This window comes from Segatella copri, assembly GCF_026015625.1.
GTDB classification, from domain to species: Bacteria; Bacteroidota; Bacteroidia; order Bacteroidales; family Bacteroidaceae; genus Prevotella; species Prevotella copri_H.
Genome location: NZ_JAPDVG010000001.1, coordinates 2,842,501 through 2,900,171, shown reverse-complemented (window position 1 = coordinate 2,900,171; position 57,671 = coordinate 2,842,501). Strand labels below are relative to the sequence as shown.

The window sequence follows — 57,671 nt, the reverse complement described above, 5'->3', positions numbered from 1 at the left end:
GATTCCTTTCGAGGTTAATGCCCTCTCTGCTCACCGCACTCCAGATGCAGTAGAGTCATTCGCCAAGGGAGCCAAGGAGCGTGGCGTGAAGGTTATCATCGCTGCTGCCGGTATGGCTGCCGCCCTTCCTGGTGTTATCGCAGCATCTACTCCTCTGCCAGTAATCGGCGTGCCTATCAAGGGTATGCTCGATGGTCTTGATGCCATGCTCAGCATCATCCAGATGCCTCCTGGCATTCCTGTAGCTACTGTTGGTGTGAATGCGGCTCAGAACGCTGCCATCCTCGCTGCTGAAATGATTGCCCTTGCCGACGAGGAAGTGGCTCAGAAGGTAGAGGCTTGGAAGGCGGGTCTCGGTGCCAAGATCGAGAAGGCCAACAAGGACCTGGCTGAGGTGAAATACGACTTCAAGTGTAATTAATCTAATATGTGATATGCCCCATTCTTTTGGGGCATATCTTATCTTATATATTATGGTAGATTTATTCAATTATACCCGCCGTGCCTCTTCTGTGGCACATATCGGAGCCATCGACCTGGGTGGCGATAATCCTATCCGCATCCAGTCGATGACCACCACCAACACCAATGATACCGAGGCTTGCGTTCAACAAGCTGAGGAAATCATCAAGGCTGGTGGCGAGCTGGTGCGCTTCACCACTCAGGGTTCCCGCGAGGCAGAGAACATGAAAAACATCAATGCCGGCATCCGTGCCGACGGCTATCAGACTCCGCTCGTAGCCGATGTTCATTTCAATCCTAACGTTGCCGACGTGGCTGCTCTCTATTGTGAGAAAGTGCGCGTCAATCCTGGCAACTACGTGGATCCTGCCCGCAAGTTCATCAAGCAGGAATATACCGACGAGGAGTATGCCCACGAACTTCGGAAGATTGAGGATCGCTTCGTACCTTTCCTCAACATCTGCAAGGAGAACCATACTGCCATCCGCATCGGTGTGAACCACGGTTCACTCTCCGACCGCATCCGTAATCGCTACGGCGATACCCCTGAGGGCATCGTAGAGAGCTGTCTCGAGTTCCTGCGCATCTGCAAGAAGGAGAATTTCCACGATGTGGTTATCAGCATCAAGTCATCCAATACCGTTGTGATGGTTCGCTCCATGCGCCTCCTGGTTGAAGAAATGGAGAAGGAAGGCATGAACTACCCACTCCACCTCGGCGTAACCGAAGCCGGCGAAGGCGAAGATGGCAGAATCAAGAGTGCCGTAGGTATCGGTGCCCTCCTGGCTGATGGCATTGGCGATACCGTTCGTGTAAGCCTGAGCGAGGAACCGGCTGCAGAGATTCCTGTGGCACGCCATCTGGTAGATTACATCGGCAAGAAGAAGGGGCATCTGATGATTCCTGCCACAGCTTGTCCTTCATTCGACTGGCTGCGCCCTACCCGCCGCGAAACCGTGGCTGTAGTCAATATCGGCGGCAGCAACGTTCCGGTGGTTATCAGCAACCGAATCAACGGCGAGAGCACCGCTTGTGAGAACAAGGATGCTACTCCAGACTATATCTACATCGGCGGCAAGATGCCTAAGCAGTTTGTGGCTGGCCAGAGCTACATCGTAGATTACAACGTTTACGAGACGCTGAACAGCAAGCCAGAGACGACTGGTGCCAAACTCTACCCTATCTTCCCTGCCATGGCAATGCCGCTCATCGCCAGCATCAAGGCAGACGTCAAGTTCCTCACCCTGCAGTTTGGAACTCCTGCCGAGGAATATATCGCCTGTCTGAAGGCTCATCCTGAGGTGGTGGTTATCTGCGTAAGCAATCATCAGAACCGTCTGGGCGACCAGCGTGCATTGGTTCACGAGATGATGAATGCCGGCTTGAAGAACCCTGTGGTTTTTGCCGAGATGTACCAGCACGGCAAGGAGGAGAAGAGCGACTTCCAGCTGGAGGCTGCTGCTGATATGGGAGCCTTGATGATTGATGGTCTGACCGATGGTATCTGGCTGATGAACAATGGAGACATCCCTGCCCAGACAATAGATGAAACCGCTTTCGGTATTCTCCAGGCAGCCCGTCTGCGCACCAGCAAGACCGAGTATATCAGTTGTCCGGGATGCGGCAGAACCCTCTACGATCTTCGTGAAACCATCGCCAAGATCAAGGAGGCAACCAAGCATCTCAAGGGTCTGAAGATAGGTATCATGGGCTGTATCGTGAATGGTCCAGGCGAAATGGCGGATGCCGATTACGGCTACGTAGGTGCCGGTCCTAACCGAGTAAGCCTCTACCGCAAGCAGGTTTGCGTAGAAAAGAATATTCCGCAGGAGGTGGCAGTAGAGCATCTGCTCGCCCTCATCGACTCGGACAAGCAATAATTATTTAGGCACGGATTACACAGATTACACGACTCTTTATTGGAGATTATGATATGGTTTATTAGCAGTTGCGCCATAAATCCGTGTAATCCGCGTAATCCGTGCCTAATTTATACCCGCTCCTAATCACTCCCCGTTCCTAATCCATAGTGCCTTCAAAAGTTCAGAAATGAATGTTATCTTTAAGTTAATCTCCACCTCTTTATATGGCTCTTTCACAAAAAAAATGTATCTTTGCAACTGTAATCATCAAAAACTGAAAAGATTATGGCAAATACTAAACTGCTCCTGGTAGAGGATGATGAAAACCTCGCCTATATGGAGAAAAGTTGCTTCGAAGATATCATAGGAGGATATGAGGTGAAAACCGCCGTAAACGGCAAGGAAGGACTGAAGGTGTGGCAAGACTTTCAGCCCGATGTTATCGTATCTGATATCGACATGCACATCATGGACGGAATAGAAATGGTGAAGAAAATACGCGAGGTTGACGGAAAAACCATAATTCTGTTTACCACCGGACTCACCTCGCCGAAAGACCTGAAGGCAGGTTATGCCGCCGGGGCCAACAACTATGTGAAGAAGCCGTTTATTCCGGAAGAGCTTGATGCTCATATACATAGCCTGCTCCAACTGAAAGCCGGAGCCCGCAGCGAAAACGCCAGCAACCAGATAAAACTGGGTAAATACATTCTAGATGCCGACCATGCTACTCTGAAAGATACGCAGGATGGTAAACAGAAAATGCTCACCGCACGAGAGGCAAAGATTCTGGAACTGCTGGCAGTAAACAAAAACGAGGTGGTGCGCCGCGAAGCCGTATTGAACCGGTTCTGGGGCGTGGAAGACAAAGACTATTTTGCTTCCAGAAGTTTGGATGTATTCATCAAGAAAATCCGCACAGCGCTGGAAGACGAACCGGGCGTAGAACTGAAAACCATCAGAGGTGTGGGATTCAAACTCATCGCAGAATAGACATCCCCCACCCCCTCATAACATCATACGAGAATCAAATTAGAATAAAGAAAAAAGACAGAAAAGACATCATTATGCTGAAAGCGATATTATACTACATACTGTTTCTGGCAGAATATCTCATCACCATCTTCCTGGGAGGATTCCTGGTGGGACTCTACATGGCAATGAACATGGATTCGGGCTCCCACAGCCAGCAGATAGAAGCTCTGAAGGAATCCGTCTATCCGTTTATAATAGTCATCGGATTTCTGGGCATACTCATCGTATGGTTCACCTTCGGACATTACAAATTCTCCAGGTTCTCGCTTGGAAAGGTGATTCCTGCAGCCAAATGGAAGGCGATGACCATTTGCACCATGCCGATTCTAGGCTTCACCATGGTCTTCTATTCCATCATGAATCTCTTCCATCTCGACTTCCTTCCCAAGCAGATGATGGATATTAGCTATCTCGGCTTCCTGCCTTTTAATATCAACGGATCGTTTATATCTGCCTACATATTCTTCGGCGCCATTCAGGAGGAACTGATCCGCTGCGGCAAGAAGAGTTGGGTGCAGCTGCTCACGCTCTCGATCATGATGCTGCCAGCCAGCATGATGTCGGTAACACCCAGTGGTGATATCAATGTAGATCTGACCGTGCTCGGTTTTATCACCCTCTGCTATTGCAGCTGGATATACGGCAAGACACGCAGCACCATCATTCTCTTCGTGCTTTATTTCGTATCCAATCTGGTTCCCTTCCATTTTGAATCGAAAGTGCTCGGCATATTGCTCCTGATAGCCGGTACGGCATTAACCATAGGCGGATTCGCTGCCCTGAGCAGGAAACTGCCTGAAATGCTTGTGAAAGATGAAAACGAATAGAACCAAAATACTCAGCACCACGGCGCTGATAGCCGTGCTCTGCATGCAGCTGTTCTGGATGTGGAACTCCTTCGAGATGACCGTTCACCAGATGGGGTTTGAAACACCCTGGAACCTGGCACCGGATGTCAGGGCACAGGCCCTGCTCGCAGCCTTTTACGAAAGCAAGTTCACCGTTCTCACCTCTCTCCTCACCACGGTGGTCATCATCCTGAGCCTTATCGACCAAATCAACTATATTGATGAGCAAGAAAGGGTTCGCCTGCTGCGCGAGGATTTCTCCTATGCAATGGTTCACGACATGAAGTCGCCGCTCACCTCCATCATCATGGGAACCAAATATCTGCACAGCGGCGTACTGGAGAAGAAGCCGGAAATAAAGGAGAAATATTTCTGTATCGTAGAAGACGAGGCACAGCATCTGCTGGCTCTCATCAACCGCCTACTTACCATCTCAAAACTGGAACATGGTAAACGGAGTATCCAGAAGGCTGAAATAGATCTGGAGGCGATGATAGAGGATGTGGTGGATAAATACAAGGCGAAATCGGCGAAACCGATTCAAATCACCACCCTATTCGGAGCCACTTCGGCACTGGCAGATGAAGAATATCTGAAGGAGGCTATCAGCAATATAGTAGATAACGCCACCAAATACTCGAAGGAAGAAATCAACATTCAGATTTCCACCTCCGAGAATGACAGAAATGTATATATCAAGATATACGATGAGGGTATCGGCATAGCCAAAAGTGAGTTGAAAACCATCTTCAACCGCTTTGAGCGTGCTGCTGAGCACGAAAGAGACGCCCGGAAGACCCGTGGCGGCTTCGGTATCGGCCTGAACTACGTGCTGCAGGTAATCAATGCCCATGGCGGCAAAGTAAGCGTAAAGAGCGAAAAAGGCAAATGGTCGGAGTTCACCATATCGCTGCCGAAATAATCAGCTTGCACAGCCATATTAATAACAAAGCTCCCGATGCATCATGCACCGAGAGCTTTGTTTTATCTTATTTCACGATTGAAGAAACCGGATTTCTCACACCCTTCATTCCTACGAGGAATGCCTTGGCAGCACCAAACTTGAGGAACATATCCAAACGGATAGGAATATGATTCTCATCATCGGTTACATAGAAATCTACGATTCTCTTATACTTGCGATTCTCATACTCCATATAGGCAAGGCGCAGGCAACGGTACTTCACACCATTATCTGCCTTGATGGTAACCTTACCATCAAACTTTATCTGAGCTGGAGTGCGGTTCTTTCCATCAGCAATAGGGAATTTTACGGTATAACCCTTCTTCCAGTTGGCAGGATCGAAACTGCGGGCACGCAGGAAGATGTTCATCATGTCAAAAACACAATCATCGTAGGTGGCATTCTTCCATACATGCTTACCATCATGCTGCTGACGGTGCTGTTTGAGATGACACCTACCGCCAGAATAGCTGTAGAATACCTCATCTACCGTATAGCGCTTGCCCTCGTGAGCTCCCTTACGGAAATACATAGGCGCCATATCGGTGCCGCTGTAGCAGAGCAGAGTGTCGCGAAGCACAAAGATATCATCTACACGCTTATTGCCTCTTGTAACAAGAGAACCGCGATAAGCAGGCTTACCATGACGGGTGGTTTGGACGATAGACATACTGGCATTACCAGCTTTTACCCAAACAAACTTCCAATTGTAATACAGATTGTAAGTAAGGAACTCACCCGACTTGAAGGCTGTATTACGGAAGGTACACTGGGCAGACACCGTAGTGCTGACCAGAAGTAGCAATAATGCTATCCCGAATGATTTGATCGTTTTCATAACTCTTTATAATTTAGGAATGTACTCGATGCCAAGTTTCTTGGCACGTTGCGCATTCTGGTTCTTAACTTTCTTTTCTTTATCAGGCTTCTGCTTGGTAATGGCACCAGGCTTCTGACGGGAAAGTTCACGGGCCGTAGGATCCCAACTCTCAGTTAAATCCCATTTAGCCTTGCATTCTATCACGTCTGGATAGTAATACACCTCTTCTGCCTGTTCATCCTTATCATAGCAGCCTGTATCCCACTTGCCGTTGCCGTTGCGGTCTACTATCAGACGCATGTAATACTTCTCCGGCTTGAGATAATAGAATTCGGCTACACCGTTCACTGCCTTCACTTCTTTCACCACCTGATCCTGCGCATTGAGTAGCTGAACGAGGAGCGGATGATTGTCGAAATCGTGAGTTACATTAATGAGCAGCGTGCCGTAAGTATCCAGGGAATTGACCTTGAAACCCTGTTTCACAGGTTTAGATACAAGTCCGTAGATGTCCTGGAACGCGGCAGAATCAACCTCCAAACTATATTCTATGTCCGGACGCCACTCGCCTCTCAGAATATACTTGCGGTTGCCCAGCGGCTTAAACTCCATCGGCGCCCTATACCATAGCGTATCATGCTTGGCATAGAGATGAATGCCTGCCGTATCGGCCTTGGCGAGCGGCGTATTGAAGGTGAAGATAACATTCTTATCAGGATCGAGCTGAGAAGAGACACTCATCTGAACATCAAGCGGTTTTACAGCCATCACGCTATCATAAGGTTCACCCTTCTTCTTCAGTTTTTCCTGCTTTTTGGTCCATTTCTCCAGTTCCTTAGCCTGCGCCTTCATACGCTTTTCGTAAGGTTCCTTCGAAAGAATTTCGAGCGTATCAGTCTGGTTGCGGAGCACGCCCGTACTGTCTGTCATACGGTAAGTAAGCTCTATATTCAGCGTATCCTGGTTGACCAGCGCCGTATCCTTGAGCCAATAGGTAAGCGTATCGTTCTTCTCCGATTTTTCCAGAATAAAGGCATCTTTCTCATTAAAATTCAAGCCCTTGATCTGTGGCAGGATAGAATCACCATAACTGTAATAGAGCGAGAAACAGTTGGCCTTCTGACGCTCTGCCTTGAGGAAGAAGCGGTCGGAAACCAGTTCGGTAAAGGCACGGAGTACTACATTATCCGGTAGGAAATGAGTATAATTAACCTGATCTATCGACTTGATATGCAAGGAATCAATCCATGTAGTATCCTGTCGTACATCCGGCTTGCTTGACGGCACGATAATATCATGAGAAAAAGCGAGTTTTTCGCTTTTCTGGCTGAACATATAGTTGCCATCCATATCCTGCAGGGCATAGATGCGGTAAGAGCCCGGAGCCACACCTTTTATGACGAAGCGACCACGGCTGTCGGTACGGCTTACACGCAGCATAGGCTTGGTCTTGAAGGCTGAATCGGCATGATCAGCGTAAAGACCTACCAGAATACCCTTGATAGGCTCCAGATTCTCTGATTCGAGCACATATCCCGACACCTCCATCGTATCGATGACCTCTCCGGTAGAGAAACTGTAGGTATAGTTTCCCATCGGATTGCCCTCGTTATTATCGCTGATGGCATCGGAAAAGTCGATGGTATAGGTAGTATTCGGCTTAAGCGAATCTACCAGAGAAATCTGAATATGCTTGCCCGAAGCCTTGATTTCAGGCACTTCGAGCTGCGGAGGCGAAACAACCACTTTCTCGGTAGGATTATCTACCTTGATATATTCGTCGAAATAGATATTCACCTTCTTCTGCTTCACATTTACGCCCTTATCGGCTGGCGAAGCTCCAATCACCTTAGGAGGAGTTTCGTCGAACCAACCACCATCCGGCTGTCCCATCTTGGCACAGGATGCCAACATGAGGAAAGCTAAGACGTAGAAAGGCAGAAACAGTGAATTTGCCTTCAACTTGCTCTTTATGTCGTTCAATTGAATCATTCTTTATATCTTCTTAATATCGCAGCATCACTTCAACTTCAGGCGGAAGAAGCATGCAGCTTGTTTTATTTGTTCATCATGAGCATCTCATCAATGTTCTTGCGGCTGTTGCTCAAGCGTGGAATCTTATGCTGTCCACCTAACTTGCCCTTGCTCTTCAGCCATTCATTGAAGAGTCCCGGCTTGGCCTTCACTATCTCCAGATGCTGGAGGGTAACGTCGTGAAAGCGCTTGGCCTCGTAATCGCTGTTGATTTCCTGCAGCTTCTGGTCTAACAGACTGGCAAATTCACCGAGGCTGGCTGGCTCTTGAGAGAACTCTATGAGCCACTGGTGACGGCACTTGGCATTACTGTCCATATAAACCGGCGCAGCGGTATAATCAGAAACCTGAGCACCCGTCTTCTCGCAGGCATAAGCCAATCCCTTCTCGGCATTATCCATGATCAGTTCCTCGCCAAATGCATTAATAAAGTACTTGGTACGGCCGGTAATGACAAACTTATAAGGATTCTTGCTGGTAAACTGAACCGTATCGCCGATGAGATAGCGCCACAAACCACAGGAAGTGGTGATGACCATAGCGTAGTTCTTGCCTACCTCAACACCCCAGAGAGGCACAACGGTAGGATTCTCGCTGCCGAATTCGTCCATAGGGATAAACTCGTAGAATACATCATAATCTATCATAAGCGACATGGCTGGGTCTGCCGGATCATCCTGCAGTCCGAAGAATCCCTCGCTGGCATTATAAGTCTCCATATAATGCATGTTCGGCGAAGTGATGAGCTGTTCATACTGCTTGCGGTAAGGAGTAAAGGCAATACCGCCATGGAAGAATACCTCCAGATTAGGCCATACCTCTTCCAGATGCTTCTTGCCGGAAAGTTCCATGACACGCACCAGCACACTAAGCATCCAGCTAGGAACACCCGAGATATTGGTTACGTTCTTATTCATCGTTTCGCGGGCAATAAGGTCGCGTTTCACTTCGAAATCGCTCAGGAGAGCGGTTGACTTCTTAGGAACACGCACCAGATTGGCAAGCGGATTGATATTTTCGATGAGGATAGCGCTCAGGTCACCCACCAGACTATCCGACACATTATAGTTAGGCGAATGGCTTCCACCTAAGATAAGACTCTTGCCATCAAAGAGTCTGCTCTTCGGATTATTGCGCAGATAATAGGCTACAGCATCAAAGCCTCCGGCATAATGAATGCCATGCAAGCCATCATGAGAAACCGGGATAAACTTACTCTTATCGTTGGTGGTGCCAGATGACTTGGCGTACCATTTTACCAGTCCCGGCCATAGAATATCCTTTTCGCCATGACGCATACGGTCGATATCCCCCTTCAACTCCTCGTAGGTATTGACAGGAATATTCTGTGCAAATTTATCATAACTGTTGGTGGTATTTAATAAATGCTTGACACCATATTCAGTATTTTTTCCTTTATTTATAAGGTGCATAAGCACTTTATGCTGCAAATGTTCTGCATCATAGACATACTTCTCCAACTCCTTCTGCCGAGGTTTGAAGACGTTACTTACTATCGTTGTTAAACTCATATCTAGATATATATCATTTAAGTAGATGCAAAAGTAAATCAAACTTTTGATATAGAGAAAGTTTTTACTATTTTTTAATACAAAAGGGTAAGATAAAGTATACAAAAAGGAAATATACAACACAAAAGACTCCCATAAGTGGCGATATTTACCATCTTATGGGAGTCTTCTGTAAAATCGTATTTCCTATCCGGAAAGAGATACAGTTTACTCATCGTTACCGAAAGCAGCCGCTTCGGCAGCGGCAATAATCTCTTCTCTTGATAATTCCTTAGGCTGAGCCGTGATGTCGCTCAAATCGAACTCATCACTCTCCTTCTTTTCATCCTTCACCTCGACCTGCACTTCAGTTTCCTGGGCAGTTTCGGCAGATTTTTCTGTGAAAACCTCCTCTTTGAAAACATTGATGTGCTTCTCCTCTACCGGTGCGTTTTGTGCATCAGCATCCTGCGAGATGATGAAATCGTCTTTCACTTCTGTGTTAGGCACGTTTTCAACAGGTTCCTCTTCCATCTTGGTGCGGTTAGCCTTAGCTGTGAACACAGCATCAATATACTGTGGTTCTTTGCGCAGTTTTTCCAAGCTAGTCTTAGAAGCCACCTGCTGGCTTTCCTTCTTGGAATAGCCCTTTCCTACTCCACCTTCAACACCTTCGAGTACAACCTGATAGGTGAAAATCGGGCTACCATTCTTGTCTTTTTGCTGGTCTAGCATAACGAAATCCAGCTTCACGCGGTTTTTCTGGCTCCATTCGATGAGTTTGCTCTTGAAGTTAACCTCCTTATAAGCCACCTTATCGATGTTTATCATTTGTGCCAGAATACGTTTCTGCATAAAATACATGCAGGCATCGTAACCACGGTCCAGATAAATGGCACCTACCAAAGCTTCGAACGCATTTCCTCCCATATAACTGTTATGAGAAGAACTGTGGCCATTAGAAAGAATCAGCTGGTTGATGCCCATTTCCTGTGCCAGTTTATTCAGCGTATCACGCTGCACTAGCTTGCTTCGGGTATTGGTAAGGAATCCCTCACGCTTGCCAGGGAAATGCTGGTACACGATATCTCCTACTACAGCATCCAAAACCGCATCACCCAAGAACTCCAACCGCTCGTTGTTCACTGGTTTTCCCTTAGAATTGCGGTGCATGATGCTCTTGTGCAACAGCGCCATCTTGTAGTAGCTGATGTCGTGAGGATAAAAACCGAGGATTTCATATAAAGACAAATAAAGCTCTTTATCCTTGCGGAAAGAGAGCTTTATCCTATCTATAAAATTATTCAGCATACTTCTTGAATACTACACAGCAGTTGTGACCGCCGAATCCGAAAGTATTACTCAATGCAGCACGAACCTCACGCTTCTGAGCTTTGTTGAAGGTAAAGTTCAAGTTGTAATCGAGCTCTGGATCATCATCACCCTCTTCGTGGTTGATAGTAGGAGGAACGATATCGTTCTTCACACTAAGAACACAAGCCATAGCCTCTACTGCACCAGCAGCACCAAGGAGGTGACCAGTCATTGACTTGGTAGAACTGATGTTGAGCTTGTAAGCTGCATCACCGAAGACAGCCTTGATAGCCTTAGCCTCTGAGATATCACCTACGTGGGTAGATGTACCGTGAACATTGATATAGTCAATGTCCTCTGGCTTCAGATTGGCATCAGCAAGTGCACGCTCCATAACGAGCTTAGCCCCAAGACCCTCAGGATGAGATGCTGTGATGTGATAAGCATCGGCACTCTCGCCCTCACCTACCATCTCAGCATAAATCTTCGCACCACGAGCCTTAGCGTGCTCAAGTTCCTCGAGAATCAAGCAACCTGCACCCTCGCCCATGATAAATCCATCACGGCTTGCGCTGAACGGACGTGAAGCATGCTCTGGGTCATCATTACGTGTTGACAATGCATGCATAGCATTGAAACCACCTACGCCACAAGCGCAGATAGCTGCCTCTGCACCACCGCTAACGATGATGTTTGCCTTACCCAAACGAATCAGGTTGAAGGCATCAGCCAATGCATTGCTTGAAGAAGCACATGCAGATGTAGTAGTGTAGTTTGGTCCGTGGAATCCAAAGTGGATGGAAATCTGACCAGAAGCGATATCTGCAATCATCTTAGGGATGAAGAATGGGTTAAACTTAGGACCATTCTCCTCGTGAGTACCATAGTACTTCACCTCATCCTCGAAAGTCTTGATACCACCGATACCTACACCGAATACAACGCCAACGTTGTTCAAGTCTTCCTTCTCAAGATCGATATTAGCATCCTTTACACCCTGCATGGCAGCAATCATAGCCAACTGGGTATAACGGTCAAGCTTGCGAGCTTCCTTACGATCAATCCAATCATTGATGTTCAGGCCTTTAACCTCGCAAGCGAACTTGGTCTTGAAAAGGGTTGTATCGAAATGAGTAATAGGCGCAGCACCGCTCTTACCAGCAAGGAGGCTCTCCCAAGTTTCCTCAGGAGTATTACCAACTGGAGTCACAGCACCGAGACCTGTTACAACAACTCTCTTTAATTCCATTTAGTATAATTTAGCTGCTAAATTACTTAGCGTTCTCCTCAATGTAAGAGATAGCGTCACCTACAGTAGCAATCTTCTCAGCCTTATCGTCTGGGATAGAGATAGAGAACTCCTTCTCGAACTCCATGATCAACTCTACAGTATCCAAAGAATCTGCACCAAGATCATTTGTGAAGCTTGCCTCTGGCTTAACTTCAGCCTCATCAACACCGAGTTTATCAACGATAATTGCCTTTACTTTGCTTTCAATTTCTGACATAATTGTAACTTTTAAAATGTTTATAAATCAATTTCTAATTAAAAATCTGGGTGCAAAGGAACACTTTTTTTTTGAGATAAACAAATATTTTGGCGAAAAAAGTGCATTATTGTGCACAAACACCCCCTAATTGTGCATATTTTTGGCATTTTTTTCCTTTTTTGTTGGTCGTTTCAGATTATTTTGTTACTTTTGTACGGTATTAATTAAACATTTAAATCCATTATGACATTTACAGAAAAAGCCAATAAGATATTTAATCAGGCGATAGCCGATTATCATATCAAAGACAACATTGATACACCAATCAATAATCCATATCAGGAAGGTAGCATCGAGAACTGCCTTTATCTGAAGTGCTGGATTGACACTGTACAGTGGCATTTCGAGGATATTATCCGTGATCCTCAGATAGACCCGGCTGAAGCACTCGTATTGAAGCGCAGAATCGACAAGAGCAACCAGGACAGAACAGACCTCGTTGAGCAAATCGATACTTACTTCCGCGAAACATACAAAGACGTGAAGGTTCAGGATGATGCACGCATCAACACTGAGAGTCCTGCATGGGCTGTTGACCGCTTGAGTATTCTTGCCCTCAAGATTTATCACATGAAGGAGCAGGTGGAACGCCCGGAAGCTTCGGCTGAGCACAAAGCGAAATGCCAAGCCAAACTGGATGTCCTCTTGGAACAGCAGGTAGACCTTTCTACAGCTATCGACCAACTCTTGGAAGATATCGAGGCTGGACGCAAATACATGAAGGTTTACCGACAGATGAAGATGTACAACGATCCTTCAACCAATCCTGTACTCTACAAGAAATAAAAAAAACAGAATAGGAGAGCGCATATACCTTATTATATAATAAGAGGTATGGCTCTCTTTTTTCACCTTATATTATATATAGAAGAAAAAAACGATGAAAACTGAGCATATCCTGGTAATTAGATTTTCAGCCATGGGCGATGTAGCCATGACCGTACCTGTAATTCAATCTTTGGCCAAACAATACCCGAAAGTAAGAATTACTGTGCTCAGTCGTCCCTTTGCCCGTCCTTTCTTTGAAGACTTGGCTCCTAACGTTGGCTTTATGGAAGCTGATATCAAGGAGGAATACAAAGGGGTGAAAGGACTCAACGCACTCTATCGCCGATTGATAGCCAAACAGTTTACAGCAATTGCCGATTTACATAGCGTGCTGCGTTCCGATTATCTGCGTATGCGCTTCAACCTGGATAACTTCAAGGTTGCACATATTGACAAACATCGCAAGGGAAAACGCAAGCTGGTAGCTTCTAATGGTAAAAAACTTGTGCAGCAACCTACATCATTCCAAAACTATGCTGATGTTTTTGCACAACTTGGATATCCTATCCACATGGATTTCACATCTATCTATGGGGATGGAAAACAAGGAGATTTAAGTATCTTACCACAGGAGGTATTCGGAGTAGGAGAGAATGCTATCTCACTAGAAGACAAGCACATAACAGAGCCGTGGATTGGTATTGCTCCCTTCGCTGCACACGAGGGAAAAATATATCCGATACAACTGATGGAAAAAGTTATCCAGCGACTTATCCACAATCATCCACACGCTCATATCTTCCTTTTCGGTGGAGGCAAAGACGAAACACCAGTGATGAACGACTGGGCTGAGAAGTATTCACAGCTCATTAACGCTTCTTCTCATCTTAACGGATTGAAACAGGAACTCATCCTGATTAGTCATCTGCACGTTATGGTGAGCATGGATAGTGCCAATATGCACTTGGCATCGCTTGTTAACACTCCTGTAGTAAGCATCTGGGGAGCTACCCATCCATACGCAGGTTTCATGGGCTGGCATCAGGATCCTGCCAATGCCGTACAGCTTGACTTACCTTGCCGCCCTTGCAGTATCTATGGTAACAAGCCTTGCGCTAGGGGAGACTTCGCATGTATGAAGAATATCTCTCCTGAACTGGTAACAGAAAAAATTGATTCTGTTTTGAACAAAAGATAGGGAATCAGAACTTCTATATATAATAATATATCAGAAACCTATATATAAATAGGTATAGAATAGAAAGAAACAGACGGAAATCCTATAACCAAAAACTACCATATAAATAACTCAGACCAGAGAGCAGAATATCCTGATGGATTTCTGCTTTTTTTTGTTTTCCACAAAAGCGTGGATAAGTGTACGGAAAACCCCAATAATAACTTTTTAATAAGTTTGTAAATATCCACACATACCTATCTCAAACCAACGAAAAGAGGATATCCACATAGATATTATTAAGTTTTTAGAAACTTTTTCGCAGTTTTTGACCGAAAAAAGATATAAACTTATTAACTTTGCACCGAATTGGGGAAATGTTGATAAACCGGTTAATGCATTAAGAGACAAGAAAAAGATTTCAAAGACCTCTGCGGATAAACTGGAATAAGACTTGGATAACGAAATACGCAAGTTTTTATGCAGAATGTTATCCACTTATCCACGGCATATCATCATCTCTATATTCTCTTTTTAAAAATAAAAAATAAGAAATATAATATGAATGTTATGGTGAAAAAAGAATGGATTGAGAAAGGATACGTTGACGAACCCGTTGACGAAGCCTTGGACTTGAAAGCTGAAATCAGAAAGCTTTGCAAGGAGAAAGATGCTATTATCCTCGCCCACTACTATACGGTAGGTGAGATTCAGGACATCGCCGACTTTGTTGGCGACTCTCTGGCTTTGGCTCGTAAAGCTGCAGAAACCAATGCCCAGGTAATGGTTATGTGTGGCGTGCACTTCATGGCTGAGACATGCAAACTCTTGAGTCCAGACAAAACCGTGATTTGTCCTGACTTGAATGCTGGTTGCTCGCTTGCTGACAGCTGTAAGGCTGAGGATTTGAAAAAGTACAAGGAAGAGCATCCAGGATATAAGGTTGTGAGTTATGTAAACACCACGGCTGCAGTGAAGGCGCTGACAGATTGTGTAGTGACAAGCGGTAATGCTAAGAAGGTGATTGACAGTTTCCCACAGGACGAAAAAATCATCTTTGGTCCAGACTATAATCTCGGTAACTATATAAACAGCGTTACAGGCCGCAATATGTTGCTTTGGAACGGTGGTTGCCATGTACATGAGAAATTCTCTGTAGAGGCTATAGTTAAACTGAAGCAGAAGCATCCTGAGGCTGTTGTGATGGCTCACTTGGAGTGTAAGGCACCAGTACTTGCTGTAGCCGATGTAAAGGGCTCTACAGCCACCATGTTACATTATGCCCAAGAGCATCCTGAAATCAAGGAGTATATTATCGCTACAGAGGCTGGTATCCTGCATGAGCTGGAGCGTAATTGTCCTAACGTAATTTTCTATCCCGTACCTCCAGAGGTAAGTGAGGGTGGAGTAGGTTGCAGCTGCAACGAGTGTGAGTATATGAAGATGAATACGCTCAAGAAGATATACAATGCATTGAAATTTGGTTGGCCAACAGTTGAAGTGGCTCCTGAAATAGCGAAAAAAGCGGTCAAACCAATAGAAAAGATGTTGTCACTATCGTAGAATAATGTGGTGAAAATTATAAGATTGGTGGTAAAATTTGTTTTTTATGGGTGAAAAATCATATTTCACTACCATAAAATGCATAATTTACGACTTTATAGACAAAAAACGTCGTATCTTTGCATCAGTTAAAACAAACGGACGTTGTGAAACGTCATTTCATCATCTTTTACTTATACAAATAATATTAGAAAATTTAATCTAATTATAAAGATAGAGCGTTCAAGTGATTTGAATGCTCTATTTTTGTTTATATAGGATTTGCTCTTATCTCTCTGCATACTAATCCAGATAGGAGAAATCTTTATGCCTTCATTCATTTATTTCTTGATAAGAAAGAGAAGTGCAATTCGTCCTACGTATGTACCTATCATCTTTCTGAACATCATATATTTCTTGGTATATTCTTTGTTCGGAAGAGGATATAACCCATGTTTCCTTAATTTTCTGATGGCATGATTCAAGGATATCAACGAATGTTTCAAGCGGATATTGTTAACCAGATAATCCATCGAGAGCTGGGCAATACGGCGGTTGAGTGCCTGGCGCTCTGCTACAGGAACCGTATCGAGCAACTTCTGAAGATGTAGAATTACCTCCAGTTTATTGTCCATGTGGATATCTATCTTATCCTTATTTTCTAATTCACCAGGTGCGTATTTGTCCACTCTATTATAATAAGGTGAGGTCTGAGTCTTGAATATTCGTTCTGCCCGTAAGAAGAGTTGTGGTGTGAATTCCTCGTCCTCGCCGAAACTGATGTTTGGTGAGAATAACAGGCTACCCACAATGGCGCGGCGGAATATATAGGAACAGGCTGAGCCTAAAAGGGTATTGTTGTTGAGATATTCTGTGCCGCTGATTGGGGTAGGGAGTTCGTAAGATGGTTCTCCTGTATCATCCTTGCTGAAACAGAATGTAACGATATCTGGTTCGTGGAATCTCACGATGTCAAGGCAATGTTCGTAGGTTGGCTGAAGAAGATAATCATCTCCTTCTATAAACTGGATGTATTTCCCTTTGGCTAAGTACATGCCATAGTTGCGTGCCATACTGCTGCCTAAGCCGGGTATTCTTAAATAGAGCAGGTTATCCAGCAACTCTTTTATCTGGCTGGCTACCAATTCTTCGCTATCATCATCAACGAGAATTATTTCCCTCTCTTTGGCATTGAGCGAAAGCTGAAGGATACTATTGATGCATTCTACAAGATGTTCTTTCTGATGGTTGCTTGTAGTAATGATGAAACTCACCAATGGTGAAGATATCTCTGATATTAATTCTTTCTGCATAAGTTATTCTTTTTTATGACTGCAAAGATAATAAAAAGATTTAATTTACGTATTAATAGTAGTACAAAAAACATAAAAATGGAAATAGTTTGTTCTACTGATAGTAAATATATCATGCCGACCGGTATCATGTTGACCTCTTTGTTTGAGAGCAACAGAGGAGAAGTTGTCAATGTACATCTCTTGCATGATCAGGATTCTGCTGCATTATTGGATTCTATCAGAACCATAGCTGCCCGTTATCAGCAAAATATTCATTTCTATCTAATTAATGATGATATCTTCAAACATTTTCCAATTGGTCTGGATTTTCAAGTAGATCATGTAGGAACTTCGTTTGCTACTTATTATCGTTTGTATCTTACGGAAATTCTGCCTGCTGATATTGATAAGGTTATCTATCTAGATGGCGATATTCTGGTTGTGGATAAACTTGTTGAATTGTGGAATACTTCTGTTGAAAACTATGCAATTGCTGCTGTTCCAGATAGTTATAATAATAAGATAGAACACTATAATCGCTTGCGTTATCCCCAAACTTTGGGGTATTTTAATGCAGGTATGTTAGTTGTCAATCTGAAATATTGGCGTGAAAAGCAGGTGCTTCTCAAATTCTTTGATTATGTGAAATCTAATACGGAAAGGTTGAGATGTCATGATCAGGATGTACTGAACTATCTGTTTAAGAATTCTAAGTTGGTATTACCTATCAGATATAATGTACTGAATGAGTATTGGTTTGATTTGCGTTATTCTCTTATCTCCTGGGAATTTGATGAACAGATATTGGAAGCTCAGGCTCATCCGGCCATCATCCATTTTACGGGTATTCCTAAACCATGGTATAAGAACTGCCAACATCCATGGAAAAAAGAATTTGATAAGTATAAAGCGATGAGTCCTTGGCGTGATGAAAAAGAAAAGCGCTGGATGCCATTGAAGTTCTGCCTGGAGAAAATGGCCATAAAACTGGTGGTAAGCATGGGACTGCGCAAGTCTGATTATATTGTAGAAAATAGGTATATTGAATTGTCTTAAGATTTCTGATATTCAAGTATCTTATAAATAAGTATCATATAAAGTTATGAAGATTCTGTTGGTTGGTGAGTCTAGTTTGCTACATAATACTCTCAAGAAGGGATTAGTAGAACTTGGACATCAGGTAACGCTGATGTCCGACGGCAATGATTGGCACAACTCTCCTCGTGACATCGACTTGCGCCGTAATATGGAGCGTTATGGAAGATGGAGCGGGCTTATGGTATTGTGGAAAATTGTCTGCAATCTTCATAAGATATGTGGAAATGATATTGTTCAGGTACATAACTATCAATTTGTGCCTTTGATGGGATGGTGGAACATGCTGATATTCTGGTTTCTCAAGTTTACCAATAAGCGAATCATTAAAGGCTGTTTTGCCGATGACCCACATCTGTTCAGGCAACAGGCCAAGGGTATTCCAGCTTATTCTGATACTTATTGGAATGGTAAATTGCAGAATATCGAGGAGAATAAAGAGCGTATGGCTTTTCATTTCATGCCTCAGTTTGATAAGTGCTGGCATACTGTATCTTATCATTCTGATGCTTTGATAGCCTGTCTTTATGAGTATTATCTCGGCTACGATGTTCCTGATTTCCATAAGAAGCTTTACTATATTCCTCTTCCGATGATAATTCCTGCTATAGATGAAAACAGGCAGAAAGGGAATGGTGAGGTTATCAAAGTGCTTGTAGGTTTACAACCTAAGCGCGAGTATCTGAAAGGTGCTTTAAAGATAGCTCATTTTGTGGAAATTCTGGCAAAGAAAAATCCTGGTAAGATAGAACTCAAATATGTAGAAGGAGTAGACTATGATGAATATTGCCGGATGCTGGATGAAGCAGATGTTCTGGTAGATCAGTTTTACAGTTATACTCCATCCATGAATTCGTTGGCAGCCATGGCACGTGGTACTGTGGTTATCGGTGGAGGAGAGGAAGAATATTATGAGTTCATTGGTGAAACAGAATTACGCCCTATCATCAATGTGAGTCCTGAGTATTCAGAATCTCAGAATGTGGCAATCATCGAGCAGGCTTTTTTCCTTCCTGGAAATCTAACCTCTCTCTCGCACCAAAGTATCTCTTTCGTTATGAAATACCACGATTATAGGAAGGTGGCAAAAGAGTATGAACAATTATTTATTTCACTCATGTAGAAACATAAGTGTTATATAATTGTTCTATAAGTTTTACCCATTTAGGAAATATCTGTTCACGATAGTATTGTTTTCCTACTTTTATAGCATGGATTCCAAATTTTTGTCTCAGGTTTTCTGAACTTATCATTTGTATGATTGCTTCAGAAAACTTATTTTTATCCCCTTGTGGTATTAAAAAACCATTATATCCATTGGTTATAATATCTTTTGCACCATATTTAAAGTCAAATGCTACAGTTGGTATTCCGCAGGCTTGCCCTTCGATAAGAGTTATGGGTTGACCTTCATATCTTGATGGTATAACTTGAATACTATAATTAGGATAGATATCCCATATATTATCGGTTCTGCCACAAAGTATAATTTGTTCTTTTAGATTGAGAAAATTGATTTGTTGTTGTAATTGTTCATAGCAACTACCTTCTCCATAGATATGGAGTTGCCAGTTTGGATATTTTTTTGCAATTTTTTTCCAGCATTCTATAAGAACATCAAATCCTTTAGCATATTCTAGTCTACCAACAGCTATTACTCTTTTGGTGTCATAGTTTTCCACTAGTTTATGGGGTGTGTTGATAAAATTGGGTATAATACTTATTTTTTTTGTATGTTTATATTCTTTAGCGTCACCTTTAGTTAAGCAAACTACTTGATCGGCCGCTTTTTCCATAAGAAAAAATAATTTATGATAAGGAGTAAATGAACGAGCAGAATGCGACTCGTATACTTTTTTTGCTTTTGTTTTGATTAAGGGTAATAAGATAGCTCCCAAACTCATAGTATAGAATATGAGTTTAGGTTGGATACGATTGATAATAGTTTGAAATTTAAAGATAATTTTTCCTATTGTTATTATTCTAAAAAGAGTTTTTAATAGAATAGAATTATTTTTGGGAGTGAACGGAATTTCAAGAGAGATGAAATCCACGCTTTCCTCTAGATGGTAGCTTATAGGATGCTCATCATGATATATGGAAACAATAGTAACATGATGTTGAAATCTTGAGGCTAAATAATTAGCCTTTTCAGCAATAATTCGTTCTGCTCCACCTTTTATTGAAAAATCTTCTATAACATATACTATTTCCATTTTATATAATAATAATGAGATTTATTTATTCACAAAAATACGATATTTCAATTTATCTACCAAAAATACTTGTTATATTTAATAATTCTTATCATATACTCCTTGCTATTAGCAATAAAACAGGATTATTTTCGTTTAAATAGTATGATTATACAAGAGCTGTCTATACTTATTCCTGTTTATAATGATGAAGCCACTTCGCTGGTAAAATCTCTTCATAAACAAGCACAAGCTGTTTCTGGTTTGTGTTATGAAATTATTGTTTTTGATGATGGTAGTACTAACAAAAAAACTATTGAAAATAATTATTCTTTGACTCTTTTGCCAAATTGTCGTTATATATGTTCAGAACATCATGATTGTCGTGCTGCGATGCGAAATTCATTAGTTAGACAGGCAAAGTATGAGTGGCATTTAATGATAGATGCTAGGTTGATATTAGTGAATAATGATTTTTTGATACGTTATCTTAGTTGTGGTGTTCGGGTTGGAGAAGTTGCCTGTGGAGGAGTTTGTGTGGATGGTGGTTCTCTTACTGTTCAATTATATCGTGAGAATTTGCGTTTTAGATACGAAAAGCATGAAGAATCTAAACATTCATATATAGTGAGAAAGTCTGAACCTTATAAATCCTTTCGTACAACCAATTTCTTTTATCATAAGTCTGTATTGGAACAAGTTCCTTATAATGAACAGGTTAAGGGTTATGGTTATGAGGATGTTTTGCTGGGAAAGGCATTAAGTGAAAAGAAGATAAAAGTAACCCATATTGATAATCCCGTTGCCTATACTGAGTTTGAGGAAAATCTGGTTTATCTTCGAAAAATAGAAGAAGCATTACGTACTTTGCATGCATTTGAAGGAGAGTTGAATGATTACTCTCCATTATTGCATGCAAGAAATATCTTGAGAAAGTTTCATCTTCTGGGCGCTTTCCGAAAGTTTCATGCTCTCTGTAAAGGTTGGGAGCTTATGAATCTTTGTAGCAATATGCCTTCTCTTTTCATATTTAAACTCTATAAACTAGGCTATTACGTCAGCCTTTAAGTTTAGGAAGAGATAGAATTGTTATTGCAAATGGAATGGCTGCATCTATATAGGTTATGTCGTAGTTTGAATTAAATATATCTGTCCAATTCCCATAAATATACATAGAATATCCATAGGAGATTATTGGGATGAGCAGTAGTATTATAACAGAATATAGAACCTGAAATTGGTAACTACCTTTCCAGGTTAGTGACATGGTAAGAGCTATTGTAACAAGGAATATTGTTGCAATAGGGCTACCTTGTCTAAACTGTAAGGAAAAAGGATTATTTTCAGCTCCAAATAACTCCTTGGCATCCCATAATATTAATGGTAGAAATGTCATTGAAAATACTCCCACAATAAGAAGTGGGATAAGAATCTGCTTCTTTACTTTTAATTTTATATAGTATGGAAAAAATAGAATGAACAGAGGAAATGCTACGCTCAGTCTGGTAGATAACCATAAACCTACACACACAGACAGAATCCATGGGTGCTGTTTGAAATTAATTTGATAGACTTGCAGTATATTGATAAAAGCTGCTAGCAGAAAGAAGTTTGATATGAGATCGCTTCTTACAGCTACTTCATACCAAAGGTTAATAGAAAGGAACAATAAAAGTGTAGCCTTGATGGCTGCTTTGTAACCTGATAATAACTTAATACTGTAGATAAATATCATGCAAGTGAATATTTCTGATAATCCTACGTTCTGTAATAGATAGAATGGTATATGGAATACCAGCCATATAGGAAATGGTGATGCATTTCCGCCTAGATGTGTTTTGGCAGAATACGGAAATTGTCCATTGAAAAGATTTTGGATAGGATAAGCTAAGGCTGACCATCGATCAACTTTGTTGGTCAAAGGGTCAAAATGGTATTGTACTATCAATAGTACTATTACAAAAACTGTAGTTGTTGCAGCAAACAGATAGGGTAAATATTTGTTTATTTTTTTCTCTTCTTCTTCTTTTGTTGCAAAGAAGAGTATATCTAAAGCCAAAACTAAAGCGTATCCAATACAGATGTATCCATAGTGTTCGGTAACTCTCATGCTATATTTGCACATGAGCGTATAGCATATTCCTATATAGAGAATGCCGGTTAAGCTATAAATGAAATAGCTTTTTTTACTTAGAAGCTGATTGATTCTTCTGAAAATAACACTTATGATAATTGAATATGCAGAATAGATGAATATGGATATAATACCAGTGATGGCTGGCATAAAGTTGTAGTGAACTATATATAATTCGTAACTGATTTTACCTAATTTATTGAATATACCAATCTTTTTTAATAGTGGAAAAAGGAAAGGTGCGGCTATGATAGACATAGCCAACGGCAGTTTAATGTTAAGCAGTATAACATTAAACAGTATCGATCCCTTTATTTGCTGAATAGTTGGTATTTCTTTGATTAACAGGAATATAATTCCGTATATTACGCTTAGGCAAGTATACTTCAATACATGCTTTTTGTTTAGTTTGTTCAGCTTCCCAACATATTCTGATGCTAAGTATCCACAGAAAAAGGAGAAAGCTTGTTCACTATATAGTTGTTGCTGGAATACATTATATATTCCAAAGACAAAAAGAATGTATTTCGTATTTTTCGTAAAAAATCTTCTGCTTATCCAATATACAAGATACCATCGTATGATATAATCGACGAACCAGAGATCTGAAGCGTAAAAAGTCAAATTCTTTAGAAGTTGTACTGAATTAAAATGTTCAACGAATGGTAGTTGAAATAAAAAGATAGTCCAGCATGGGATGATTACACGAAGAAATCTCTTTTTCCAAAAGTTATTGATGCCATTTATTTTATGGCTTTCATTAATGCCAAATCCTGAAATAAATAGGAAAACAGCAACAGCTACGCTACCCAAAATATTAAAAAAGCGAGGATAGTCCTCTAACTGCATAACAAAGTGCATCAGCATGATTAATAATGCTGATACACCTTGCATCCATAAAGTATTTTGACGTGATAATATATTATTTTCTGTCATTGGTCTGCCTTTTATCGAATAATAGCTATTTTACAAACAATTCCTTTTTCACCACTCTCTGTCGCAGTTTCTACCATGTAGATACCGCTGGCTACTTTCTTACCGTTTAGGTCACAACCATCCCAGGAATAACTGCCTCCTGCACTTCTGCCTTCGTTTATTAAAGTTCCATTTGTTGATACAATTTTAATATTAGCATTGAAAGATAATCCAACGATGTTTATTTTGCCAGTATAATCTGGTTTCACCGGGTTTGGATATGCGTAGACATTATCTTTGGTCATTTCAGAGTTAGAACCGACAATTCCATTATTGAAAGAGCACAGTCCTTTATCTGTAGCAAAATATACCTTTCCTGTAATGTTATTGACAGCAATACTATATACAATATTCGATATTAATGGAGAATTATCTGTATCAAAATGATAAATTTGTGTATTGCAATCATCACTAACCAAATATACTCCATTATCGGTACCGAACCATTTCTGGTTTGCTCCGTCTACTGCTATACAACGTATATTACTATTATCTAATAGATAGTCTGCATAATTAGTATTATCATTACGAGGTACTTTATGTTGTGTAAATATATTGTTACCATTTTTGATGTCTGACATTGAAAGATAAAGAGGACCAGATGTTGTTCCTATCCAAATATTACCATTTCTGTCTTCTGCCAAACAATGTACGTAAATTGGAGTAATGTCTCTTCCATCCTCATTGGTAAATGTAGGTCCATACATTGTTAATTCATCTGTATTATAGTTATATTTATATAGTCTATTCTTTTCATAATAATTGTTTACAAACCATATATTCCCATTATTCTTGCCGATAATTAATCCTGTTAGATTATATCTGTCATTAGAACCTATTTCCGAATGAGGATAGTGTTTCCATTCTTGTGTAGTTTGGTCAAATGATAGAATAGAATTATCTCCTAAGCTATTTAAAAGCCATAATTTTCCTGTTGCATCATATTTTACAGATGAAATAATAGTATAATTATTACCCAACGGTGATGTAATAACGCTTGTATTGTCTTTATTGTAACACTTTATGAATTTTCCATCTTGAAATTCATATAATCCAGCCTTTGAACCTACCATGATATGTCCTTCTTTTGATGGGTCAAAGTCAAGACAGAGCAGGTCTCTGTACAGATGGCCTAATGAAGCATCTGAAGGTTGCTCAAATTCTTCCCATTTTTCTCCATTCCAAACATGCACTTCTCCCATGTTATTACAGTCTTTTTCTTGTGACCAAGCACCCGCTACTGCATATAATTTATTTTTATTAATGTATAAACGGTAGAATTTGTTAGATGCAGGCCCATCAGGAATAATACCTTCTGTTTGATATATTTTTTCCTTATCTGTATTCAGGGTATAGTAAGTCAATTTACCTTCTTTTACCGTCCACCAATACTTATTAGTTGTATCATAGACGTTAGTAGAATTCATTGTTTGTTCTTTGAAATTACCGGCTTTTTCCCAATTATTCTTATCTATCAAGTTATTCTTTAAAAATCCTCTGTATAAGCCAGCTTCTTTCGAAGCTGCATAAAGGCAGTTGTCTTCTATATAACTATAGTTAACATTAAAGCCCAACTTGTATGCATCGAGTATTTTTCCTTCTTTTGTATCTAGTTTAATAATTCCAAAAGAGAGAGATAAATAAACATTTGTCCCACTTATATATATATGGTTTATCTGTTTATTATCAGTCATACTTTTCAGATACAAATCAGGTATATTAATTATATTTCCATTGGCATCCAATAAGTCAATATTTCCATTGGTATATGTGATTACCAACTTTTTTGTATTTTTATTCCAAGCAATATGATTAATATCAAAGTCAGAAAGAGTGTTTGCTTTATCGTATGTAGTAACTGAACCATTTTTTATATGATAAGAGAAAAGTCCGTTAGACGCTAAGGCAAACACTTGGTTTCCTGCTGGTTCGATTTCTGTTATATCGTTATAACTGGTGTATATTTCCCAACTTCCCTTATCTATGGCCGATAAGGGAAGTGTCATGAATAGTATTGTAATTAATAATGTTATTGTCTTCATTTTCTGTTATTTAAAAGCCTAATACTATATTAACTGCAAATTTAACTATTTATTGTTTTTATAAACAGATACTTATAGATATTTTTGAAGTTGATGCTGGATGGGTAAAACGATGGCTTTCTTTGCTATCCATGCTGTGAGGATAATAAAAGCGAGGGATAGGATGAATTGGAATTCTTGATGTGGATTTCCTTCTCCATATCGTTTAAGAAATATACTCTGTATGATGCGAAAGCAGAGATTATGACAGAGAAATATTTCAAAACTGATGCTGCCTAGCCATAGCAAGAGTTTATTATGGAATATCCTAATAAAACAACCTTTACCTTGATCTCTTGCTGTAAAATAGAACACGGTTATGGCTGATGGTATCCAATAAATAATGGCACAGCGAATGTTCGGATTGCAATGGATTGATAGGAAATACATTGCGATAAACAGCAATACCACTCCCATATCCGATAGGTTTACTTGCCAGAAAGAAGTTGTGTTTGTTATCTTATCTGCTATTTTTTTACCTTTTTCTGATCTGAATACTTTATATAAAAGGATACCTATCATGAAATCTATCATTCTGAATAATGGGTGGGCATAAATGTAGCCGGCTGAATAATCTGCTTGTGCACAGAGCGAGATACTGATATAAACTGCCATATATATACTTATTGTTGCTAATAAGTATAACCAGGAATGTCGCATAATCCAAGCGTATAAATACTTAAATATAAGATAGAAGAAGATAAGATCAGAAATAAACCATGTAGCTTCATTGAGATGAGCCGTAAAGTCATGTGCCGGATACCAGGTTTGTATCAACAGCGAATGGGATAGAATCTGATACCATGGTAATATACGCCCTAATCGCCAATCCATTAATATGAGAATGGCGAGAATCAGAATATGAAGAGGATAGAGTTTGATGATACGGGAAAGGAAAAAATTTCTGTTTCCCAATACTTCTTTCTGTAATTTTTCTCCTTTGCTTAAAGAGAGTACAAAGCCACTGATAACAAAGAAAATGGCAACAGGAAACTCGCCCAAGTAATTGATTAAATCTTGGGATATGGGTAGGGTGGAATGCGAAATCACAATCATTAGGATAAGAATGAATCGCAGGGAATTGAGTGTCCTGATCATGATGCCTTTTCTTTGTTATAATGTTATTCTATTCTGTATTGAACAAGAATAAATCTTATTTCTTTTTCAAATACTCTACCAATTTAGCCACGGCTCTGGCTCTGTGGCTGATGCCGTTCTTGATTTCCTCACCTAGCTCGGCAAAGCTCTTGTCATATCCTTTCGGAACGAAGATTGGGTCGTAGCCGAAGCCTTCGGTACCATGTTTCTCGGTGGCGATATGGCCGTTTACGATACCCTCGAACTGGTGGATTTTCTTGATGCTGGTGCAGCCGCAAGGACATACATCCTGCTTCTCGATGTAGCAGATAACGGTGCGGAAACGGGCCTGGCGGTTTTCTTTGCCATCCAGTTCTCTCAACAGCTTAGCCATGTTAGCCTCACTGTCGTGGTCGGTACCCTCAGCATAGCGGGCACTGTGAACGCCAGGGGCACCATCAAGTGCCTCTACCTCCAGACCGGTATCATCGGCAAAGCAACTTACGTGGTAATGGTCATAAACATACTGCGCCTTCTGCAAGGCATTCTCTTCCAATGTGTTGCCTGTTTCAGGAATATCCACATCGCATCCTATCTCCTTCAGCGATACTACCTCGTAGTCGCTGCCCAGGATGTCGCGAATCTCCTGGAGTTTATGCTGGTTATTTGTTGCAAAAACTATCCTTTTCATAAGTTTATAATTTATAGTTAATAGTTTATAGGGCATTCTTGCAATAGTGCTTCTTGCTATCTATACGGCGAAGCCGCTATAAACTTTTAACTTTTAATTGTTTTAATGTCTTTATCTTTGATTTTCACCTTCATCTCATCAAATCCCTCGCCATACACACCGATTACGGAACTCTGACTTACAAAGGCATTCGGGTCGATAATCTTGACGATACGGAAGATGGTGACGCTCTCGTTCTTCTTTGCAAGAATACAGAGCACTTTCATCTCGTTGCCCGTGTACCAGCCGTGGCCATCGAGAATGGTTACGCCATGATCCATCTGCATACCGATGGCATTGGCTATCTCCTGATATTTCTTGCTGAATATCATAAACTGTACACTCTCTCGCTTGGCATTCATCACATAGTCGAGTACCAGGTTTTCTATCACCATCGTACAGAGACCGAATACTACCTTTCTAACAGCGTCTATCGCGGTAAACTCTGGTTTTGCATTGAAGACGAAGAATGAACTGCCCACGATGAGGAGATCCACAAAGATAAGCACACGGCCCAGCGAGATGTTGTGATATTTGTTGACGATGGCAGCAATGATATCCGTTCCACCTGTACTTCCATTATGCAGAAAGACGATGGCGAGTGATAAACCCGTAAACAGACAGCCGATGATGAGCGACATGAAGTCCTGTCCCTCTCCCAATATCTGCACCATCTTGCCATCTTCACCTATCATCCAGTCTTGCGCCAGCGCCAGGAACACGGAGAGCATGATGATGGCGTAGATGGTCTTCACCATGAACTTGAATCCCAGTATCTTCAGCGCGGCAAGCAGCAAGGCTGCATTGATGAGAAAATAAGACAAATAGATAGGTATCCCCGTGCCGTAGTAAATCACGGCTGCGATACCCGTTACGCCACCCGTTACTATCTGGTATGGAAGCAGAAAGATGGTCCATCCAAATGTGTAAAGCAAGAGTCCAAGGGTAATGTAGAAATAATCCTTGCACTCATTCTTAATTGTTTGACTGATTGCTATTTGCATAATATTTTCCTCGTATTTTTAAAGCACAGAAGGTCGCCCATTTTTAGATGAGACGACCTTCTGTATATTATCTATAAATTACTTTTTCAACACAACGTTGACGATCTTCTTTGGTACGATGATCACCTTCAACACGTTGAATCCTTCCAAGTACTTCTGGCTCTTCTCGTCTGCCAATACCTGCTTCTGGATTTCCTCGTTAGGAGTATCCACAGGGAAAGTCATCTGGAAACGAGCTTTACCATTGAAGGAAATAGTGAGCTGCATATCGTTCTCCTTCAGATACTGCTCATCATACTTTGGCCATGCTGCATCGCAAACGCTGCCCTGCTCGCCAAGTGCTGCCCACAACTCTTCTGCAATGTGTGGAGCGAATGGAGCAATGAGGATGACGAGATCTGTGAGGAGTTCCTTGTTGCGGCACTTCTGCTGACCGAGTTCGTTCACGGCAATCATGAAGGCTGAGATAGAAGTGTTGTAAGAGAACTTCTCGATATCCTCGCTTACCTTCTTGATGAGCTTGTGAACGCTCTTCAGGCTCTCTGGCTTCGCTGCCTCGTCGGCTGAAGGAAGGAAGTTGTCGGTACGGTTCTCGTAGAACAGACCCCAGAACTTCTTCAAGAAACGGTGGCAACCGTCGATACCGTTGGTATCCCAAGGCTTGCTTGCCTCTACAGGACCCAGGAACATTTCGTAGAGACGCAGGGTATCAGCACCATACTTCTCGACAATCATATCCGGATTCACCACGTTGAACATACTCTTAGACATCTTCTCGATAGCCCATCCGCAGATGTACTTGCCATCTTCCAGGATGAACTCAGCGTTCTGATACTCAGGGCGCCAAGCCTTGAATGCCTCGATATCCAATACGTCGTTGCTTACGATGTTTACATCTACGTGGATAGGAGTTACGTCGTAATCCTTCTTCAGGTTCAAGCTTACGAATACAGGAGCCTTGTCGTGGTCATCGCTGTTGATGCGGTAAACGAAGTTAGAGCGACCCTGGATCATACCCTGGTTCACCAGCTTCTGGAATGGCTCTTCCTTGCAGCTTACGCCGAGGTCGAAGAGGAACTTGTTCCAGAAACGGGAGTAAATCAAGTGACCGGTAGCATGCTCGCAACCACCTACGTAGAGGTCCACGTTCTGCCAGTACTCATCAGCCTTCTTGCCTACGAGTGCCTCATCGTTGTGAGGATCCATATAGCGCAGGTAGTAAGCAGAAGAACCTGCGAAACCTGGCATGGTGTTGAGTTCCAGTGGGAATACGGTCTTGTTATCTACGAGGCTCTTGTCAACCACCTCTTTCTTCTCGGCATCCCAAGCCCACTTCTTGGCTCTGCCCAATGGTGGCTCGCCAGTTTCTGTTGGCTTATAGGTCTCAATCTCAGGCAATTCGAGTGGCAGGCACTCCTCTGGAACCATCTGTGGCATTCCGTCCTTGTAATATACTGGGAATGGCTCACCCCAGTAGCGCTGACGTGAGAAGATGGCGTCGCGGAGACGATAGTTTACCTTTACTCGGCCGATGCCCTTCTCGGTAACAAATTTCTTGGTAGCTGCGATAGCCTCCTTTACGGTGAGTCCGTTCAGAGAGAAGCCGTCCATGCTGCTCTTGCCTGCTACAGGTGAGTTGGTTACGATACCTTCCTTGGCATCGAAGCTCTCCTCTGAAACATCAGCACCCTCGATAAGAGGAATGATAGGCAGGTTGAAGTGCTTGGCAAAGGCGTAGTCACGGCTATCGTGAGCTGGCACAGCCATGATGGCACCTGTACCATATCCAGCCAATACATATTCTGAAATCCATACTGGGATTGCCTCGCCAGTGAATGGATTGATGGCATAACTTCCTGAGAATACACCGGTTACACTATGGTTAGCCATACGGTCAAGCTCGGTACGCTTCTTCACGTAGTCGAGATATTTCTCCACCTCTTCCTTCTGCTCGGCAGTAGTTACCTGCTGAACATACTCGCTCTCTGGAGCCAGAACCATGAAGGTTACACCAAACATGGTATCGGCACGGGTGGTGAAGATGGTGAACTTCACGTCGCTGTCCTTTACAGAGAATACTACCTCTGTACCCTCAGAACGGCCAATCCAGTTCTTCTGGGTTTCCTTGATACTGTCGCTCCACTGGATGGTCTCCAATCCGTCGAGCAGACGCTGAGAGTAAGCAGATGTTCTCAGGCACCACTGCTGCATCTTCTTCTGGATGACAGGATAACCGCCACGCTCACTTACGCCGTTTACTACCTCGTCGTTGGCAAGCACAGTACCGAGACCTGGGCACCAGTTAACCATAGTTTCGCCGAGGTAAGCGATGCGGTAGTTCATCAGAATCTGCTGCTTCTTCACGTCGTCGAAGCTGTTCCACTCCTCGGCTGTGAAGTCAATCTGCTCGTTCTGAGCCACGTTCAGGTCAGCAGAACCCTTTTCCTCGAAGCGCTTGATGAGCTTTTCGATAGGCTGAGCCTTCTGGCAGCTGTTGCAGAAGAATGAGTTGAACATCTTCTGGAAAGCCCACTGAGTCCAATGGTAATACTTAGGGTCGCAGGTACGAACCTCGCGGTCCCAGTCGAAAGAGAAGCCGATTTTGTCGAGCTGCTCACGATAACGGTTGATGTTGGCTACGGTAGTAACCTCTGGGTGCTGACCAGTCTGGATAGCATACTGCTCTGCAGGCAATCCGTAAGCATCGTAACCCATAGGGTTCAGTACGTTAAATCCGTTCAAACGCTTGTAGCGTGCATAGATATCGCTAGCGATATAACCAAGTGGGTGACCTACGTGCAAACCAGCTCCTGATGGATAAGGGAACATGTTGAGCACATAGAATTTCTTCTTGTTTTCATCCTCTGTCACCTTGTAGGTCTTGTTCTCGACCCATTTCTGGTGCCATTTCTTCTCGATTTCTCTGAAGTTGTATTCCATTGTTTTATCTAATAATTATGTTTCTTTTCTTAAATATAATAAGGTATAACCCTATTCAAGGTGCAAAATTACATTTATTTTGGCACATAACAAAATAAAATGCAAGTTTTTTATGAATTTAATGTCTTAGCATGCACACACTTCATGTTCTTTTCCAACTGGGCGGTAGAGCTGGCTCCTACCAATACGCTGGTTACACCTTTCTGCTGCAATATCCAGGCAAGTGCCATTTCGGCGAGTGTTTCGTCTCTTTCTCCTGCTTCTGCGTTCCATTTCTTGAGCTGTTCCAGCAGTTCTGGAGTTAGAGCAGAGTGTTTCAGAAAATGCTCTTTTGCCATACGGCTATCCGATGGGATTCCGTTGAGATATCGGTCGGTGAGAAGTCCCTGTGCCAGAGGTGAGAACGAGATGAAACCGATGCCGTTTTCTGCGCAATAATCTAAGGTTCCATTCTCTTGTGGCGCATGGTCGAGCATGTTGAGTCTGTCCTGGAAAATGAGCAGCGGACAGTCGCGCTCCTTCAGATATTGGTCAGCAAACTTCAGGGCTTCCAGTGGCCAGCGGCTGATGCCGAGATAAAGAGCCTTGCCTTGCTTCACGATGTCTACCATGGCTTGAAGGGTTTCTTCGAGCGGTGTGTTCGGATCGTAGCGGTGGCTGTAGAAGAGGTCTACATACTCGAGATTCATTCTCTTGAGACTCTGATTCAGACTGGCCATCAGATACTTACGGGAACCCCAGTTGCCGTAAGGACCTTCCCACATATCATAACCAGCTTTGGTTGATATAAAGAGTTCATCACGATAGGGTTTGAAATCATCTTTCATCAGTCTTCCCATCGTTTCCTCTGCACTTCCGTATGGAGGTCCATAGTTGTTAGCCAGGTCGAAGTGGGTGATACCATGGTCGAAGGCATAGTGAGTGATGGCACGGCTTCTTTCGTAAGGATCTACCTCTCCGAAGTTGTGCCAGAATCCCAAACTTATTTTAGGCAGCAAGATACCACTCTTGCCGCATCTCTTGTAGAGCGCTTCTGCATCGCTATATCGATTGGCGTCAGCATGATAAATACCTTTAATGTCCATTATTCCTTATATTTTTTATTACGGCGAAGAGCCAGAAACTCTTCACTCTTCACCTTTCCTTTGTAAATGCCTATAAACAAGGCATTTGGCGTGGTGAAGAGTTTTTGTTCACTCTTCACCCACTCTTCACCACTCTTCACCGGTATGTGGTTAGGAGCCTGCCGGCTCTTCCTTTTCTACATCGCAAAGGTAATAAAAATATTCAATATAATCGTTGTATTGAATAAAAATTATATTTTTTTCGATATGGAAGAGTAAGTGGGGATGTAGTAAAGGTCGATTGGTTATGGAAAAAACATTCTGTTATATGTTTGATATACTTTATCAAAATACACTTTTAAGGACGACTTTTTGTGACTTTCTACACTTTTAAGGACGACTTTTTGTGATTTTCCACACTTTTAAGGACGACTTTTTGTGGTTTTATACATTTTTAAGGACGACTTTTGGCACTCTTTGAAATAAAAAATGTATCTTTGCATTCAGAAATATCAAATAATCAGATAGTTATGAAGAGAAATGCCATCAAATACCTATATCAATGGAAAGCAAGCAACGACCGAAAGCCGTTGATTATGCTTGGAGCCCGCCAGGTTGGCAAAACCTGGCTGATGCAGGAATTTGCCAAAGAGGCCTATACCCGTAGTGCGTATGTGAACTTCGAAGACAATGAAATGCTCCGGGAAGTTTTTGCACATGACTTTGATATTCCCCGTATTATCAATAGCATACAATGGAGTACAGGAGTTTCTATTGATGAAAATACGCTTATTATCCTTGATGAGATACAAGAAGCACCCAGGGGTATCACCGCATTAAAGTATTTTGCAGAAAAAGCACCTCAATATCATGTCGTAGCTGCAGGTTCATTGCTCGGAATTGCGATGCATCAGAATGACTCTTTTCCTGTAGGTAAGGTAGATTTCATGCATTTATATCCCCTCACATTCTTTGAATTTCTAGATGCAATCGGTGAAAGCCGTATGGTAGAACTGCTGATGTCAAAGGATTGGAATATGATAACCATGTTCCGGAATAAATTTGAGGAATGCCTGCGACAGTATTATCTGGTCGGGGGAATGCCGGCTGTAGTACAGTCTTTTGCCAGCGAGGGAAATCTGTCTGAAGTCAGAAGCATTCAAAAAGGAATCCTTGAAGCGTATGAGCGTGATTTTTCCAAACATGCTCCGGCCATAGAAGTTCCACGTATCCGAATGGTATGGAAATCCATCCCATCCCAGCTTGCCAAGGAAAACAAGAAATTCATCTATGGTGCCGTAAAGGAAGGAGCCAGAGCAAAGGATTTTGAGCTCGCTATCGAATGGCTGAAAGATGCAGGGTTGATCTATAAGGTAAACCGTTGTAAGAAAGCCCTGTTGCCATTGGCTGCATACGAGGATTTTTCTGCTTTCAAGTTATTCCTGTCTGATGTGGGACTGATGGGAGCCATGAGCAATATTCCTGCCCAAAGCTTGCTGGAAGGAAATGTGCTGTTTTCAGATTTTAAGGGGGCGCTGACAGAGCAGTATGTCCTGCAGCAGCTTAAGGAGAAATCTTCCTTGTCTATCTATTATTGGTCGGCAGAAAATTCACGTGGTGAAATAGATTTTTTAGTGCAGGATGAAGAAAAAATCATTCCGATAGAAGTAAAGGCTGAGGAGAATTTACAGGCTAAGAGTCTGAGGGTGTTTGTGGAGCGCAATCAGGGATTGAAAGGTATGCGCCTATCCATGTCACCTTACAGGGAGCAGGATTGGCTTGCCAATTATCCATTATATTCCGTATCTGCAATATTCGGATAAAAATGAAAGTTCACAAGGTTGTGGACCACAAACTTGTGAACTTTTAATATTATTTTGTAAATCAGGTATTTAAATGTGTCTTTTTTTGACGCCTGGCGAAAGACTTTCTTTTAAATAAACAATTCATCCATCGTAATCTGTTTCTGTACGATGTCGCTATGTTTGTTCTGCTTCAATCCGAAAGAAGTAATCAATGTGAGGAGAAGCGATTTGGATGTTTTCGTCTCTTCTGTGAAGATACGCAGTTTCTCCAGCAACTTCTCCTCATATTCCTTGCTGATTTCGAATTCGCTCTTGTAGAATTTCATCTCACAGATATTGATGGTTTCATCTTTCCGGTCTATCAGCAAATCAATTTGAGTTCCCTTTTCTGTATTGCTGCTTCGCCATGAGCAAACCAAGGTCTGTACTCCCGAAATTCCCAGGGCGTGCTTGATTTTGTCTATATGGTTTAGACAAAGCATCTCGAAAGACAAGCCAGCCCAAGTATGGTATAGCTGACTGTTTTGGGAGGATGACCAGAAACTGGAATCCTGATACTTGTTGTGCTTGATGAAACGGAAGTAGAAGAGTGTATAGAAATCTACTAACTGGAATAAGGTATTTCGCTTTTGGCGAATGTCGGAAGTCATCTTATTGGCTGTACTGAATGGTTCATACAGACGGATGAATCCGCATTGTTCCAATTCTTCCAGTACTGTAGAGAAGGCTCCGTTATCTTTTCCTCCCGATGCCTTGACCAGTTCCTGTCGGGTCATACCCATTCCTTTGGTAGCAAGGGCAGTAACTACGGCGATATGGTCGGCTGATTTCTTAAACAAAGCTCTGTATAAGTCGTTGAACTCATCTTTCAGTTCTGCATTGTCTGCGAAAAACAGCTGGTCGATGTTCTGTGCCAGACTTTTCGATTTATCCATCATTGACAGATAATAAGGTATTCCTCCCATAACCATATAGCATTCTGCTATCTGTTTTCGGCTGTAGCCGAAGTGGTAAGCCTTGAAGTATTCTTCACATTCGTGCAGGGTGAATGGTTTTACAATCAGATGATGGGTCAGTCGGTTATGCAAGCCACCACGGTTGCGAATCAGGTTATTGATCATCCAGGAGGTGGCGGATCCGCAAACGATGAGTTTGATGTCGTTGCGCAGTACAGCCCAGCTGTTCCAGAAGTTTTCCAGTGCTGGTATGAATCCCGATTTGGCGGTATCCATCCATGGCAATTCATCGATGAATATTACTTTCTTACCTTCCGGAAGTGTTTCTATGTATTGTGATAGGGCATAGAATGCCAGCAGCCAGCTCTTGAATGTCTGCAGAGTGGTGGAGTGGGTATATTTTTGCAGGGCAATGCTGAAGTTGACAAGCTGTTCGCCTTTGGCAACTCCATTCATTCCTGTCATGAAGAAGGCAAAATGGTCCTCTACGGCTTTTCTGATGAGAAAAGTCTTGCCTACACGTCGTCTTCCATAGACGGCGATAAACTCTGATCTATTGGAGTTTATATATTCATTGAGCAGTTTGAGTTCTGCTTCTCTTCCTATCAGTCTCTGTTCCATATCTTTCGTTATTTTCTGCGCAAAGATAATGCAAGCGAGCGCAATGAAAGCTTGCTTTCAAATTGCCGAGTGCAGCTTATCTTCTGCAAAGATATAAAAAAATACCCATTAGCGCAAATTATTCGCGGATAATCTGCGCTAATGGTGTGAAAAAAGTATGTTAGCGCAGATTATCTGCGTATTTTGGTCTTTTTCATTTAATGCAGAACCATCGGAAGGGGGGATAAACATGGGCTACCGTTTCTCCAGTTAGTCCGCTTTGATTTGTTAGATGGCTGATACAAAATACACTTTTAAGGACGACTTTTAGTGCTATTTGAAGTAAAAAATGTATCTTCGCATTCAGAAACATCAAATAATCAGATAGTTATGAAGAGGTTACTTCATTAAAATTGATTTATTATTGTAGCCATAGCCGATAATCTTGACATCTACTTTTGAATGGATTAAAGTTGGTGAACCTTGTATCTTGTATTGGAAGTAGATTGTATCTATTTTCTCTGTTGTGGCTATTTTGAGAGTTTTAACTTGATTGAATATTTCCATTGTTATCTTTTTGAATTTTTTATTGTCGCAAATAACCACTCTTTTTTTTACAATATATCCTCGTTGGTCTGTCTTGTACTCAATAGCAACGTATGCCTCCAAATTATTTTTTTGAAACTCAATAGGATATTTACATTTTCTTTTCAATTCGTTTATAAACAACTCTTTATTTCTATAGTCAGGATTACCTGTGCTTACTTGGCATACATCAAATAGTTGCGGAGATGTTCCCACAAGAGACACATTAGTATTGGAGTTGCATGAACCAAATACTACCAAAACTGTCAATAATATAATACCCACTAATTCCTTCATCTTTATTCTATATGATTTTATCTATGACTCCACTTTAAAAAGTGGATTAAATTTGACCATTGTAGAACAATACCTTGTTTCGGCTTTGCATTGCCCTCGTCCAATCTGCGAAACACCTCGTCTATGCGCTTATTGGTTGCTTCAATGTGCTTATCGGTATCTTGTTGATGTTGCAGGATTTCCAACTGATGATATTCCATCGTTTTCAAACGACTAAAAACAGAAGCATTGTTTACCATAAAGTGACGCATGGAAACAAATGCTCGCATGATCTGAATATTAACCTCAATAGCTGTTTGTGAACGAAGAACGCTACTAAGCATTGCCACGCCTTGCTCTGTAAAAGCATAAGTTGAATAGCGGTTGCCGCCTCTTCCATTTGAGATCACAATTTGTGACCTCAAACGTGTTGTTACTTATTATTGCATTCAAAGGTAGTGCTTTTAGCCTTTTAGCCACTATTGCACAACCTCTTTTTTTTGAAAAGAACGTAAAATTAATTGTTTTATTGCTGTGATTGTACTTTTATTAACTAAAGTTTCCCACCCCAAAATAATAGGGTAAAAATAACAGTTTCTCGATAAAAAGTTGTATCTTTGTAATCGCTAAAGAACAAAATTGAAGAAGTTCCTCCAAGGGTAGAATATTCTCTCACACCAATAGCCAAGGACTTCTTGCGAGAAATCAGCTACGTCATAGAATGGGGACAGTTACATTTTGAGCAGATAGTGAAGGGCAGAAAATAGTTATATACATTTATATTCTTTAACTAAACTTTGTGCAGTCATCAATCCTTTGAAGTATCTATATCAAAATAGATAGTACGAAACAATTCGCTCATGGCTTCAAATATAACAACATTAGTAGAAAAAGCAAAACAAGGTGACGCTGACGCTTTCAGCACATTATACCAAATGTATTATCCTAAGATGAAAGGGATATGCATCAATATTCTTAGAGAGGACAAAGCTGTCGTTGACGACCTTGTCCAAGATGCTTTTATACTTGCGTTTGTTTCATTAAAAGACTTGAAGAATACTCATAGGTTTAGTCAATGGCTTACAAGTATCACCACTAACCTTGTATTGAAATATCAGGAGCAAGGTAAGAGATACGATTTCATTTCCTTGTCTGATGTAGAGGAAGAATTTAGTTTCGTATTGGAAGATGGCAACACTTCCAAACAATCAATTCCGTATGAGGAAATTATGTCTGCAATAGACAGTTTGCCTGAAGGGTATAAGAAAATATTCAACATGTCTGTTTTGGATGGCTTGTCCCATCAAGAAATCAGCGAATTACTTAATATTGCTTCACATAGTTCTTCCTCGCAATTATCAAGGGCAAAGGCAATGTTGCGAAACATATTGTCCCCAAGAGCTATGCTTATCATCGTATTGGCGTTGATAGTCATCCCTGTATATAGATATTTTACTGAAAAGAAGAAACTCGTTTCTGAAAATGATGTGAATATAGTTCGAACTCGAAAGCCTAATGAAGACATTACGCCTATACAAAAGAAGCCTAATGTTTCTGTTAGTAGAATACAAAACGCTATTTTGTGCTCTAATTATCGAAGTGTTCAACAGGGAAAGAACACTGTAATAACTGTTGGTGATTCGATTAAGGCAAGTCAAAATGTAATAGTCGAAATATCCGATTCTTTGCAGGATAACCAACATATTTGGGCTGATAACAAGCGAGATAGTATCATCACAAAAGATACTGTATATACACCTATTCCAAACGAGGAAAGATGGATTGCGGATGATACAAAGACGCACAAGAAAAGTAAATGGCAATTGCTCGCAGCTGGTTCTTTGGGTACTACTCTTGCGCAAAATGTTTGTAAGATTATAACAAGTAGCGGTGATGATATTACGAGTGAACAACCTTCAAAAAAGATTTTTACTACATGGGAAGAGTATTCTAAATATCTACATCGCTTAACACCAACTGACCCAACGGCGGAAAATGTTGCAATGATGGATATTGCCGATAATAACAAGGGCAAAATTGAAGAGGTAGAACATCATGACAAACCTATAATATTAGGATTGGCTGTGAACAAGAGCATAGGAAAGCATTGGAGTTTAGAAACAGGACTCCAATACTCTTACTTGAAGTCATATTTTACTTTGGGTACTGGCAATTACCGTGTTGGTAAGGAACAAAAGTTGCATTACATCGGTATCCCTGTCAAGCTCTCGTACCAATTCATGGCGTACAAGAAACTGTCGGCTTACGGTTCTGCAGGAGCAAGCATTCAGATACCATTGTCTGGAAAGACATATGCAGACTATGTAGTAGGAGGAAAGTCTGGCTATACAACGGATTGGAAGACAACACCTTCTATACAGTGGACTGTAAACACTAATATCGGAATACAATATCAATTTGCACCAAAGTTGACATTGTTTGTTGAGCCAACGCTGAATTGGTACATTCCGAATGGAAGCGAAGTCAAGAATACTTGGACAGAACGTCCATTTACATTGACTGTGCCTTTCGGTATTAGGCTCTCTTGGTAAGAAAGTATCATTTTGCATGCAGTCTTTATGAATGATCTGTATCTATATATACAGAAAAGTCAAAAAATAAGATACATGCAAAAAAGACATACAGACAGAAAGATGTATTTCCGTGACTTGGAGATAACATCTAAGGAGTTTTACATCAGCTACTTGTCAGATTTTACGGAACTGACATCAAAGAGTAGAATCTTGGAGGTAGGCTGTGGTGAAGGAGGAAACTTAGTTCCCTTTGCACAGTTGGGCTGCAAAGTGACAGGTATAGATATTGCTGAATGCAGAATTAAAGATGCCAAAGCATACTTTTCCGAAATCAGCAATCATGCTACATTTGTATGCTGTGATTTCATGCAATATCCTGTTCCATGTAATGAAGAGGATAAATATGACGTAATACTATTACATGATGTGATAGAACACGTTCCGACAAAAGAGCCATTTCTTGCACACCTAAGAAAGTTTATGAAAACAAAAGGCGTGCTGTTTGTCGGATTCCCCGCATGGCAAATGCCTTTTGGAGGACATCAACAGATTTGCAGAAGCAAACTTTGCTCACATCTGCCATTCATTCACTTGCTGCCAAACCATTTATACAAGTTGTTGCTGAAAACATGCAATGAAGAGAAAGGAACTATGAATGAACTTATGAGCATAAAAGAATGCCGAACAAGTATAGAGTTGTTTGAAAGACTCATACATCAATGTGGCTTCTCGGTAACAGATCAAAAACTTTGGTTCATCAATCCTCATTACAAGCAGAAGTTCCACCTTACCCCACGACTCTTGCCACATTGGGTCTGGAAGATGAAGTATATCAGAAATTTCTTCACCACTTCATGCTGGTATATATTGTCCATAAGCCATAAATAGAACTTACGTTCTTTAGGCAACCATTAAATCTATGAAACAATAAATAAGATATACTTAACCATTTCGGAAAAGCAGACTCCAAAAAACAGTATTGGAATCTGTTTTCAGTCTTGCTTTAATCTGAAGTCTATTCAGTTCCCTCCATCATTGAGAACAATTGGTAATCATGCATTCCAGTCTTGCTCAAATCTTGAGAGTATCAGTCTCCCAGGCTTAACCACCATCGCAGAGAGCACTTTCGATGGTTGTAGCAAACTACAGGAAGTAAGAGTACCTAGCACATTGGAGCGTATCGGTGACATGGCTTTCAACAATTGCAACAATTTGAACAACGTATATACTTATACCGTTCTCCCTATCAACATCGACCAGAATACGTTTACCAATTTCAAGGCTACTACCCTTTGGGTGCCATTTGGGATTATATTCTGTACTATTTTACATCATTTCCTTCTTAAACCAAAGCTCGAACACGCAGTCGGCAATGAAGATGCCATCCTTCTCCAAGGTGATCAATTCCTTGTCGATGAGGGCTTTCTTGATGCGGTCGATGAAGTTGTTTCCGGCAACCGACATACCATATACGAATGCCTTTTCCATTGTTTTTTTGCTTGATTACGGATGCAAAGATAAGCAATAAAATGAAAGTTCACAAGGTTGTGGACCACAAACTTGTGAACTTTTAATATTATTTTGTAAATCAGGTATTTAAATGACGTTTTTATGCATAAAACAAGCCTGAATCAGAGGCTTTTCTTATCAAACACACCATTCATCGTGATGCAGAGATGCTGGAACTTGCTGAGGAGTTTGTCTGACCATTTCGTCATGTTGTAAAGGTCCTTGATTTCCTTAAACTTCTTTTCCTCCCATTGCGGATAATCTATCTCTGAGAAATAACGGCGGTAGTCGCGCAGATTGTCGCCCGAGAAATGGAGATAATCGTCGATGTCGCCAAACCATTCGGGAGTCATCATCTGGGTGGCAAAGGCTTCGAAGTTCTGGTTGTCCTGAAGCATGCAGTTGTGATTCAATACACACCATACGCAGAACCAATGGTTCTTGCGGGTAACAAATTTCAACATATTGGCTATCTGAGCCTTCAGATTCTGCATGTCGATGTATTTGCCGTCTTTTACTTTGTAGAAAACCTCGTTGGGAAGGGTTTCCGGAATGCCTTCGGGATGTTCCAAATCGTAGATTTCCTGCTCGATGATGTGCCATTTTACGGTGGCTGATACCAGCTTGAGATATTCCTGTGCTGTAAAATTGACGTGGGCAAGCTGGGCGCCCAGCAGTTGGGTATCTCTTATATATTTCATAAAGTCGAGGCGCAGATTTTCCGGTACCTCGTCTTTTAGCGTTTTTCTTACTTCCAGCAATTGACTGACGGAGAGCTGCTTTCCGTTGTTATCATATTCCAGGGTTGTAAAGTATCGGTCTATGTCGCTGATGCCCTGTGGTTCTTCCTGATATTCCTGTAGCGACATTTCGAAGAGGCGGGTGGTCTGCTCTTCGCTCATGGCGAGGTTGGTGAAATGGCTCAGCTGGCGGAAGTGGAGCATCAGATAGCATGCCATGCTGTATAGCTGGAAGAGATTCCAGAGTCGCTCTACGGGTTTTACGCCGGGGATATGAGTGGGTTTTACCTGGCGTAACAGTTCTTTCTGGAGTTTGGTTACTTCGTTTACATCGATAGTACTTCCTTTGCCCAGTTCATCGGTTTCGAAAAATTCGTTGAGTTTCGGCAGGATGCGGGTCATATCCAGCGGCGCCACTTTCATCCGTTTTCCTTCTATCTGTTTTCCCTTTTTCATGTCTTCCATGATATGCGCCATCAGGGGTGTAAACTTCTGCATTACGATGATGCTGATGCTTACTTCGTGGGTTTCGTTCTGCTCCTTTCGCTGTTTCGCTATGTCGTTGTGCTGCAGTACCATATCTTTCTCTGCCATATAGCAGAGCCGGGTGGCTTTGGTGCAGAGCGAACGGATATCGAAGGTCAGTTCCTGCGGGCTGTAATCTTCCCATGCATCTACCAGAATGCTGAGCATTCGGCAGAAGTTGTCGAGCTGTCGGTCGAAGACTTCGTAGCTGAATTCTATTTCATCTTTATCTTCATTCATTGTCAGTCTGTTTTAAGAAAATAAGTTTCGCCACAAAGGTAAGATTTATTTTCGGATTATGCAAGGATATGCGCTTGTTTTTCCTCTTTTTTCCCCATACTTTTCCCCGTAGCCCCCTTGTTTCTTCCCTGATTTCAGAAAAGTAGCGGGAAGGTGGCGGGGAAAATTTGGAATCGGTGAAGGGAAGTATTAACTTTGCAATCGAAAACGAAAGAGCGGCGAAATGCTGAGCCATGAATGAGCTGAAACTCTTCACTCTTCACCTGAAGCCCGGAAATGCCTATAAACAGAGGGGGGGTCGAGGGGTGAAGAGATAGAGACAACTCTTCACCCACTCTTCACCACTCTTCACCTTATTATATATAAGGGCTAAAAGAATGAATATTATAAATCTTAAAAATTTAATTATGAAGGAAAATTTAAAAACCTTATCGTCATCAGATAAGATGACAAACGAAATTTCTGCACTCTCTCTTGTTGAGAGTTTTCTCGATGAGTATTATCTCTTCCGTAGAAATGTGCTAAGTGGTAAAACCGAGTATTTCACTCTCTCAAAGAATGAGGACGAAACTGAGGAGCCCGTAGAAGAGGAACCGGAAACCGGCGGGGAAGAGGAGGAATCTTCTGACTCAACCTGGAAGGTGCTGACTCCGGAGGCTTTCAATTCTATCGTCCGTCACGCCAAGCGGTTGGGTGTGGGAGGCAAGAAGTCGCCCCGACAGGATATTGAGGAGTTCGTACGTTCTGAAGAGGTTCCGGAGTTTGACCCTATCAGGGAGTATCTTGAGAACCTGCCGGAATGGGATGGTAAGAACCATGTGGCTGAACTCTTTGGCAGAATTCCGGGGCTTACAAGTGAACAGTTGGGATGGTGCGCCACCTGGCTCCGTTCAGCTGTCGCCCACTGGTTGCAGATGGATATGTTTCATGGCAACGAAACCACTCCTGTGCTTATCGGCAAGCAGGGTTGCGGCAAGAGTACCTTTGCCTATCGCCTGCTGCCGGATCATCTGCGCCAGTATTTCCTCGACCACATCAACTTTGCCAATAAGTTTGACTCCGAGATGGCGCTCACTCATAATCTCTATGTCAACATAGATGAGTTTGCGAATATGGGACCATCGCAGCAGGGCAAGCTGAAGCAGATGCTTTCGAAGGTGAAGGTGAACGGGCGCCCTATCTTCGGCAAGTGTCAGGATGACCGTCCGCGCTACGCTTCCTTCCTGGCAACTACCAATGATGAGCATCCGCTCTGCGACCCTACGGGTAGTCGCCGCTTCGTCTGTCTGCACATTCCGGCAGGTGAATATATCGACAACGGTTCACCCATCATTTATGACCAGCTCTATGCACAAGTTATGTATGAGCTTTGCCATAAGAAGACGCCTTACTGGTTTACCAATGCCGAGGTGGATCGCATCCAGAAGTGCAATCTTCCATTCTTCAAGGTAGATGATTTTGAGTCGATGCTGAAGAGCTGCTTCCGTGTTCCCGAGGATAATGAAATGGGCGAATGGCTCATCTGTTCGGATGTTTTCGAGGTTCTGCACGAAAGATTTCCGATGCTGATCAGTAATCTGAGTACCAAGATTCGCATAGGCCAGTCGCTCAAACTCCTGGGTTGCAAGATGAAGCATACCAAGAAGGGTCAGGCCTATCTGCTTGTAAGAATCTGAAAGTATAGCTAAGCGGCAGGCGGGTGAAGAGTGGTGAAGAGTGGGTGAAGAGTGAGAAATAACTCTTCACCCCTCGAATCCCCTCTGTTTATCGGTGTTTCCGAGGGTTAGGTGAAGAGTGAAGAGTTTTTCGCAGTTCCTTTCTTAAAATTCTTTCTCAGGCTTTTCAGATAGCTGTCTGACTAGAACAGCCCACTGTTCTCATAGCGGCTAGTTGGCTGTCTGTGGTTCGCCAGTTTCCTGTTTGCCGATAACAGCCCCTCAATCTTTCGAAGAAAAAAATATTTATCCAACTTAAAAAATAAAGAACATGAACAATATTTCAATCCATTCCATTGATACGGTATGTCTCAAGGAGGCGTGCCCGGTACATCACCTTTGTGCTCGTTTTGAGCGTTATCAGAAGTTGCGTAAGTCGGAGAAGGTATTCAGTATTCTGAACCCGGACCATATAGCCTGCAGCGAGCAGGGCTGCGCCTATCGGCTTCAGAAGAAGATCATACGCATGGCACGCGGATTCCGCCGCATGTTCGGTACGATACCTTCTGCCAATACGCCTCATTTCTGGCACTTTTCGCCCTATATCAGCGAAAGCACCTATTGCAAGGCGAAGCGCGGCGCCATCCTCATCGCACCCGATATGCAGCAGAAATTACTGCGTCTCTTCGAGCAGAATGGGGCCGATATCAGCATCGGTTTTGATGAATATGTTGAGCAGGAGGGCTATGAAGAAGTAGATACCGCAAACTGTAAAAAAATATAATTTTTGCCATCTTTTAGCGGTAATGAAACAGATTTTTATTATTTTTGTTTCCTGAATTTTACAACTAAACAATAAGAAATAGATTATGCGTGTTATTATCGAAAAAGATTATGAGAAGCTGTCAAAGTGGGCAGCTGATCATGTAATTGAAACAATTAACAGATTTCAACCAACTGCTGAACGTCCTTTTGTTCTGGGTTTGCCAACCGGTTCTTCACCTCAGGGCATGTATGCCAACCTGGTAAAGGCGGTAAAAGAAGGCAAGGTTTCGTTCAAGCATGTCATCACCTTCAATATGGATGAATATGTAGGTTTGCCGGAATCTCATCCTGAGAGCTATCACTCTTTCATGGCTGCCAATCTCTTCAATCATATCGACTGTCCTAAGGAGAATATTCATATTCTGAACGGTAATGCCGAGAACCTGGAAGAGGAGTGCCGTCATTATGAGCAGATGATAGAAGAAGCGGGTGGCATCGACCTCTTTATCGGTGGTATCGGTCCTGATGGCCATATCGCTTTCAACGAGCCATTCTCTTCTCTAACCTCCCGCACACGAGTAAAGACGCTCACTACAGATACAAAGATTGCCAACTCCCGTTTCTTCGACAATGATCCTGAGAAGGTACCTAGTCTGGCTCTGACCGTAGGTGTGGGTACCGTGATGGCTGCCCGAGAGGTAATGATTCTCTGCAACGGTCATAACAAGGCCCGCGCCCTGCAGGCTGCCATCGAAGGCCCTGTTACCCAGGCTTGGACCATCAGCGCTCTGCAGCAGCACCAGCATGGCATCATCGTTTGTGATGAGATTGCCTGCGATGAACTGAAGGTGGGTACTTACCGCTACTTCAAGGATATCGAGAAAGATAACATCTAAGTTATCTGATGCCTATAAAAAAGAATAAGGATGATGACTATTCGTCATCATCCTTATTTTCTGCTATTACCTGAGGACCGCGAACCTTGTCCTTGAGTCCCAGACCTTTCTTGATTTCAATATTTACTCCATCGCTCAAACCGGTAGTTACCTGTTTGCGCTCATAAGTCTTCTTCTCGCCGCTACCTTTTATGATATATACAAAGGTAGAATCGCCGCTAAACTCAATGGCACTCTCCGGAACGGTGAGTACATGGGTAGCCTTGGCCAGTACAATCTCGGCATTGGCGCTGTAGCCTGAACGGATCTTGCCTCCCTTGGTAGAACGGATGGCTGCCTTTACCTCAAACTGGTTGGCACCATTGTTTTCTACAGCCTTAGGAGAGATATATTCCAGGTTAGCCTCGAAGTTGAGGTTCTGCAAGGCTCCGATGGTAATCTTCATCGGCATTCCTGTAACGAGACTTCCCACTTCGGTTTCATCTATATTGCCACGGAAGATGAGGTCGTTCATGTTGGCTACACTGGCGATGGTAGTACCATCGTTGAAAGTGTTGGCAAGAATCACCGAGTTACCCACCTTGACCGGAATATCGAGGATAATGCCCGAGATGGTAGAACGGATGAGGGTGGAAGAGGCGCTGGCATTGCTCTTGCTTACACCATCACGCACCACTTGGAGAGCATCTTCGGCAGCGGTAACCTCCTCGCGTGCCTGTTTCATCGCCTGCTTTACCTTATCAAACTCATCGGCGCTGACCAGCTGTTTCTTGAAGAGCTGTTCTTCGCGACCATAATCCACCTGTGCCTGTTTCAGGTTGATTTCAGCAAGGCGCACGCGTGCTTGAGCCGAACTGAGCTGTCCCATATCCGGAATCACCTTTACCTTGGCGATAACCTCGCCCGCCTGAACATAATCACCCGCTTCTTTGCAAATCTCGGTGATGATACCGCTAATCTGAGGTTTTACGCTCACCTCGTTGCGAGGCTCAATCTTGCCCGTGATGACGGTAGTTTTCAAAACATCAGCCATCTTAGGAGTAAACTCAGTATACTCCACAGGCTTAGGCTGCGATTTCTCATAAAGGAACACGAAGGTTCCGATGAAGATCAAGGCGACAATCGCCGCAACAATCAACTTTGAATACTTTTTCATATCTTTTATATCTTATTTTTCTTTTATTCGTCTCTCATTGCATCTACCGGTTTGATGCTCATCGCTCGCCATGCAGGGGCGAGTCCGGCTAGGCCGCCGAGAATGCAGATGAGGATGGCTGAAGAGATGGCCGTCCAGAAATCTACCTGGAAGTGGGCGGTAAGAATGCCATCCGTGGTACTTCCTACTTCCAGCATCTGCAGGATGGCAACGCCGAAGAGGATGCCGCTCATGCCGGCTACCAGGGTGAGGAGAATACTCTCGGAGATGATTTGCGAGAGAATCATCTTAGGCGTGGCTCCGATGGCTCGGCGGATGCCTATCTCGGTGGTTCGCTCCTTTACCGTTACCATCATGATATTGGAAACTCCGATGGCGCCGGCGAGAAGGGTGCCGATACCCACCAGCCAGATGAGGAAGTTGACGCCCTTGAACAGGTTGTCGAGCATCTGGAAGAGAACTTCGGTATTGAACACCATAATGCCCTTTTCGTCCGTAGGGTCTATGCTGTGGGCTCTTGCCACGGTTTCTCTCATCCGCTGGGCAATGCTGCTCATCACTACGCCCGGTTTGCCGGTGGTGGCGATGATGTCAACCGCCTTACCCCGGTTATAAGCGCTGCGCAAAACCGATTGGGGCAGGGTGATGGTTTCATCGGCACGACCGCCGAAGTTCACGCCGTTTCCCGAGCGGTAATCTACGCCTATCACCATATAATAGGTAGAATCTACTCTTACGCTCTTGCCGCACGGATCACCGCCGCCAGGAAAGAGATTCTTGTAAATCTGTTTGCCGATGACGCAAACCTTGCGCTGCTGGCGCACATCCATCTCGTTGATGTATCTGCCGTAAAACATCTGTGGCGCAGAAACTTGGGCGTAGTCAGGATTTACGCCCTGGGTGCTACCGCTGAATTTTTTGTCGCCAAACACCACCGACTTGTTGCCGCCGAAGAGCAGCGGGGTAATGACATCGAGTTCGGGCACCTGGTGGCGCAATCTGTCCAGGTCTTTCTCTTCCATCTGCCAGGAGCGCCCCTTGTTAAATCCCTTGTAGGGTTTGGTGGTGTTCTGCGCCCAGATGATAGCGGTGTTGGTGGCAAAGCCTGTGAAGTTGTTTTGCAGCATCTCCTTCAGTCCCTGTCCGCCACCCATCAGGGCGATGAGCATAAACACGCCCCAGAACACGCCGAAGCCCGTAAGCAGACTGCGGCTCTTGTTCCTCGTGATGGTGTCGAGAATCTCTTTATATGTATCTAAATCTAATCGCATAATAATAATTTATAGTTTATTCCGCTCTCAGCGCCTCTATCGGTCGGATTCTTGCAGCCTTGATGGCTGGGATGAGTCCGGCGATGGTGCCTGCGATGACGATGGTGATGGTGGCTCCGATGCAGGTGCCGAGGCCCACCGTAGGGTTCACAAACATGGCGGCTTTAAACAGTCCGGTATCTACGGTGGTGTGTCCGATGGTTGCATCCATGATTTCGTTTGCCGCCACGCCGCATACCATTCCGATGTAGCCGAAGAACGAGGTGATGATGATGCTCTCGGTAATGATGAGCTTCAGTATCGACCAAGGTTTGGCGCCGATGGCTTTTCTTACACCAAACTCTCGGGTTCGCTCCTTCACGGTGATGAGCATGATGTTGCTTACGCCCACGATTCCGCTCAGCAGGGTGAACAGACCCACAATCCAGAGGGCCGTCTGCATGATGGCGATTCCCTGGTTCATCTGGATATTGTCCATGTATCGGTTCCAGAGCCAGATGGTTCGCTCGTCATCAGGTGCTGCCTGATGGTTGTTGTTGATGCTGGCGCGGTAGTTCTTTTCAAACTGCTTATTGTCCTCCTTGGTCTTCAGGTTCTTGATGGTAAACTCCAGACTTCCCGCATCATCGCCCTTGGCGTAGATGGTCTTTATGGTGGAGTAGGCGATGAAGGCTTCGGTATTATTGCGCGATTCATCATCCTTGTAGATTCCCACCACCTGGAAGTTGAGGTTGCTGATCTTTACGTTCTTGCCCACCAGCGAACGGTAGTCTTTGCTGAGTTCCTTGGCCTGGCTTCGGCTCAGCACCACATTCTTGCGCTGCTCCTTCATATCGATTTCGTTGATGAATCGTCCGGCTATCAGCTCCGTCTTGTCGATTTTGGGATGCGTAGGAGCCACACCCACCAATGACTGGCTTGCCACATAATTATCGCCATAGTTGATGTTCACGTTATATTGTTCCAATCTTCCGCCCACATCATCTACATACTGGCCGTAGGTCTTGTTGCTGATGAGGATGTCCCTGTCGTTGAGCGTGATGCTTCTGCCTTCCTTCAGTCCCTTGTAAGCCTTGGAGGTTTCGCGCGGGAATACTCGCATGGAGTTGGCAAGGAATCGGGTGCTTTGCTGCAACTGGGCATTAATCAGTCCGTTGCCGGCGCCCAGCAGGAATATCAGCATGAAGATTCCCCAGGCAACGGCAAATCCCGTAAGCGAAGTGCGGAGCTTGTTGCGCTTCGACGTGCTCCATATTTCTTTGATTAATTCTCTCATTCTCTTCTTATTTAACGTAGTCTTTCGATACGAGATGATGGTCTCTGTTGTCTTCGATGCTTCCGATGAGTCCGTCCTTGATATGGATAACCTTATCGGTCTCGTTGGCTACACCGCTTTCGTGGGTTACCACCACGATAGTCATTCCCTCTTTCTGGTGCAGTTCCTTCAGCAGGTCCATCACTTCCACGCTCGTTTTGGAGTCGAGGGCTCCGGTAGGCTCATCGGCAAGGATGATTTCGGGTTTGGTGATGAGGGCACGGGCGATGGCTACACGCTGCTTCTGTCCTCCCGACATCTCGTTAGGATAATGGTTGGCCCATTGCTTCAAGCCCAGTTTTTCGAGATATTCCATCGCCAGTTCGTGGCGCTTCTTGCGGCTCACGCCCTGGTAGAAGAGTGGAAGTTCCACGTTTTCCACTGCCGTCTTGAACGAGATGAGGTTGAACGACTGGAAGATGAAGCCGATCATCTTGTTGCGGTATTCGGCTGCACGGGTTTCCGAGAGGTCTTTGATGAGCACATCATTGAGTCGGTATTCGCCCGTATCGTAGTTGTCGAGAATACCCAGTATATTTAATAAGGTGGATTTTCCCGAGCCGGAAGCACCCATGATGCTGACGAACTCGCCACGTTCGATGTCGAGGTCGATTCCCTTCAGCACATGGAGTGGCTGAGCACCCTGATAGGTCTTGTTGACGTCTTTTAGATGAATTAATGACATATTACTTTCGTTTTATGGATATCAATTTAAACCATTAGACGCTTGCAACTTTCAGAAAGTTGCAAGCGTAACTCTTTTTTAAAAACGTTATTACATACACCTTATTATATATAAGGCAAAGACAGAAGCTATAAATATATATTTGAGGATGAATAGTGTCATCATATCCTTATCTTTTTGAGATTCTTCTCCAACTCTTCCTTCACTTCATCGATGGAGATGTCGAGAAGCTGCATTTGTCGGGCGAGTTCCGGGAGTCTTTCTTTCATAAACTCCTTTTTGCGGGTCTTCTTAATCTGCTTCTTGGCTCCAGCGGAAACAAAGTAGCCTAGGCCTCGCTTGTTGTAGATAATCTCGTCGGTGGCAAGCAGGTCGTATGCCTTCACGGCTGTGTTGGCATTTACCTCCAGCAGCACGGCGTATTCCCTGACGCTCGGTATTCGTTCGTCTTCCTTGTACTTGCCCGCCAGAATCTCATCGCTCAATCGCTCGGCTATCTGTACGTATATTGCTTTATCATTACTGAAATTCATAATCTTTAATGTTTTAGTGTACTACTTCAATAGAACACTGTAAAGATATGCTTTTCTCCAATAAGTTCCAAACTTTTGGGCAATTATTTTCTTACTTTAACGTAATGTTAACATTATCACCTTATTATAAAAAGCAAAGAGGGTGTGGCATAAGTATCTAGGATATAGATAAGGCACGGATTACACGGATTTATGGCGCTAATGTAAGTAAAGCGATTATCATCTCATAAAAAATCCGTGTAATCCGTGCCTAAAACTGTAAAGGACAAACTTTATGACATTCCTATTCTTGAGTCGTTTAGATATATTTCATGAGAATATCCCAAACTGCAATGATGTGGCAGATACTACCAGCCAAAACGAAGAAATGGAACACGGAATGCATGTATTTCTTCTTGTTGATGCTGTAGAATACGGCGCCCGTAATGTAGCAGACGCCTTCGGCAATAATCCACCAGACTGTGGCGGTGGATACGGAGTCTATCAAAGGTTTAAAGGCAACCAGTACCGACAATCCCATGCCTACAAAGCAGATGGTCTCCAGGTTGCTGTGATCCTTGAGTCTGGCAAAACTCATGATGGTTCCGGCAATGGCGCAAGCCCAGATAAAGATAAAGAGGCTCCATCCCCAATATCCCTGGTCTCGCATCGCAATGAGCGTGATTGGCGAGTAAGAACCGGCAATATGCCAGTAGATGGCGGCATGGTCCCATTTGCGCAGTCGCTCCTTCCATTTGCTCCAGGCAGAAACTGCATGGTAAACCGTTGAGGCGATGTAAGACATCAGCATACCGAACAGATAGAGGATAACTCCCGCCGTAGCCCATCCGTTATGCATCGTAAAGCACCAATATAAGAAGATGGCTCCCACGACAAAGCCCATCAGGATACCTCCTGCATGCGACCATGAGTTCCAAAGTTCTTCTTTATGACTGAAATGTATCTTTAGTTTCATATCTCTATATATCTTTTCGTTACACATTCTGCTGATTTTGAGAAATAGGGCATTCAAGCCACTATACCTAAATCGTTATCAGCTATAACATTGCAAAGATACTAAGAATTTCTTAAAGTGGACTATCTTTTAGGAATTCTTTCGATTTCTAAAGTGTTTTCTTTGCTTTATTTGCTGATTGTTTGTCCTTTTCTGCTTTCTTCGAAAAATAAATCAAAAAAGTATTGGAGTGTATTGGATTTTTTTATAATTTTGCGATGTGAAAATGAGAAATCATCTCTCACAAAATTGAAACTATAAAAGCAACTAATAATTTAGAAAGGTAATATGAAGTTAAAATCAATTGCACTTATATTTATGACTGTCGCACTTCCGGCGATGGCAGAAAAAGTATCTGTAAATACAAAGGGTATGTCGCTCATTCTCGATGTTGAGAATGGAAAGCCTGCCCAGTATCTCTATTTCGGTACTAAGTTGAATCCTAACGATTTGCAGAATCTGAAGGTCGCTACTGATGGCCGTATGGATGCTTATCCGGCTTACGGACTGAATACTCCAGCTGAAGCGGCGCTTGCCATGCGTCATAGTGATGGCAATCTTTCAACTGCACTCGTGGCTACGGGCTGTGATGTGAAGAACGAAGGAAAAGCTTCTGTTACGACCGTTCATCTGAAAGATCCTGTATATAATATAAAGGTAGATTTGAAGTATCGTGCATACAATGATGTTGATATGATTGAGGCGTGGACCGAGATTCTGAATGGTGAAAAGGGTACTGTTACCCTGACTACCTTTGCATCGGCTATGCTTCCTATCCGTCGCGGAGATGTTTGGATGAGTCATCTTTCCGGTACTTGGGCTGCTGAGGGGCAGTTGAGTCATGAAAAACTGCAGCCAGGAGAATTTGTAATCCGAAACAATGATGGTACCCGCAATTCGCATACCGATCATGCAGAAGTCATGTTCTCGCTCGATGGTAAAGGACAGGAAAATGCGGGTAATGTTATTGGTGCAGCCTTGGTTTATAGCGGTAACTATAAGCTGAAGACGGTTACCGATGATACCGAATATCATTATTTCTTTGCCGGTATTAATGAACAGAACTCTGAATATCATCTTAAGAAAGGTGAGACTTTCAAAACTCCTGCACTCGCTTTGACCTATTCAACACAGGGTTTGAGCGGTGCAAGTAGAAACTTCCATAAATGGGGACGCAAATATATCTTGGCACATGGAGATAAGGAGCGTGATATCTTGCTCAACTCTTGGGAAGGTGTTTATTTCGATATCAACCAAAAGGGAATGGACCAGATGATGGCTGATATCCATAGTATGGGTGGTGAACTCTTCGTAATGGATGATGGATGGTTCGGAACCAAATATCCTCGTGTTACTGATAACTGTGCACTCGGTGACTGGGTGGTTGATACCAAGAAACTTCCTAATGGCATTGAAGGCTTGCTGAGCGATGCCAGGAAAAACCAGGTAAAGTTTGGTACCTGGATCGAACCGGAAATGACCAATACTACCAGTATGCTCTATGAGAAGCATCCTGATTGGGTAATCAAGGCTCCTAAGCGAGATGCTGTTCTGGGCCGTGGCGGTACCCAGCTGGTGCTCGATCTCTCAAATCCAAAAGTACAAGACTTTGTTTTCGGTGTAGTAGACAATTTACTTACTAAATATCCAGATATAGCCTACATTAAGTGGGATGCCAATATGCCTATTATGAATCATGGCAGCCAATACTTGTCTGCAGCTGAACAGAGTCATCTCTACATTGCTTATCATCAGGGATTTGCGAAGGTTATCGACCGTATTCGTGCTAAGTATAAGGATGTGGTGATTCAATGTTGCGCAAGTGGCGGTGGCCGTGCCAATTGGGGCATGCTCCGTGGTTTTGATGAGTTTTGGGTAAGTGATAATACGGATGCCATGCAGCGTATTTATATGCAGTATGGAACCAGCTATTTCTTCCCGGCCATCGCCATGGCAAGTCATATCTCTGCTGTGCCAAACCATACCGTATTCCGCACTACTTCTTTGAAGTATCGTATTGATGTGGCTATGAGCGGACGACTTGGAATGGAAATTCAGCCAAAGAATATGACGGATGAGGAGAAGGCTCTCTGCCGAAAGGCTATCTCTGAATACAAAGAGATCCGTCCTGTTGTTCAGTTTGGCGACCTTTATCGTTTGGTTTCTCCGTACGATAATCAGGGCTTGTCTTCTATTATGTATGTTAGTGAAGCAAAAGACAAGGCTGTCTTCTATTGGTGGAAATTGGCAAACTTCTATAATGTTCATTTGCCAAGAGTTAAGATGGCTGGTCTGGATGAGAATAAGATGTATAAGGTAAAAGAACTTGATGTAATTGATAACAAGCCTCTTGATTGTGAGGGAAAATCTTACTCTGGTAAGTATCTTATGGAACATGGCTTGGAAATGCCGTATGTTCATGAGGTAGGCTGGGGTAAGAAGAACGACTGGTCGTCTCGTGTTCTCTATTTGGAGGCAGAATAGTTTTCTGGTACCATTATGTATATGCGCATGCTTGTGTGCCCACACGCAGATATGAGCGCGTGTATGTATATAATAAAGTGTTTGGTATCAAAATAAGTGCAAAATAAGATGGAAGTGTTAAAATACTGTTAATTCCTAAACTTTTTCTTGGAAATATTTGGCGGTTTCGGAAAATGTTTGTACTTTTGCACTCGCTTTTGAGAAATACAACTTCTCTGAGTTACTAAAGAAAGAGTTCTTTGAAAGATTTTACATAAACAGACAAGTAGTACAAGAAGCGGTTTTGGATTACACCTTATATTATATAGGGAGTATAAAGAAACTGGGTAAAAGAAACGAACCGTCAAGTAATTGACAAGTCAGGTTTACTAAGCTTCAATAAACGAAAAGGATATTCGTCCTAAGTACAGACAACAAACACCGATTGCTTCAGCAATGAGGCAAGAAGTAAAAATGATATTTTACAATGGAGAGTTTGATCCTGGCTCAGGATGAACGCTAGCTACAGGCTTAACACATGCAAGTCGAGGGGAAACGACATCGAAAGCTTGCTTTTGATGGGCGTCGACCGGCGCACGGGTGAGTAACGCGTATCCAACCTGCCCATCACTTGGGGATAACCTTGCGAAAGTAAGACTAATACCCAATGACGTCTCTAGAAGACATCTGAAAGAGATTAAAGATTTATCGGTGATGGATGGGGATGCGTCTGATTAGCTTGTTGGCGGGGTAACGGCCCACCAAGGCGACGATCAGTAGGGGTTCTGAGAGGAAGGTCCCCCACATTGGAACTGAGACACGGTCCAAACTCCTACGGGAGGCAGCAGTGAGGAATATTGGTCAATGGACGAGAGTCTGAACCAGCCAAGTAGCGTGCAGGATGACGGCCCTATGGGTTGTAAACTGCTTTTATAAGGGAATAAAGTGAGTCTCGTGAGACTTTTTGCATGTACCTTATGAATAAGGACCGGCTAATTCCGTGCCAGCAGCCGCGGTAATACGGAAGGTCCGGGCGTTATCCGGATTTATTGGGTTTAAAGGGAGCGTAGGCCGGAGATTAAGCGTGTTGTGAAATGTAGACGCTCAACGTCTGAACTGCAGCGCGAACTGGTTTCCTTGAGTACGCACAAAGTGGGCGGAATTCGTGGTGTAGCGGTGAAATGCTTAGATATCACGAAGAACTCCGATTGCGAAGGCAGCTCACTGGAGCGCAACTGACGCTGAAGCTCGAAAGTGCGGGTATCGAACAGGATTAGATACCCTGGTAGTCCGCACGGTAAACGATGGATGCCCGCTGTTGGTCTGAACAGGTCAGCGGCCAAGCGAAAGCATTAAGCATCCCACCTGGGGAGTACGCCGGCAACGGTGAAACTCAAAGGAATTGACGGGGGCCCGCACAAGCGGAGGAACATGTGGTTTAATTCGATGATACGCGAGGAACCTTACCCGGGCTTGAATTGCAGAGGAAGGATTTGGAGACAATGACGCCCTTCGGGGCCTCTGTGAAGGTGCTGCATGGTTGTCGTCAGCTCGTGCCGTGAGGTGTCGGCTTAAGTGCCATAACGAGCGCAACCCCTCTCCTTAGTTGCCATCAGGTCAAGCTGGGCACTCTGGGGACACTGCCACCGTAAGGTGTGAGGAAGGTGGGGATGACGTCAAATCAGCACGGCCCTTACGTCCGGGGCTACACACGTGTTACAATGGCAGGTACAGAGAGACGGTCCCTTGCAAAATGGATCAAATCCTTAAAGCCTGTCTCAGTTCGGACTGGGGTCTGCAACCCGACCCCACGAAGCTGGATTCGCTAGTAATCGCGCATCAGCCATGGCGCGGTGAATACGTTCCCGGGCCTTGTACACACCGCCCGTCAAGCCATGAAAGCCGGGGGCGCCTAAAGTCCGTGACCGTAAGGAGCGGCCTAGGGCGAAACTGGTAATTGGGGCTAAGTCGTAACAAGGTAGCCGTACCGGAAGGTGCGGCTGGAACACCTCCTTTCTGGAGAGACGAATTTCCTATAGAAGATTTGGAAACATGACTTAAAAGTTCGCTTCTCTTCTTGTACGCACCATCTGTTTAATTAAATAAGAGATAGAGAATGTTCGGCAGAGATGCTACTCTTTACCAACACAGTCCTATAGCTCAGTTGGTTAGAGCGCCACACTGATAATGTGGAGGTCGGCAGTTCAAATCTGCCTGGGACTACTTCTTTACTTCTCGATTTGGGGGATTAGCTCAGTTGGCTAGAGCACCTGCTTTGCAAGCAGGGGGTCAACGGTTCGAATCCGTTATTCTCCACCATGCCTTTTAAGGCAAGAAGATCTTTGACATATTGACACAAGCAAAACTGTAAGTAATGAACTTTAGTTCAGACTAAAGTGAATCAAATCGCAAGATGAGATTTCACAAGTTAGAATACAGCTGAAAGTATGAGCTACTTATTCGCTGTCAGTTCAACTGATAGCAAATACAGTCGTAAAGAAAGTAAGAAAGGGCGTATGGCGGATGCCTAGGCTCACGGAGGCGATGAAGGACGTGATAAGCTGCGATAAGCTTCGGGTAGGTGCAAATAACCCTTGATCCGAAGATTTCCGAATGGGACAACCTAGCCGTCTGAAGGACGGTTACTCTTACCAATGTAAGAGAGCTAACGCAGGGAACTGAAACATCTTAGTACCTGTAGGAAGAGAAAATAAATAATGATTCCCCCAGTAGTGGCGAGCGAACGGGGAACAGCCCAAACCAGTGGCGTCGCAAGGCGTGGCTGGGGTTGTAGGACCGCGACATTGTACTGAAATGGTGAGTGGAAGTATCTGGAAAGTTACATCACAGAAGGTGATAATCCTGTACATGAAGCCAGATCAGGCATAGCGGTATCCTGAGTAACGCGGGACACGAGGAATCCTGCGCGAATCTGCCGGGACCATCCGGTAAGGCTAAATACTCCCGTGAGACCGATAGCGAACGAGTACTGTGAAGGAAAGGTGAAAAGAACCCCGAGCAGGGGAGTGAAATAGTTCCTGAAACCATACGCCTACAAGCGGTCGGAGCATCGCAAGATGTGACGGCGTGCCTTTTGCATAATGATCCTACGAGTTACCGTCACTGGCGAGGTTGAGTGTCATGAGACACGTAGCCGCAGTGAAAGCGAGCCTGAATAGGGCGCACAGTCAGTGGGGGTAGACGCGAAACCAAGTGATCTACACTTGGCCAGGATGAAGTCCCGGTAACACGGGATGGAGGTCCGCACCAATAAGCGTTGAAAAGCTTCTGGATGAGCCGAGTGTAGGAGTGAAAGGCCAATCAAACTTGGAGATAGCTCGTACTCCCCGAAAGGCATTTAGGTGCCGCGTCGGATGGTCACCGTGAGAGGTAGAGCGACCGATAGGACAAGAGGGCTTCACCGCCTATCGAGTCCTGACGAACTCCGAATGCTCACGGTCTGCAGTCCGGCAGTAAGGGGGCGGGTGCTAAGGTCCGTCCCCGAGAGGAGAAGAATCCAGACCGCCGTCTAAGGTCCCGGAGTTCTGCCTGAGTTAGTCTAACGAAGTCTGGTCCCTATGACAGCTAGGATGTTGGCTTGGAAGCAGCCATTCATTCAAAGAGTGCGTAACAGCTCACTAGTCGAGGGTCCGGGCATGGATAATAATCGGGTATAAGGCAGACACCGAAG

General features: G+C 43.2%; 44 protein-coding genes, 2 tRNA genes, 2 rRNA genes and 2 pseudogenes (2 of these 50 only partly in view). 24 read left to right on the top strand and 26 right to left on the bottom strand.

What is annotated here, in order from left to right; translation table 11 throughout:
• The 5 genes from purE to ONT19_RS12085 all read left to right on the top strand — a co-directional run.
• Window positions 1-421 carry the 3' portion of a 5-(carboxyamino)imidazole ribonucleotide mutase gene (purE, locus tag ONT19_RS12105; protein ID WP_006848250.1) on the top strand. Its footprint begins 86 nt before the window's first position, so the window shows 421 of its 507 coding nt (coding positions 87-507); its start codon lies beyond the left edge, outside the window; its stop codon occupies window positions 419-421.
• A gap of 52 nt (window positions 422-473) precedes the next feature.
• Window positions 474-2,342, top strand: coding sequence for a 4-hydroxy-3-methylbut-2-en-1-yl diphosphate synthase (locus ONT19_RS12100; RefSeq protein WP_264952063.1), 1,869 nt, complete (start codon window positions 474-476; stop codon window positions 2,340-2,342).
• Between the two features lie 267 nt (window positions 2,343-2,609).
• Window positions 2,610-3,317 carry a response regulator transcription factor gene (locus ONT19_RS12095; protein ID WP_264952062.1) on the top strand — a complete coding sequence of 236 codons (708 nt, stop codon included), beginning with the start codon at window positions 2,610-2,612 and terminating at the stop codon, window positions 3,315-3,317.
• Window positions 3,318-3,391: 74 nt separating this feature from the next.
• Entirely contained in the window at window positions 3,392-4,186 is a 795-nt protein-coding gene (locus ONT19_RS12090; RefSeq protein WP_264952061.1) for a hypothetical protein, read from the top strand.
• On the top strand, window positions 4,173-5,129 hold the full coding sequence (locus ONT19_RS12085) for a sensor histidine kinase (protein ID WP_264952060.1): 957 nt from the start codon (window positions 4,173-4,175) through the stop codon (window positions 5,127-5,129). Before ONT19_RS12090 ends, ONT19_RS12085 begins: the two co-directional genes overlap by 14 nt.
• A gap of 67 nt (window positions 5,130-5,196) precedes the next feature.
• Here ONT19_RS12085 and ONT19_RS12080 read toward each other — a convergent pair whose 3' ends face one another.
• The 6 genes from ONT19_RS12080 to ONT19_RS12055 form a co-directional block, all read right to left on the bottom strand.
• Entirely contained in the window at window positions 5,197-6,009 is an 813-nt protein-coding gene (locus ONT19_RS12080) for a DUF3108 domain-containing protein (RefSeq protein WP_022120510.1), read from the bottom strand.
• Between the two features lie 6 nt (window positions 6,010-6,015).
• On the bottom strand, window positions 6,016-7,983 hold the full coding sequence (locus ONT19_RS12075) for an Ig-like domain-containing domain (RefSeq protein ID WP_118254461.1): 1,968 nt from the start codon (window positions 7,981-7,983) through the stop codon (window positions 6,016-6,018).
• Window positions 7,984-8,048: 65 nt separating this feature from the next.
• Complete coding sequence (locus tag ONT19_RS12070; RefSeq protein WP_264952059.1) at window positions 8,049-9,557, bottom strand: GH3 auxin-responsive promoter family protein; 1,509 nt, start codon at window positions 9,555-9,557, stop codon at window positions 8,049-8,051.
• A gap of 207 nt (window positions 9,558-9,764) precedes the next feature.
• Window positions 9,765-10,847, bottom strand: coding sequence for a ribonuclease III (gene rnc, locus ONT19_RS12065; RefSeq protein ID WP_022120507.1), 1,083 nt, complete (start codon window positions 10,845-10,847; stop codon window positions 9,765-9,767).
• The gene (fabF, locus tag ONT19_RS12060) at window positions 10,837-12,099 is read right to left on the bottom strand and encodes a beta-ketoacyl-ACP synthase II (protein WP_006848241.1); all 1,263 of its coding nucleotides are present in this window, start codon (window positions 12,097-12,099) and stop codon (window positions 10,837-10,839) included. The genes rnc and fabF overlap by 11 nt, the downstream gene beginning before the upstream one ends.
• A 22-nt stretch (window positions 12,100-12,121) precedes the next feature.
• Entirely contained in the window at window positions 12,122-12,358 is a 237-nt protein-coding gene (locus ONT19_RS12055; protein WP_006848240.1) for an acyl carrier protein, read from the bottom strand.
• A gap of 225 nt (window positions 12,359-12,583) precedes the next feature.
• Here ONT19_RS12055 and ONT19_RS12050 point away from each other — a divergent pair, with 225 nt between their 5' ends.
• The 3 genes from ONT19_RS12050 (at window position 12,584) to nadA (ending at window position 15,908) form a co-directional block, all read left to right on the top strand.
• Window positions 12,584-13,186, top strand: a complete 603-nt coding sequence (locus tag ONT19_RS12050) for a DUF4254 domain-containing protein (protein ID WP_006848239.1) — start codon at window positions 12,584-12,586, stop codon at window positions 13,184-13,186.
• A gap of 94 nt (window positions 13,187-13,280) precedes the next feature.
• The gene (locus ONT19_RS12045) at window positions 13,281-14,366 is read left to right on the top strand and encodes a glycosyltransferase family 9 protein (protein ID WP_118140486.1); all 1,086 of its coding nucleotides are present in this window, start codon (window positions 13,281-13,283) and stop codon (window positions 14,364-14,366) included.
• Between the two features lie 549 nt (window positions 14,367-14,915).
• Entirely contained in the window at window positions 14,916-15,908 is a 993-nt protein-coding gene (nadA, locus tag ONT19_RS12040) for a quinolinate synthase NadA (protein WP_264952058.1), read from the top strand.
• Between the two features lie 320 nt (window positions 15,909-16,228).
• Here the strand turns inward: nadA and ONT19_RS12035 are convergent, their stop codons facing one another.
• A complete protein-coding gene (locus ONT19_RS12035) occupies window positions 16,229-17,200 on the bottom strand; it encodes a glycosyltransferase family 2 protein (RefSeq protein ID WP_233400657.1) in 972 nt (323 codons plus the stop codon).
• A 15-nt stretch (window positions 17,201-17,215) separates the two neighbouring features.
• Between ONT19_RS12035 and ONT19_RS12030 the strand changes: the two genes are divergently transcribed.
• Window positions 17,216-18,238, top strand: coding sequence for a glycosyltransferase family 8 protein (locus ONT19_RS12030; protein ID WP_264952057.1), 1,023 nt, complete (start codon window positions 17,216-17,218; stop codon window positions 18,236-18,238).
• A gap of 46 nt (window positions 18,239-18,284) precedes the next feature.
• Complete coding sequence (locus tag ONT19_RS12025) at window positions 18,285-19,400, top strand: hypothetical protein (RefSeq protein WP_264952056.1); 1,116 nt, start codon at window positions 18,285-18,287, stop codon at window positions 19,398-19,400.
• On the opposite strand, the gene ONT19_RS12020 is transcribed toward ONT19_RS12025, so the two are convergent.
• Window positions 19,393-20,493, bottom strand: coding sequence for a glycosyltransferase family 4 protein (locus ONT19_RS12020; protein ID WP_264952055.1), 1,101 nt, complete (start codon window positions 20,491-20,493; stop codon window positions 19,393-19,395). The genes ONT19_RS12025 and ONT19_RS12020 overlap by 8 nt on opposite strands.
• A gap of 144 nt (window positions 20,494-20,637) precedes the next feature.
• Between ONT19_RS12020 and ONT19_RS12015 the strand changes: the two genes are divergently transcribed.
• Complete coding sequence (locus ONT19_RS12015) at window positions 20,638-21,540, top strand: glycosyltransferase family 2 protein (protein ID WP_118190468.1); 903 nt, start codon at window positions 20,638-20,640, stop codon at window positions 21,538-21,540.
• Here the strand turns inward: ONT19_RS12015 and ONT19_RS12010 are convergent.
• The 7 genes from ONT19_RS12010 to ONT19_RS11980 form a co-directional block, all read right to left on the bottom strand.
• The gene (locus ONT19_RS12010) at window positions 21,530-23,542 is read right to left on the bottom strand and encodes an acyltransferase family protein (protein ID WP_118190469.1); all 2,013 of its coding nucleotides are present in this window, start codon (window positions 23,540-23,542) and stop codon (window positions 21,530-21,532) included. The two genes, ONT19_RS12015 and ONT19_RS12010, sit on opposite strands and share 11 nt — an antisense overlap.
• Window positions 23,543-23,553: 11 nt before the next feature.
• On the bottom strand, window positions 23,554-25,623 hold the full coding sequence (locus ONT19_RS12005) for a two-component regulator propeller domain-containing protein (RefSeq protein ID WP_264952054.1): 2,070 nt from the start codon (window positions 25,621-25,623) through the stop codon (window positions 23,554-23,556).
• Between the two features lie 72 nt (window positions 25,624-25,695).
• Window positions 25,696-26,760: an acyltransferase family protein gene (locus ONT19_RS12000; RefSeq protein ID WP_264952053.1), complete on the bottom strand. Its 1,065-nt coding sequence runs from the start codon at window positions 26,758-26,760 to the stop codon at window positions 25,696-25,698.
• 55 nt (window positions 26,761-26,815) lie between these two features.
• Window positions 26,816-27,430 (bottom strand): non-canonical purine NTP diphosphatase, encoded by a 615-nt coding sequence (locus tag ONT19_RS11995; protein WP_234564713.1) that lies wholly within the window; start codon window positions 27,428-27,430, stop codon window positions 26,816-26,818.
• An 86-nt stretch (window positions 27,431-27,516) separates the two neighbouring features.
• Entirely contained in the window at window positions 27,517-28,473 is a 957-nt protein-coding gene (locus tag ONT19_RS11990; protein WP_117695498.1) for a YitT family protein, read from the bottom strand.
• Between the two features lie 78 nt (window positions 28,474-28,551).
• Window positions 28,552-31,413 (bottom strand): leucine--tRNA ligase, encoded by a 2,862-nt coding sequence (gene leuS, locus ONT19_RS11985; RefSeq protein WP_264952051.1) that lies wholly within the window; start codon window positions 31,411-31,413, stop codon window positions 28,552-28,554.
• A gap of 110 nt (window positions 31,414-31,523) precedes the next feature.
• Complete coding sequence (locus tag ONT19_RS11980) at window positions 31,524-32,498, bottom strand: aldo/keto reductase (protein ID WP_254971473.1); 975 nt, start codon at window positions 32,496-32,498, stop codon at window positions 31,524-31,526.
• 509 nt (window positions 32,499-33,007) lie between these two features.
• Between ONT19_RS11980 and ONT19_RS11975 the strand changes: the two genes are divergently transcribed.
• Window positions 33,008-34,300, top strand: a complete 1,293-nt coding sequence (locus ONT19_RS11975) for an ATP-binding protein (protein WP_117695634.1) — start codon at window positions 33,008-33,010, stop codon at window positions 34,298-34,300.
• Between the two features lie 110 nt (window positions 34,301-34,410).
• Here the strand turns inward: ONT19_RS11975 and ONT19_RS11970 are convergent, their stop codons facing one another.
• From ONT19_RS11970 to ONT19_RS16350, 3 genes and pseudogenes are all read right to left on the bottom strand, one after another.
• A complete protein-coding gene (locus tag ONT19_RS11970; RefSeq protein WP_117695635.1) occupies window positions 34,411-35,859 on the bottom strand; it encodes an AAA family ATPase in 1,449 nt (482 codons plus the stop codon).
• A gap of 378 nt (window positions 35,860-36,237) precedes the next feature.
• Window positions 36,238-36,720 (bottom strand): energy transducer TonB, encoded by a 483-nt coding sequence (locus ONT19_RS11965; RefSeq protein WP_117695636.1) that lies wholly within the window; start codon window positions 36,718-36,720, stop codon window positions 36,238-36,240.
• Window positions 36,721-36,964: 244 nt separating this feature from the next.
• Window positions 36,965-37,124: pseudogene (locus ONT19_RS16350) on the bottom strand (ORF6N domain-containing protein); the annotation flags it as partial.
• A 213-nt stretch (window positions 37,125-37,337) separates the two neighbouring features.
• Between ONT19_RS16350 and ONT19_RS16345 the strand changes: the two are divergent.
• The 4 genes and pseudogenes from ONT19_RS16345 to ONT19_RS16340 form a co-directional block, all read left to right on the top strand.
• Window positions 37,338-37,466 (top strand): winged helix-turn-helix transcriptional regulator, encoded by a 129-nt coding sequence (locus ONT19_RS16345; RefSeq protein WP_118065469.1) that lies wholly within the window; start codon window positions 37,338-37,340, stop codon window positions 37,464-37,466.
• A gap of 93 nt (window positions 37,467-37,559) precedes the next feature.
• Window positions 37,560-39,251 carry a sigma-70 family RNA polymerase sigma factor gene (locus ONT19_RS11955; RefSeq protein WP_264952050.1) on the top strand — a complete coding sequence of 564 codons (1,692 nt, stop codon included), beginning with the start codon at window positions 37,560-37,562 and terminating at the stop codon, window positions 39,249-39,251.
• Between the two features lie 75 nt (window positions 39,252-39,326).
• Window positions 39,327-40,121, top strand: a complete 795-nt coding sequence (locus ONT19_RS11950) for a class I SAM-dependent methyltransferase (RefSeq protein WP_181993619.1) — start codon at window positions 39,327-39,329, stop codon at window positions 40,119-40,121.
• Between the two features lie 27 nt (window positions 40,122-40,148).
• A pseudogene (locus ONT19_RS16340) lies at window positions 40,149-40,520 on the top strand (leucine-rich repeat domain-containing protein); the annotation flags it as partial.
• A gap of 39 nt (window positions 40,521-40,559) precedes the next feature.
• Here ONT19_RS16340 and ONT19_RS11945 read toward each other — a convergent pair.
• On the bottom strand, window positions 40,560-40,721 hold the full coding sequence (locus ONT19_RS11945) for a hypothetical protein (protein ID WP_181993618.1): 162 nt from the start codon (window positions 40,719-40,721) through the stop codon (window positions 40,560-40,562).
• Window positions 40,722-40,864: 143 nt separating this feature from the next.
• Entirely contained in the window at window positions 40,865-42,247 is a 1,383-nt protein-coding gene (locus ONT19_RS11940) for a hypothetical protein (protein ID WP_264952049.1), read from the bottom strand.
• Between the two features lie 407 nt (window positions 42,248-42,654).
• Here ONT19_RS11940 and ONT19_RS11935 point away from each other — a divergent pair, with 407 nt between their 5' ends.
• The 3 genes from ONT19_RS11935 to nagB all read left to right on the top strand — a co-directional run bounded on the left by ONT19_RS11935 (window position 42,655) and on the right by nagB (window position 45,563).
• Window positions 42,655-43,923 (top strand): VapE domain-containing protein, encoded by a 1,269-nt coding sequence (locus ONT19_RS11935; RefSeq protein ID WP_264952048.1) that lies wholly within the window; start codon window positions 42,655-42,657, stop codon window positions 43,921-43,923.
• A 310-nt stretch (window positions 43,924-44,233) separates the two neighbouring features.
• Window positions 44,234-44,686 carry a DUF6078 family protein gene (locus ONT19_RS11930; protein WP_006848211.1) on the top strand — a complete coding sequence of 151 codons (453 nt, stop codon included), beginning with the start codon at window positions 44,234-44,236 and terminating at the stop codon, window positions 44,684-44,686.
• Between the two features lie 85 nt (window positions 44,687-44,771).
• Entirely contained in the window at window positions 44,772-45,563 is a 792-nt protein-coding gene (gene nagB, locus ONT19_RS11925; RefSeq protein WP_118201349.1) for a glucosamine-6-phosphate deaminase, read from the top strand.
• A gap of 37 nt (window positions 45,564-45,600) precedes the next feature.
• Here the strand turns inward: nagB and ONT19_RS11920 are convergent, their stop codons facing one another.
• The 6 genes from ONT19_RS11920 to trhA form a co-directional block, all read right to left on the bottom strand.
• Entirely contained in the window at window positions 45,601-46,719 is a 1,119-nt protein-coding gene (locus tag ONT19_RS11920) for an efflux RND transporter periplasmic adaptor subunit (protein WP_118065457.1), read from the bottom strand.
• A 23-nt stretch (window positions 46,720-46,742) separates the two neighbouring features.
• The gene (locus ONT19_RS11915; RefSeq protein WP_118081811.1) at window positions 46,743-47,990 is read right to left on the bottom strand and encodes an ABC transporter permease; all 1,248 of its coding nucleotides are present in this window, start codon (window positions 47,988-47,990) and stop codon (window positions 46,743-46,745) included.
• 16 nt (window positions 47,991-48,006) lie between these two features.
• Window positions 48,007-49,266, bottom strand: a complete 1,260-nt coding sequence (locus ONT19_RS11910) for an ABC transporter permease (RefSeq protein WP_264952047.1) — start codon at window positions 49,264-49,266, stop codon at window positions 48,007-48,009.
• A 7-nt stretch (window positions 49,267-49,273) separates the two neighbouring features.
• Window positions 49,274-49,990, bottom strand: a complete 717-nt coding sequence (locus ONT19_RS11905; protein ID WP_006848206.1) for an ABC transporter ATP-binding protein — start codon at window positions 49,988-49,990, stop codon at window positions 49,274-49,276.
• A gap of 161 nt (window positions 49,991-50,151) precedes the next feature.
• Window positions 50,152-50,523, bottom strand: coding sequence for a GntR family transcriptional regulator (locus ONT19_RS11900; protein WP_118190491.1), 372 nt, complete (start codon window positions 50,521-50,523; stop codon window positions 50,152-50,154).
• Between the two features lie 298 nt (window positions 50,524-50,821).
• On the bottom strand, window positions 50,822-51,478 hold the full coding sequence (gene trhA / locus ONT19_RS11895) for a PAQR family membrane homeostasis protein TrhA (protein ID WP_117695654.1): 657 nt from the start codon (window positions 51,476-51,478) through the stop codon (window positions 50,822-50,824).
• Window positions 51,479-51,805: 327 nt separating this feature from the next.
• Here trhA and ONT19_RS11890 point away from each other — a divergent pair, with 327 nt between their 5' ends.
• The 5 genes from ONT19_RS11890 to ONT19_RS11870 form a co-directional block, all read left to right on the top strand.
• The gene (locus ONT19_RS11890) at window positions 51,806-54,001 is read left to right on the top strand and encodes an alpha-galactosidase (protein WP_264952046.1); all 2,196 of its coding nucleotides are present in this window, start codon (window positions 51,806-51,808) and stop codon (window positions 53,999-54,001) included.
• Between the two features lie 463 nt (window positions 54,002-54,464).
• A 16S ribosomal RNA gene (locus tag ONT19_RS11885) occupies window positions 54,465-55,996 on the top strand.
• 133 nt (window positions 55,997-56,129) lie between these two features.
• Window positions 56,130-56,203, top strand: a tRNA-Ile gene (locus ONT19_RS11880).
• A 19-nt stretch (window positions 56,204-56,222) separates the two neighbouring features.
• Window positions 56,223-56,299: transfer RNA gene (locus tag ONT19_RS11875), tRNA-Ala, on the top strand.
• A gap of 177 nt (window positions 56,300-56,476) precedes the next feature.
• Window positions 56,477-57,671: ribosomal RNA gene (locus ONT19_RS11870) — 23S ribosomal RNA — on the top strand; it runs 1,701 nt beyond the window's last position.
• The 16S and 23S rRNA genes sit together here with 2 tRNA genes alongside, the layout of an rRNA operon.

Coding starts and splice junctions, on each gene's coding strand:
- ONT19_RS12100 (WP_264952063.1), top strand. CDS start 474: ATGGTAGATTTATTCAATTATACCCGCCGTGCCTCTTCTGTGGCACAT.
- ONT19_RS12095 (WP_264952062.1), top strand. CDS start 2,610: ATGGCAAATACTAAACTGCTCCTGGTAGAGGATGATGAAAACCTCGCC.
- ONT19_RS12090 (WP_264952061.1), top strand. CDS start 3,392: ATGCTGAAAGCGATATTATACTACATACTGTTTCTGGCAGAATATCTC.
- ONT19_RS12085 (WP_264952060.1), top strand. CDS start 4,173: ATGAAAACGAATAGAACCAAAATACTCAGCACCACGGCGCTGATAGCC.
- ONT19_RS12080 (WP_022120510.1), bottom strand. CDS start 6,009: ATGAAAACGATCAAATCATTCGGGATAGCATTATTGCTACTTCTGGTC.
- ONT19_RS12075 (WP_118254461.1), bottom strand. CDS start 7,983: ATGATTCAATTGAACGACATAAAGAGCAAGTTGAAGGCAAATTCACTG.
- ONT19_RS12070 (WP_264952059.1), bottom strand. CDS start 9,557: ATGAGTTTAACAACGATAGTAAGTAACGTCTTCAAACCTCGGCAGAAG.
- rnc (WP_022120507.1), bottom strand. CDS start 10,847: ATGCTGAATAATTTTATAGATAGGATAAAGCTCTCTTTCCGCAAGGAT.
- fabF (WP_006848241.1), bottom strand. CDS start 12,099: ATGGAATTAAAGAGAGTTGTTGTAACAGGTCTCGGTGCTGTGACTCCA.
- ONT19_RS12055 (WP_006848240.1), bottom strand. CDS start 12,358: ATGTCAGAAATTGAAAGCAAAGTAAAGGCAATTATCGTTGATAAACTC.
- ONT19_RS12050 (WP_006848239.1), top strand. CDS start 12,584: ATGACATTTACAGAAAAAGCCAATAAGATATTTAATCAGGCGATAGCC.
- ONT19_RS12045 (WP_118140486.1), top strand. CDS start 13,281: ATGAAAACTGAGCATATCCTGGTAATTAGATTTTCAGCCATGGGCGAT.
- nadA (WP_264952058.1), top strand. CDS start 14,916: ATGGTGAAAAAAGAATGGATTGAGAAAGGATACGTTGACGAACCCGTT.
- ONT19_RS12035 (WP_233400657.1), bottom strand. CDS start 17,200: ATGCAGAAAGAATTAATATCAGAGATATCTTCACCATTGGTGAGTTTC.
- ONT19_RS12030 (WP_264952057.1), top strand. CDS start 17,216: ATGACTGCAAAGATAATAAAAAGATTTAATTTACGTATTAATAGTAGT.
- ONT19_RS12025 (WP_264952056.1), top strand. CDS start 18,285: ATGAAGATTCTGTTGGTTGGTGAGTCTAGTTTGCTACATAATACTCTC.
- ONT19_RS12020 (WP_264952055.1), bottom strand. CDS start 20,493: ATGGAAATAGTATATGTTATAGAAGATTTTTCAATAAAAGGTGGAGCA.
- ONT19_RS12015 (WP_118190468.1), top strand. CDS start 20,638: ATGATTATACAAGAGCTGTCTATACTTATTCCTGTTTATAATGATGAA.
- ONT19_RS12010 (WP_118190469.1), bottom strand. CDS start 23,542: ATGACAGAAAATAATATATTATCACGTCAAAATACTTTATGGATGCAA.
- ONT19_RS12005 (WP_264952054.1), bottom strand. CDS start 25,623: ATGAAGACAATAACATTATTAATTACAATACTATTCATGACACTTCCC.
- ONT19_RS12000 (WP_264952053.1), bottom strand. CDS start 26,760: ATGATCAGGACACTCAATTCCCTGCGATTCATTCTTATCCTAATGATT.
- ONT19_RS11995 (WP_234564713.1), bottom strand. CDS start 27,430: ATGAAAAGGATAGTTTTTGCAACAAATAACCAGCATAAACTCCAGGAG.
- ONT19_RS11990 (WP_117695498.1), bottom strand. CDS start 28,473: ATGCAAATAGCAATCAGTCAAACAATTAAGAATGAGTGCAAGGATTAT.
- leuS (WP_264952051.1), bottom strand. CDS start 31,413: ATGGAATACAACTTCAGAGAAATCGAGAAGAAATGGCACCAGAAATGG.
- ONT19_RS11980 (WP_254971473.1), bottom strand. CDS start 32,498: ATGGACATTAAAGGTATTTATCATGCTGACGCCAATCGATATAGCGAT.
- ONT19_RS11975 (WP_117695634.1), top strand. CDS start 33,008: ATGAAGAGAAATGCCATCAAATACCTATATCAATGGAAAGCAAGCAAC.
- ONT19_RS11970 (WP_117695635.1), bottom strand. CDS start 35,859: ATGGAACAGAGACTGATAGGAAGAGAAGCAGAACTCAAACTGCTCAAT.
- ONT19_RS11965 (WP_117695636.1), bottom strand. CDS start 36,720: ATGAAGGAATTAGTGGGTATTATATTATTGACAGTTTTGGTAGTATTT.
- ONT19_RS11955 (WP_264952050.1), top strand. CDS start 37,560: ATGGCTTCAAATATAACAACATTAGTAGAAAAAGCAAAACAAGGTGAC.
- ONT19_RS11950 (WP_181993619.1), top strand. CDS start 39,327: ATGCAAAAAAGACATACAGACAGAAAGATGTATTTCCGTGACTTGGAG.
- ONT19_RS11945 (WP_181993618.1), bottom strand. CDS start 40,721: ATGGAAAAGGCATTCGTATATGGTATGTCGGTTGCCGGAAACAACTTC.
- ONT19_RS11940 (WP_264952049.1), bottom strand. CDS start 42,247: ATGAATGAAGATAAAGATGAAATAGAATTCAGCTACGAAGTCTTCGAC.
- ONT19_RS11935 (WP_264952048.1), top strand. CDS start 42,655: ATGAAGGAAAATTTAAAAACCTTATCGTCATCAGATAAGATGACAAAC.
- ONT19_RS11930 (WP_006848211.1), top strand. CDS start 44,234: ATGAACAATATTTCAATCCATTCCATTGATACGGTATGTCTCAAGGAG.
- nagB (WP_118201349.1), top strand. CDS start 44,772: ATGCGTGTTATTATCGAAAAAGATTATGAGAAGCTGTCAAAGTGGGCA.
- ONT19_RS11920 (WP_118065457.1), bottom strand. CDS start 46,719: ATGAAAAAGTATTCAAAGTTGATTGTTGCGGCGATTGTCGCCTTGATC.
- ONT19_RS11915 (WP_118081811.1), bottom strand. CDS start 47,990: ATGCGATTAGATTTAGATACATATAAAGAGATTCTCGACACCATCACG.
- ONT19_RS11910 (WP_264952047.1), bottom strand. CDS start 49,266: ATGAGAGAATTAATCAAAGAAATATGGAGCACGTCGAAGCGCAACAAG.
- ONT19_RS11905 (WP_006848206.1), bottom strand. CDS start 49,990: ATGTCATTAATTCATCTAAAAGACGTCAACAAGACCTATCAGGGTGCT.
- ONT19_RS11900 (WP_118190491.1), bottom strand. CDS start 50,523: ATGAATTTCAGTAATGATAAAGCAATATACGTACAGATAGCCGAGCGA.
- trhA (WP_117695654.1), bottom strand. CDS start 51,478: ATGAAACTAAAGATACATTTCAGTCATAAAGAAGAACTTTGGAACTCA.
- ONT19_RS11890 (WP_264952046.1), top strand. CDS start 51,806: ATGAAGTTAAAATCAATTGCACTTATATTTATGACTGTCGCACTTCCG.